The sequence below is a fragment of the Solihabitans fulvus genome (assembly GCF_008386585.1).
GTDB lineage: Bacteria > Actinomycetota > Actinomycetes > Mycobacteriales > Pseudonocardiaceae > Solihabitans > Solihabitans fulvus.
The window spans coordinates 1-56684 of the sequence record NZ_VUOB01000073.1; the positions used below are offsets into that span (position 1 = coordinate 1).

Here is a 56684-nt window from a genome sequence, read left to right on the forward strand (position 1 = left end):
CCCGGAGGGCCGGTGTCACCCTGCCTGAGCAGGTACTTTCAGTTCTCAAGGAGCAGACTCACTCTGCTGCGTGGCGTCTCGCTGGCAACACGCCATCGTCGTGGTTGGGAACGTCGCGGCGTGTCGGGTGACGCTAGGGGTTCCGAAGCAGCCCCTACACCAATCGGGTGAGGGTGACGGCTTCGGGCACCTTGGCGTGGTCGACGACGACTTCGTAGTCGGTGAAGCTGCGCGGTGGCCGCTGCTCGTCTCGCGGCGTGATGGTCACCAGCCGCAACAGCGCATCCGCCGGGGCGGCGCCGAAGGCATTGGGGTGGGTAAACACGAACAGGCCCTGGGTGGCCATGTCGGCACGCGCGGCGGAGCTGGTGTGGTCCCACATCATGATCAGCGTGTCGTAGAGCAGACGCAGGTCGTCGCTGCTGACCCCGGTCTTCTCTCCGCGCGATGCCGAGTAGTGCAGGCGGACCGCGTACAGGCCATAGGGGATGGTCCACTTGTTGCCGATCTCGCCGTGGCGGGCCTCGGTCTGCCGTGCCTTGGCCACCCGGGTGATCGTGTGCTGTTCAGGCGTGATCGGAGAGATGCTGCGGGCGAAGCCGACCTGCAGCGGTCCGCGCGTCTTCCCCAGCGACGGGGTGTTACCGGTGCCCAGAACGCCACCGAACATTCTGAGGTCGAAGTACCGGTTGTGCAGCCACGCCAAGGCGGTCTCGGCATCGCCGGCGGGCAACACTTTCCGGGCGCCTTTGCGGGACTTGGACTTGGCAGCAGCGGTGTCGGAGTCCTCGGCGTCCTCGGCCGTTTCCAGATCGAACCCGTTGGCGGTGTAGGACTCCTCCAGCCTGGGGTTGAGGGATTCGCCGGCCTCGATGAAGATCCGGTAGCGGCTCAGGTCCAGGCCCGCGGCCTGGGCGGCCAGGGCGATGGTGTCGCGGATCTTGCGTTTGACGGACCCGTCGGTGGCCAGTCCCTGGTTGGTCTCCAGGTCCTGGCGAGGTTGGTTGTCCGCGTCGGGGTCGCCGTTGGGGTTGCCGTCGGTGATGTCGAACAACAGCAGCATGTCGTGGCGGAGCGCGGGATCGGTGTGCACGGGCTGGGTCACTGCGGGTCCTCGCTGGTGTCGGCGGCCTTGGCCTGCTTGCGGGCCTTGATGGACTGGCGGATGTGCTCTTCCTGGTGGCCGATGCCGGTCACCAGCAACAAGTGGTCGGTGTGGCTCAACGGCCCCGCGAAGGGGACGTCGGTGAGCCGGGTGAGCAGCGCGGTGAGGTCGGCGTGCAGCGCGGTGGCCGCGGCCGGTTTGAACCGCGCCAGCTTGGGCAGCCACGCGGTACGGGCCATGGTGACGCCCTGGGCCAACGCGGCGTCAGGGCGGGTGCGGGCGCCGGACATCGCGCGGGCGAGATAGGTGCGGTTGACCTTGTAGTCGCTGGCCTGCGCCTGGATGTTGCCCAGCAGGGCCAGGATGCGGCCGGCGACGTAGGCGGCGGGTTGGTCGGGAGAGTCCACGGACGGCACAGGCCGGTCCTTTCGATGGTGATGCAGCGCCAAGGCGATCAGCGCGAGGCGGGGGCCGTCGATCGCATGGTCGCGGTGGATGCGGACCAACAGGTTGCTGATGACCTTGTGTGGGATGGGGCGGCCGGTCAGCGCCGAGCGCAGCAGCGCCTCGCGCAGGTCCGCCAGCCGGTTGTCGGCCTTGACGCCAAGGGGGACGTAGGCGGCGCCGGTCCAGCGGCCGCAGGCCAGCGCCAGCAGCCACACCGGATAGGCCCTGCCCGCAGCGGTGCCGGCGGCCTGGGTGGCGATCCAGGTCCGCACGTGGGTCACCAACTGCGCCACCGACAGGTCCAGCCAGTCCCGCAGGACCAGCCTGGACACGTTGCCCGACAGGGTCGCGGTGGTGAACCGGGCGGTGTCGATCGCCCGGCCGCGTGGCTTTCCGTCCCACAGGCTGTCCAGGATCTCCCGCACCGCGGCGGCGGGGTGCGAACCGGTGTAGTTGACCACCTTCATGCACGCCTCGGCGTCGGGATGAGGGGTGCTGGTCCACCATGCGGTCACCGACCGGCCGGGGGCCGACAGGGTGTGGTCGGGGTCGGACAGGATCGTGGTGGCGCCGGTGACCATCGCGTCGGCGCAGTCAAAGCAGATCGGGGCGTGGACCAAGCCGGTGCTGGCGTCGTATCCGGCGGCGGGGTCGTTGACGCTGGTGATCGCGACGTTCTGCGTGGCGCCGGGCACCAGTCGGGCGGGAATCTTGCCCGGGATGGTGTTGGTGACTGGCTTGTCGGCCCGGCAGATCAGGCAGAGTCCGGTGTGGACAGTGTCAGGAGAGGCGGACTTACCTTTGCGGCGGACGATCTCCTGTGTCCAGAATGAGGCGGCGGTCGGAGACTGGTGGGCGAACTGGGCATGCTCGCCGTCGACGTAGATGACCATGTAGTGGCTGCCCGACCCACCGTCCGGGCGGGCCAGGCGCGCGGGACCTCCCTCGCGGAAGAACGCGGCGAGCGCGTGCGGCACCGGGTCCACCACCGGGTCGGTGGTCTGGGCCCACCGTTGGGTCAACGCGACGAACGCCTCGTGCCGCACCGCAGTCTTCGCGTCCGGCACCGGCGCCCCGGTGTTGGGTGCCAGGCGCGGCCAGCCCAGGACGTACTCGGCGGTGTCCGCGCCCAGGCCGGCCGCCACTCCGCTGGTCCGGCCGGGATCGGGAATCGAGTGCGGCACTCCCTCGACAACCGTCTTACCCGCCTTGCCCGCGCGGGCCGTGCCGACCGAGATCAGGTGCGCCGTCCCGTCAGGGCTGAGGTGGAGTTGCCACAGGACGGTGCGGTCCGCATGGTGCGCCGGCCCACCGTCGGAGGCTTCGAGGCGGCCTTGCTCGGCCAGGTGGTGCAGCAGCATCAGCCCGCCGCCTCCAACCCCGACCCCGCCGAACTCGACAGGGTTATCGGATCCCTGGGAACCTGAAGGACTCCCTTGCGCAGTTCGGCGTGGAACCAGTTCCACCGGGTGACGGTGCCGTCGGTCGCGTAGACCGCCGAGTGCGGCATGAGGCCCATGTTCAGGTCGATCGGTTCGGCGGGCTGGTCGGCGACCGGGCCGAAGTCGGCGACGAACTCCCGGATCCCCAGGTAGGGCTGGGAGAAGCACGCGCCGCGGCGGACGCGGCGATGGAACTGGTCCAGGTATGCGGCGATGCTCTTGGTGGCCTTGGGTCCCAGTTCGATGAACGCGTGGACGCGGTAGGCGACATCGCGCAGGCACAGCGACATTCGTTGCGCGCGCGCCCGCCCGGCGGCGGTGTCCACGGTCCTCCCGGTCAGTGCCGAGGCCAGGCTGGGCACGACGGTGGTCTCGTTGCGGCGCACCGACCAACGGGCGATCGGACGCAACACCTCGATCGTGTCGATCCGGTAGATCACCCCGGGATGCCAGTAGATCGCTTCCAGCGCGCCGACGGCGGCGGTTGGCGTGGGGCACGGGTAACTCACGCGTTCTCCCTTTTGTTCGGGGCGGGTGAACAGCGCGGCGTCTCCCCAGAGTTGGACCGCGACACCGGGACGACGCGGGTGTGCGGATCGCAGTGAGTCAGTCACGGCGAGTGAGAGTCGCGTACTCGCCTCGCGCTGTCAACTCCGGTTAAGAGCCTCATGCTCAGAACGCACAGTGCGTTGACCTACCAGCCACACGTGGGCTGTAGGCTCCGGAAAACGGACATCGACCGCGCGGTCAGTGCGGCCGGTGCGGATCGCAACTGAGCTTGAGGGCTTCACATCCTGCCTGTGCCGGATGACGACGGCCGTGGCGCTCGCCCCAGTTCACAGGGAAAGCACCACGGCCGTCACCGTAGCCACCACCACCGACAAACTCCGGTCGCCGCAGGCTGTCCGCTCTACAGGGCGCACATGCGCGTCTGTCTGGGCGGCATCGCGCGCCGGATGCGTTGTCCGTGGATCTTCTTGCTCCGCACGATGTCGACGATCGGCTGGAGGGCTTGTTCGGCGTCCGTGTCTGCACGACACGTGAACAGGTCGACGTGGGCGAGGTGGTGTTCGGGCCAGGTGGAGACAATGAGATGAGACTCGGCGAGCACCAGCACGCAGGTGATGCCGTGGGGTTGGAACAGCACAGGCAGTTCACCCAGGATCGTGGCCCCCAGCTTCGCCACGGCGGCGCGCATGGCGTTGAGCAGGTCACCGGGTTCAGGGTTGGGCGCGGCGCAGTCGAGGAGATCGTAGGCGGCGCAGATCATGCCGTCGCTCCGGCGCGGGTCGCGGCCAGCGGGGCGGCTTGGACCGGGATCGCGGCGGTAGGTAGCAGCCTGGCGAGGTAGTCGACCGTGTAGGAGCGATGCAGGCGGCGCGGCTCCCGTGCCCACAGCTGAGCCTCGCTCCAGATCGCGTCGAGGGCGTCCTCGCCGTGACGGTCGAGTAGGAGATCGAGGTTGAGGAACGCCTCGGGTAGGTCGGTGTAGTTCTTGCCGTAGCGAACGTAGAGAGTCTTCGACAGCTTGCCGGCGGACCGATCAAGGATCATCGGAGTGAAAACGCTGACGGGCCACTCGGCGACGGGGACGCCGAGGGCAGCGAGGGCGGGCGCGAGAACGTGAGCGCGCCAAGCGCCGCCCCAGTCGGCTCCGTCGACGGAAACCGAACACGCGTCGTGCAAGTCGCGCTCGGCGGCGAGAAGGTAGCCCTTCTGGATGGAACGGACTGGCGTGTTGGCGTCATACCAGCCGCTGGCGCCGGTGATGTCGATGCTTTCGCGGTAGTGGCGGTGTTCTGGACAGCGGGAGTCCAGGTGCACGACGCCGTCGCCAGCAGTGATTCGGAGGTTCGCAGCCGACTTCTCCATGAGGCGGCACTGCGGGCAGCGGGGTCGGATCCGCACGATCCCATCGGTAGGGGCGACGATCGGCGCGAACTCCTGGAGGCGGGAGGCGATGGCGTGCAAGCATTCCCGCACGGGCCGCAGGCCCTGATACACCGAGTAGGGACGAAATTCGTACCGCACACCGCTCTTGGTCGACGCCCAGGCAAGCAACCGCTGGAACCCGGACACACGTAGGACGGGATCGAGGTGGCCGGAGTCGATGAGGTCGCCGACGGTCCGGGTGTAGACCGCCCCCTCGATCTCGATGTGCTCGGCCGGCGCGTTATCCAGTGCGTCGAAGATGACCGTGGCCGGCAGGTCGAGCGCATCGCGGACGTGTGCGGTGAACGCGAAAACGGTGAGGACCGTGACGACGGTGCCGATGTGCGGGGTGCCGTTGAGCTGGGCAGCGGTGGTGACCCGCAGGCGCTGCGCGCCGCGCGCGGCGGCGCGCACGAGGTCGACGTTGGTGTTGGTGAGGTGAGCGATGCCGACCGGAGCGAAGACCAGTTCGGTTGCCGCGGTTGAGGCCCCGGGCGGTCGAGTTGGGATGTTCATGGGTGACGCTTCCTTCCCAGGTAAGTCCAGACGGCCGGAAACTCCGGGTCCGCGCTCGGAATGCGGCGCAGGAGCAGGAGACTGATGCCGGCGTTGGCGGCGGCCTGCCAGTAGAGCGGTTCGGTGAGCTCGACCCGTTCGGCGAGATCCCGGGCGACCCAGTTCGCGCCGGCGGCCCAGCCGTCGGACGCGAGGAGTTGGTGGACGGCGGCGAAGCAGTCGAGGAAGTGTTGTTCACTGCTGCATAGCCCGAGCAGGCCGAACTGCGTGACCAGCTCGACTTTCGTCGCTGCGAGGATCGAGTCGCCCAAAGGGGCGCCGGTGAGGCAATCCGCCACGACAGTGGCCTTCAAGGACCGGCACCGGTTGACGAAGGCGTCCGGTTCGGTGCGGCCGCACAGGGTGAGGGCCGTGCGGTGGATGCCGCGAGGACGTTCCACAGCAGCGAACTCGCGCAGGATCGCCAACCGCTGCGAATCGGCGTCGACGGCGACCAGGCGCTCGGCGCGCAGGGCGATGGCCCACAGCAGAGATTCCGAGCCGCAGCCGAGGTCAGCCCAGCGGTGGATCGGCGGGACCTGCACGAGGGCGGCCAGGATGTCCTCGGTGCCCAGGCCGAAGCGAAACTGCTCGGCGTAGTAGCGCTCCCAGTACTCCTGTGGTGCCGCAACGGTTCGCGCGCCAGTCATGACCGTGCGCTTCTGGCGGCGGTGGCTAGGATCTCCGACAGTCCACCGTGGCCGGGCAGGAATCGGACGTGGTCGAAGCCGGACTCGGTCAACGCATCGGTGAGCTCTGCGGCCGAGAACATCTTGAGGTGGACGGCGGTGGTGTGCAGGCTGGCACCGCGGTGGTCGACATAGTCGAATTCGATGCGCAGTCGGTTGGGGGCTTCGCGGCGTTGGCAGCGGCGTCGCAGGACCGAGCCGGCGGCCTCGGCGGGGTCGAGGTAGCGGTCGGCGAACCACACGTCGTGCGGGCGCGCGGCGTCGTAGAAGCCGCTGGCGTCGGGTTCGGCGCCGGAATGGGAGCACAGCACCTGGGCGAGAAGGTCGGCTCCGTGCCGGAGTGCAGCATGGATGCCCGCCAGGAGGTCGGCAAGCGTGTTCTGGCAGGCGAGTTGGTTGAGCGCAGCGTTCGGAATGACCACGAGGTCGACCGCCGGCAGGGCATCGAGTTCTTGAACGAGTGCGACGCGAGCGTGGGTGCGTTCGGCGGGCAGCCCCGCCGTGGTGGCGTGCTCGACAGCGGCGGACAGCATCGCCGCGTTGCCGTCGACGAGCGTGACCTTGACGTTCGCGTCGACGTACCCGTCGAGGAAGTGTCCGGCAGCACAGGGCAACTCAGCTACGTGCCGGGCACGACCGAGTAGTCCGCGCAGCAACCGCGGCTTGGCGACAGCCGCCGCTTCGGCGCGCGCGAACGGCACACGGTCCAAGTAGCCAGCGACAACGTGGGCCGGCGACCCGGCAGTCATGCCGACGCTCCGAGTTCGTAGAAGGCGGCGTGCTGTCGGCAGACGAGGTGCACCAACTCGCCGGCGTGGGCGATGCACGCCGAGGCGATCGCCAGGTCCTCGGTGCCATGGAGGACGTGCTGGGCCAGCCGCAGGAGGTAGGGCGCCGCGGCGGCGGTGTAGGCGGAGCTGGCCGTGCGGGGCACAAGGGCGGGCAGCGTGTCGACCTTGACATGCAGCACGCCGCCCACCACGTGCGGCGGGGCGCCTGGCGACTGGGTGGGGCCGGCGGTGGGCAGGTAGCCGGGGCCGTAGCCACAGGTGGCGTCCACGATCACGGCGCCGGGCTTCATCGTGGCCAGGTCGGCTTCGGTGATCATGGGTGGAGTGTCGAAAGTGGAGATCAGGATGGCGCCGATGACCAGGTCAGCCTCGGTGAGTAGCCGAGCCAGCGTCGAGGGAGTGTTGACGACGACCTGAACACCATGTGGGGTTCGGCTGCGATAGGACGCGGCGGCGGGCTCGGTTCGGGCCAGGACGGTCACCGACGCACCGAGGGCGGCTGCGGTGTCGGCGGCGGCCGAGCCGACGTTGCCGCATCCGATGACCACCACTTCGGCGGGCTCGGCACTAGTAACCGCACCAAGCAGCACACCTCGGCCGGCCGGAAGTTGCAGAGCTTGCACACCGAGGTGAACGGCCTGCACGCCGGCGATCTGGCTGCCGGCCACCGCGAGCGGGAACTGACCGTCCTCGGTGAGGAACTCGTAGCTGTAGACGGTGGCCCGGCTCACGGTGAGCGCGGCAAGCATGCCGGGGTCACCCTCGGCATGAAACAGGCCGCCGATCGACTGGTCCGGGCTGAGTCGACCCATGTCTTCGGGGTCGGTGCACTTGTAGCGCAGCACCAGCGGCGCTGACCACACCTCCTCTGCCGAAGCGAACTGCACGCCCTCGGCCGCCAGCAGCTCGTCGGGGCAGCCGATGCCGAGGGCCAGGCCGGGTTCGGCCAGCACGGTGAACCCGGCCTCGTTCAGCAGCCGCACGACGGTCGGTGTCAGGAGGGTGCGGCGGTCGCCGGGAGTGGATTCGCGGGGGAAACCGATCACCGAATGGCTTGTCGTTGTGCACACGCCCGCCTCCTCGTGACTCGGTTGCTGTTGGTGCGACCAGCGTCACTCGGTGTGCACGAACGGGCCAGGTCACGGGGTGTGCATTGGGTTGTTCACCACCTGTGGAGCCGCTGGTCACCTGCGATGACAAACCACCAGCCCGCACCGTGTTGCCTGAGGTCGAACTCGGCCGGAGGCCATTCACTCGCTACAGTGGGTCATCGTGTCGGTCTTCTCCGCCAGCGGTTCGCGCCGAGGCCAGACGCGATCGTGGAGACGAACGCACGAGGGAGTTCACTAGTGCAGGACGGCCTTTTCGATGACGTGGAGCTCGTGCCTCCGTCGGAGCCGGTGCTGATGTCGCTCAACCCGGAGTACTACGAGTTGATGTGGCAGGGGCTCAAGAGCCACGAGTTCCGCCGCCGCTACCTCACCGGCCGCGCCAGCACCTGGTACGTCTACCTCACTGCCCCCGTCTCGCGGCTCGCCGCTGTGATCGACCTGGACACGGCCATCGTGGACACCCCTGAACGTGTCGCCGAGATCGCCGAACGGGTCCGCGTGGGCAACGGCGCGTCGGTGCACGAGTACCTGAAGGACCTTGAGCACGGGTTCGCGCTGCCGATCCGCCGCGTGCGGGAGTACCGGGGATTCAGCGCGGCGGAGTTGACGACGATGCTCGGCTCGTTCCATCCGCCTCAGGGCTACACCCTGGTCGCCAAGCATCCGAGCTGGGTCGCGGTGTGCGACAAGCTCGCCTCGGGTGAGGTCATCAGGGGGATGACGGTGGACCACTCGGCGACAGTCCGGTAGGCAGTTGGCACGCGGAGGGGCGATGGCGCGAGCAGGCAGGAACATCGACAGCCCTGCGGTCACCCCGTTGCGCCACGCGCGTTCGGCCATCCCAGCCACGCTCGAACAGGTCTGCGCCGACCTCGACAAACACACTCCCGAGGGTTCTTCCGGGGTCACCCCGAGCATGCTGTCGGGCTGGGAACGGGGAAGGCACACCACCAGCGTGAAGTACCGCGCCCTGCTCTCGGACTACTACGGCCAACCGCCGGAGACGCTGTTCGCCCACCAGGACGCGAGGCTCTCCGCCGCCGAAGAAGTCCCGCAACTTCTGGTCGGGCACCAGGATCTCCGTGCCGCGATGGTCGATGTGGTCGAGCGCGCCGAGCGCTACCTCGCCATCGCTGGTTCGCGATCGCGCGATGTGGTCTACCTCCACGCCATCGAGACCGCGCTGGCCGTGCGGCCGGAGCTCGTGCACTACCGGGTGCTGTTCGGCCCGCCCCGCCACACCGACCTCACCCAACACCTCCTGCGGCTGCTGGAGCTGCGCGACCCACACGACCGCAGCTTCGGGCTCAAGACGTTGCACGTGGGCGTCATCGCCGACGAGCTGGACATCCCGGAGCGGTTCTTCTGCGCGTCCGAGCACTCCGCAGTCGTGCCCATCCCGAGCCTCACCTCGGTCGACGCGTTCGACTCCGGGATCCTGCTCGGCGCCGGGGCCGCGGAGCGGCTGATCGACCACGCCCGCCAGTGCTACGCCGCCGCACGGCGCGTCGAGACACCCGCCGCCGTGCGGACGTTGCCGATGCCGCGCACTCCACACGTCAACCCCGGTCAAGGAGGGCAGGTGTGACCATGAGTTCCTGCCGCTGGCACGACGGTGCCGACCATGCTCACATCCTTGCCGCCGCCAAAGAGGATCACGACTCCGTCCTCGACCTGACCCGCGCGCTGATCCGCATCCCCAGCCGCGGCGGCATCGACCCCTACGACCCGATCATCACCCTGCTGTCGACCTGGATGAGCGAGCACGACCTACCCGTCAACGTGGTGCACGACGCCACCGGCGCGGCGGTCGGTCTGACCAGCGAGGTCAGTGGCGCGGTCCCTGGCCCGCTGTGGGTGCTGGACGCCTGCTTGGACTCCGCGCCCTTCGGCGACGAGAACGCCTGGACCCACTCCCCCACCTCCGGCATCACCGACAGCGGCTGGATGTGGGGGCGCGGCAGCTCCGACTCCAAGGTCGCCGTCGCGATCTTCTGCCACCTGGCGGTCAGGTTGGCCGCAGCCACCGAACACCTGCACGGGACACTGGTGCTGCTGTTCGACCTCGACGAGCACACCGGCGGGTTCGGCGGCGCGAGGCAGTACTTCGAAGGCCCCGACGCGCCGCCGGAAGTGGCCGGGGTGATGATCGGCTATCCCGGCATGGACAAGCTCGTCGTCGGCGGGCGCGGCGTCTACCGGGTCGGGCTCCACGTCCACGGCACGTCCTCGCACTCCGGTGGCAGCACGGCAACCCCCAACGCCATCGAGAAAGCCTCGCACCTGGTTCGCGAACTTGCCGCTGTGAAGCTTCCTGACGGGGCCAGGGCGGATTTCCCCTTGCAGGGCAAGGTAACCGTCACGGCCATGCGGGGCGGCGAAGGCTATTCGGTGACCCCCGACCTGTGCACGATCAATGTCGACGTCCGGACCACGCCTGTCTTCGACGACGTCGCGGCCGCGAGCCTGCTGGAACGCGTGGTCGCCGAGGTGGACCAGGCGTGGCCGGGTACGCAGCCGACGCTGATCGAGGTCACGACGCGGTGGCCGGCGTTCGCCCTGCCAGCCGACTCTCCCCTGCGATCCACTCTGATCGAGGCCGCCCGCGCGTTCGGCGTCGACGTCCAGCCCAAGATCGCGGGACCATCCAACATCGGCAACTACCTTGCCGGACTCGGCATCCCCGCGACCGCCGGCTTCGGCGTCGCCTACACCGGGCTGCACGCGACCGACGAGCGCTTCCGCACTGACACCGTCCCCACGGTCCAGGCCATCTACCACGCCGCGCTGGTGAGGTTGCTCGGTCCGCAGTAAGGGCCCCAAAAGAGTGGTGGCGCCGGCAACACAGCCGTTCCGCGGCGATACGTTGCACTTCCTGGATAAAGTGCGCTCCCTGCCAAGGGGAGCCGCATCATGGAAAATTCGGATTCGTCGGCGAACGCCCGATCCGCAACTCATCGCGCACGGGTTTCGGTCGAGGTCAACGTCAGGCCGTGGACTCTGCCCATCGACGCAATCGTGTTGTCGGTCGGCGGAGCGTTGGGAAACCTGGGGCTAGTCGTCAGGGAGCAGTTCCCCCAAGCGCAGTGGCAATCTGTGCAGCTCGCTAGCATCACCCCGGACCGCCCCGGCACGCTTTTGCTACGTGCGCGCGAGGTTCCGGGGAGCGGGCCCTGGCTTGCGGTCCTCACCTCGCCGCAGGACGACGACGGGGTCCGCTCAACATTCGATACGATCGTGCTAGCCACGACAAACGCCCTCCGAGTGGCGGCCGAGGCTGGTGCCTCCGCCGTTGGAATCCCCATACTGGGCACGGGCGCTTTGGGACTCTCGATGAGTAGAGTCGCCGCTGTCGCGGTGCCGGCCGCGATCGAGGCAGCCGACGGATTGCCACTGCGGCACTTGGCGTTCCTGACCACGAACAAGCCCGACGCGGAGACTGTGACAGCCGCGCTCGAAGGCAGGCTGCCTCTGTCAGACAATCAGGAACCCGGTGACGGGAACACCCGTCCATTCGACCTCGCCGGCGGTGTGTCCGGCGACTGGGTGGACCCGAACTCCGGTATTCCGCTCGACAAGGACAACCTTGGCGTCGCACCTTATGTGTCCATGCTCGCTACGGTGATCGCCGACCGGAAGACGCCGACTCCCCTGTCCGTGGGGATCTTCGGGGAGTGGGGATCCGGCAAGAGCTACTTCATGGGGCTGCTACGCCACCAAGTGGCTGAGTTGACCGCGTCCAGCAATCTAGGCTACTGCGCCAACGTCGCCCAGATTGGTTTCAACGCCTGGCACTACTCGGACGCGAACCTGTGGGCGAGCCTTGGCGATGAGATCTTCCGACAGCTCGCCGGCCCCGAACCGAACTCGGAGGACCGTCGGCGAGAGTTGCGCGTCAAGCTGACCGAGCGACTGGACCAACGCGCCGAACTTGAGGCCGCCACACACCAGGCACGCACGACCGCCGCAGAACTACAGGCAAAGGTGGATGCTGCCGTCGCAGCTAGAGAAGCCCGCACGGGCGACCTGATCACGGCGCTACGCAAGTCGCCGGAGGTGCGCCGACAGCTGAACTCACTGTGGCGCAGCCTAGGTGTCCACGACCAGGCCGAACAGGCAAAGCTCCTGGCAGCGCAGCTGCACGGCACACTGACCGATGTCGCCGCCCTGCGCCGAGCCCCAATGGACCGGGCAGGCAGGCTGACCCTCGAATTCGCAGGATTCGCGCTGGTCGCGGGCGTGGTCCTGGCTGCGTTCGCCCCCGCGTTCCGAAGTTGGCTTGCCGGCGTTACCGGCGCGTTGACCGTGGTGTTCGGGGTTGGCACCTTTGTGATGGCGCGTGCTCAATCCGGCCTTCGCGCGCTGCGGTCGCTTGGCGAGGACCTGCGCTCCGGCACAGATCGCGCTTCCCGGGACCGATCACTGTCGGACGCGTCCGTGCCGCTCGAAGCGCTCCGACAGGCCGAGGCCGACCAACGCGTGGCCGAGGCACAGCTGAGCAAGGTCGTGTCACACGTTGGCGAACTGGGGCGACAGCTCGCCGAATTGGCTCCCGGCCGGCGGCTCTACCGTTTCCTGGCAGACCGCGCCGCCGGCGACTCCTATGCACGCAACCTCGGTCTGATCTCCATGATTCGCAAGGACTTCGAGCAGCTGATCGCGCTGTTGGCGGATCAGCAGAAGGGCGCCGACGACGGTACCGCCCACGGACCGATCGACCGGATCGTGCTCTACATCGACGATCTGGACAGGTGCGAACCCGAACAGGTCGTCGAGGTGCTGCAAGCGGTGCACCTGCTGCTGGCGCTTGAGCTGTTCGTGGTCGTCATCGGCGTGGATCCTCGATGGTTGCTGCGGTCACTGTGCAGCCACTACGAGGACATCATCAACGAAGACCCGATCGTCGGTCGCTGGCACGTGACGCCGGCCGACTACCTTGAGAAGATCATCAATATTCCCATGGTGTTGCCTGGCATGCCGCAGGGCAGCCTGCGGCGACTGCTGCGGTCGATCGTCGACGGCGACGGAACCACGTCGCATGACATACCCATCCCCGATCGGCTCACCCCAGAGGCTTCCTCTCCGGGAGGCCACGTCGATCCTGGGATCTCCGTCGAGGCGGGTTCCGAGGTCGAGGCACAACTGCGGCGCACAATGTCCAGCACGCCACCACAGCCACTGACGGAACCGGAGCTGGCGTTACTGTCGGCACTGGACGTGCTCATCGACACGCCACGAGAGGCCAAGCGGCTGTTCAACCTCTATAGGATGCTGCGCGCCACACGGGACCTGTCCGAGGCGTCCCAGTTCCTGGGCAACGGCGACCAGCCCGGCGAGTACGAGGCGGTGGTCGTGCTACTCGGCCTTCTCACCGCCCACGCCAGCCTGCTGGAGCAGGTGCTGTACACCCGCCCCGATCCGGCTCACAACATCGCGGGTGGTCTCATGCGCCGACCGTCAAACACCCCGTGGACCCAGTTCGTCGACGACACCGAACCCCGCGACGGGGTCAACCGCGTGGTTGGCGTGGTATCTGAGCAGTTCACGCGGGACTGGTCCCGGCTGCACGACGGTCTGGCATATGGGTTGACGGGTGTGACGCTGGCCGACCTGTCAGTGTTCCAGCGCTGGGTACCGAGGATTCGCCGCTTCTCGTATGCCCTCGTCTCGAAGGATGAACCCGGCGAGCGACGAAGCGAAGATCTCGGCATTGCGGACAAGCCGGGACCGCGCTACTGAGGTTGCTCGACTCGAAGTTGGTCGGCGATATGGCGCGGCCCCAGGCATCCGAGTCATGCCTGGGGCCGCGCAACAGTTGTCAGGCCCTGTCGAACTTGCCGGCCTTCGCGGCGTTGAGGAACGAGGCCCACACAGCCGGCTCGGCGGCGAGGACGCCGCCGTTGACGCCGACCTTGCTGTCGTGCACAGCGTGTCCGGCCTCGGTCGGCAGCACCGCGACCATCACGCAGTTGCCGCCGCCACTGCCGTCGTTGCTGCGGATGGACTTCCTCCATCGCAGCTCAGGGGAACCGAGGCCCCTGTTGTTGCTGGTCACCATGTATCACCTGTTCGATGTGTCGGACGTCCCGTTCAGGGCGCGAAGTCGTCCGCCGCACCGAGGATCAGCGCCTTCGAGGCTCGGGCGTCCAGCGCAGCGATCTGTTTGCGTCCCCACGCCACCCTATAAGCCTTCGTGGCGTTGAACGTGTCTCGGTAGAACGCCTCGTCGGCGCCAGCGATCTCGACCTGATCGCGAGTGGGCTCGTTGTTGAAGCGGAGCACGTAGAAGGCCGTGCCCATCGCCGGATAGCTGCCTGGGTTCATCGGCTGCACCTGGATCGTGACGTTCTCCTGGTCGCAGGCGGCTGCCAGCGCAAGCAGTTGCTCGTGCATCGTGTCCCGCCCGCCGACGACCACCCGAAGAGCCAGTTCGTGCACGATGCAGTGGATCACCGCTCCCGACTCACGCACGGCCTCCTGCCTTCGCTGACGAACGGCGCACAGCTCGTCGATCCGCGCCTCGGACAGGACATCGCCGTTGCCGAGCCACAACTCCCTCATGTAGCCGGCAGTCTGGAAGTACAACGGGATCAGGTCGATCGTCACCACCATGATCTCGCTGGCGCTCGGCTCCCACTCCAGGAACGCGCGCGTTTTCGCGGGCACGAAGTTGGGAAAGTCGCCGCGTTTGACGCTGGCCCTGGTCTGCTTGGCCAGATCCAACAGCTCGTCCAACGCGCCATCGGGGATCTTGTACGCCGTGGCCAGGATGCGGATCTCGGCTTGCTTGAAGGTCTGCTGCTGGCCGTTCTCCTTGCGGGTCAGCGTCGAGCCGTCGACCTCGATGAGCCGAGCCGCCTCGTCTCGACTCAGTCCGGCTTCCTTGCGGTAGCTACGGAGCGCTCGACCGAGCTGCATCCGCTGGACGATCGCGCTGTTGTCTGGACTGTCGTCGCGACGAGCCACCTGTCCACTCCTTCATGGTGCGCCAGCATCCGTCAGGTTCATTCTGCACGTGCAACAGCGTGTGATCGCACCTGACCTGCGAATCATCCATCCGGGTGCACGTGATTTTTGCACGTGCATGCTCTACTTGTTGGCAGCCGCACGTGGGCCGCGCCGATCAGGATCAAGATGATCCCGCATCCCCTCACAGCCCGCGCACCGGCTCCACGACGTCCGGATCGAGCCGCGAGAGCAGGGGATGGACATGGGTGCCGAGATCGTGAGCAGTTGGGTGATCGCCACAGGCAACGGCCATGGCGACCCGCTCCATGTCGCCGTCGGCGTCACCGACGGCGCACAGGTAACCGTCAGCGTCGTACGCCCCGAGGGCGAAATCGCACCGTTCGGCATGGCCGACTTGCGTTGCGACGAGGTGCCGGTGATGTCGGTCAAGGCCGCCGAGCAGCTGGCGCACGCCCTGCGTGCCGCGATCTCCGTCGCCAGGGGTGCGGCGAGAAGCATGACCGTCCTCGCCTACCCCCTCGGCGCACCGAACGTCGCGGCACGGGAGGTGGCGAGGTCATGATCAACGACCGAGCCACGTGGAGGATCGCCTGCCGCGACGTGTTCGGTCGCGAGCAGACGCTGCTGATCAAGTTCGTCGGCGAGCGCCGGATCGTGGTCGCCACTCCGCCCGGCGAGGCCGCCTACCTCGACGCACCCGCACTGCACGCCCTGCGCGAAGTCCTGTCCTCGCCGTGGCTGACCGGGCAGGTGACGTCGTGACGATCACGATGGGCGCCCCGGTGACGGTCTGGCTGCTCGTGGGCATCGTCTCGCTCAGCGGTCTGGCGTGCGGGATCGGGCTCTACCTGACCTGCCGCCTGGTGTTCGCCCAGCTGCGTACCGAGGTCCAGACGCTGGCCGCGCACCTCCTGCTGTCACTGGCAGGCAGCGCTCCAACGTCGGCGCGCCGCCTGCTTCCCGCAGCTGATGAACCCGATGAGCCGCCGCCCGCGCCTGCGTTTCCCCCGACCGGGCGCGGTCGGCACGCGGAGGGCCCGTCGTTGGGCGAGCACGCCCCCGACAACCTCGCCGACGGCGGACCCTCCGCATCCAACATCCCGGCCGTCCGACCTGGACCGGCGCATCGACTGCCGGGCTCGGCTGCCGCGGCCGGCACCGTCGTGGTGGGCGCCCCGGTGGTGTGCGGCGCGAACCTGCGCGGTGCGCGGTGACCCGCCCGTACCGGTATGTGCCGGTCGACGGCCTGCGCCACGCGGTCGAGCGGTCGGTCGAGCCGGAATCCGTGTGCGAGGCGTTGTGCGGCCACGAGATCGCGCGGGTGCCGACGCACTGGTCCGCGACGCAGGGCTGCTGGGCGACGTGCTGGCGCTGCGAGGCGATGTGGCGCGAGCACGAGGGCATCCCACCCAACACCCACGTGCCGCAGGCGGCCCTGGCCGCCCAGGCGCGTCTGCTCGCCACGACGCCCCTGTTGCTCGTACTCGGCCGCCTCGCCTTGGCGACCACTCTTGGCCACGGCCACGCCCGTCACCGCCACGCGCCGCACCCTTACACCGTCCTGCTCGCGCTCCGACGTGTTCTCGGCAGCTTCTGCCCAGCCACGCCAGCCGAGGGCAGCCCACGCCCCCAAAACCGGGCCACTCGCACCGGTCGCCGGGAGGCACCCCGTGCATGAGGACGACTGGCAGCTGCTCACCAAGGCGAAAAGACTCATGGATCTGGCCACCGAGCTGTCGCCGCAGGCCGATCTCGACGTGAGGCAGAGCTTGGCCGCCATGCTCAAGGAGCTGCTGGGTGAGACCGGTACCGCCGATCCCGCCGTGTTCCGCACCTGCGCGGAGGCACTGCGGGACCTGGCGTCCCGGATGGACCTGCGCGCGCAGGCTCTGGACTACATCGACGGGTCGATCGTGGAACGCCCGGCACTGCCCGCGTTCGAGGGTGGGCGGGAGTGAGCGCGCGTGTACCGGACGATGCCTGGCGTGTTCGCTCCGCCGTTGCGGCACATCGTGGTGAATTACCTCGCCGCGTGCCCGGCTGAGTGGATCCTCAACCCCCATCACCACGCCCTGTGTAAGAAGCCCTGCCTGGCCTTCCCAACGACGATGGGCGCGTGGCGATGGTGGCCAATCTGCGAGGACTGCCAACAAGAACTCGGCGTCGCCCTGCCCGCTGGCCGCCATCACCTCCACGGAGGCGGTGCCGGGTTCATCGCCAGCTAGGCGGTCTCGTTACTACCGATCAACCATGAGGAGAACCGCCATGGCCGACGAACTTCCCTTTATCGCCAAGGGAAAGGTGCTCGACGAGGCGCAACGGCAGCATCTCACGACCTTGTTGATCGCCGCCTGGGACAACGGCATGAGTACCGCCGAGATGGCCAGGAGGACCAACCGCAGCCATCAGCACATCTGCCACATGCTCACCGAGGCGGGAGTGAACCTACGGCGCCCGGCGCAGGCGGATGACTCTGCGAGGAACGGGAATCCGCTCCCGGTGGTTCCGCCGGGTCGACGTCTGGGTGGCCGTGAACGGGACGCGTTCATCGACGCCATTGCAGTGCGCTACATCCTGGGCGCGACCGTCAAGCGCATAGCCGACGAGACACACGTGCCCTACGACAGCGTGAAGAACCTACTCAAAGAAGGTGACGTGCCCATGAGGCCGGCCGGCACCGCTCCCGTTCCGCTTGACGACGCAGCGTTGGCCCGATGGTTCCTGCGCCGTGTCAAGATTCGACTGCTGGCCGACTTCAATGCCGGCCTTCGGGCAACGGTGCTGGCGCTGACCGACGAGACCCCCTCCCGCGTCGACACCGCCAGGTGGGATGAGCTGGTCGCAGAGCTGTGGACCGCCCACATCGCACTGACCGACGCGACGCAGACCCTGTCCACGGTCGTCCGGTGCCTGCTGCACGAGCTCGCGAACCCTTCCGAGGCATCATGAACAGGGCTCATGGGCATTCGACCGACCAGGAACTGTCCGTCCTGGTGCGCGGCGGGTGCAGGAACTCCTACGAGACCCTCTATCGCCGACATGTCGAGGCCGCCCGCAGGCACGCCCGAACACTCGTGCGCAACGAGCACGACGTGGACGGTCTCGTGTCGGCGGCGTTCGCTGCTGTTCTGGAGCGGCTGCGGGCGGGCGGGGACGTCGTCCACTTCCGCGCTTACGTGCTGACAACCCTGCGACACATCGCCTATACGAATGCTGTGAGCGAGCGGCGGGTGATGGTGACCGACGACGTATCCACTCTGACTGGCTCAGATCGACTGCGTCCCCACTCCCCCGATCCTGTGCTCAGCGATTTGGAACGGCGGCTGGCGGCCAGAGCGTTCGGGAAGCTGCCGGCACGGTGGCGGATCGTGCTGTGGAAGAGAGAGGTGGAGGGTATGTCGCTGGCTGCGGCCGGGCAGTTCTTCGGACTGAGCGCCAACGGTGTCTCCGCGCTCGCGCACCGTGCCAGGGAAGGTTTGCGGCAGGCGTACCTGAATGCGCAGGTCCGCGACGGGCGGCGCGGCTTTTGCGGCGAGGTAGCGAGGTTGGCAGGAGCTTGGCTACGGGCTGCCGTCCGTGATCCTCTTGTATCCCAGCGGATTGCATCGCATCTGCTGTCGTGCGTGCAGTGCCGCATGCTCGTGGACGAGCTGGCTGACGCCAACGCGGCGCTGGTGGTCAAGCGATGAACAGGGCACGGGAGGCTGAACAGCTGTGGCTGGCCTCGCAGTTGCGGACGCTACGCATCTCAGCGCAGCTGACCAGTAAGCGGGCGGCCGAGGCTGCGGAGATGAGCCAGTCCAAGCTGTCCAAGATCGAGACCGGCCTTCATCTGCCCACAGTCGACGACGTTGAGCGGATCACCACCGCGCTGCACGCCGAACGCGCTCACGCCAGTGAATTGGCGAGCGTAGCCCGTCAGCTGCGGGACGAGGCGAACTGGACGCTGGCGATGCTCCGTCAACCGCAACGCAACACTCTCTTCGGGGTGCTGCGCCGGGAACGCGAGGCGGCCACGATCATCTCGGTCGGGATGGTCACCGTGCCGCCGCTGCTGCGCCGACCCGGCTACATCCGCGCGATCGAGCCACCAGACATCCGCGACGCCGTCGTGGCGGCGGTGGCCGGACGCCAGGCGACCCTCGCAGCCGACGGCCACGACTGCGAGTTCATCGTGACCGAAAGCGCTTTGCGGCAGACAGTGGGGTCGGCCGCGGTGATGCTCGACCAGGTCAGCCACATCGCCCGCATGGCCGTCGGCGAACGAGTTCGGATCGGGCTGCTGCCGTGGCACGTCCCACTGACCAGGCCACCGCGGCACGACTTCACGATCACCGACGCCCTGGGGTACAAAGACCTGCTCATCGGGCACGTCGCAGTGCGCGACCCCCGCAACGTCGAAGCCCACGGACAGTATGCAGAGGCGCTGCGCGCCACAGCGGTGTACGGCGACCCTTGCCGGGAACTGCTGGCGGCCATCAGTGATGATCATCGGACGCGAGCGGTCCGGGACACCGGTTCGGTGTGAATTGCGATTCGCATCACGGGAACACTCCAGCTGAGCACCCGCTTGTGTTGTGGCATCGGCAGAACACCCCGTCGCTGCGGTGCTCACCGATTGCTCGCTCATAGCCCGCACCGATCACGAGACCAGTGTTCGGCACCATGAGGAGCGTTCCGATTTGGACATGCCGAGGCCCCCTGCTGCAGTGGCGAACTCCGCTCGTGACGTCTGGGGTCAGCTCCTGTAGATCGGCAACGCCACCGTCCAGCTACCGCCATATGTGCCGCCCATACCCCGTCAGCTGCCCCCACCCGGGCCGCTGGTCGACCGGACGAGCTGCGTGAGCGGCTCACTGACTTGCATTGCTGTGAGGCCGGGATCGTGAACATGCCCGGTATCCCTAGCATCGGCAAGACCGCCGGTCACCGCATAGGGACACGAGCACACAGACCAGTTCCCCGACTGCCAGTGCTACGTGGACCTGACGAGCCGAGGCACATTCCAGGCAGCGTTGCATCCACTGCGACCGCACCGCGATACAACACCTGGCCGTCGTGTGCAGGCTGGACGTCGACGCGATGATCGAACGCCTGTGCAGCCTAAGACGCTCCACCGCAGCGCGGCTGGCCCCACCCGGAACCTCCGGTCGAGCGAGCTTCACGAGGTCTGGTTCGTCCATGAACATCACCTTGAAGGAATCGAACGCTTCCGCCTTGAAATCGGGAGACAAGAAACCGTCCGGGGGTTCGAATCTCTGCGCCTCCGCAGGCCATCGGGGGAGTGTGACCCGTCTTTCGCGGATCGGTCACACCCCCTTGGTGCAGCAAGATGGTGGCAATGGTGCTGGATCTAGCTTGTCGGCGGCAAGGCAATGTGCTCGTCGTCCTCGGCCGTCCATCGGAGCGCATCTGCCTGGTCTGACTCTGGATGCAGAGCCCATCCGGGTGGCCAAATCTGTTCTCCGGAATTTCGCTGGTGATACACATGTGCACCCGAGAGATTGATGTGAGGTCTTGACTTCTTTTGAGGTGAAGCACACTGCCCATCTTCCCCCTTGAGGACTTCAACATTAGCAATTTGATCAAAAACTACTTCACCCGAGAAACTTGCATCGAAAAACTCAGCCTCATCGCCAAATTGGGCACCCAAGAAGTAGATTCCTCGACTACTGATCTTTGATTGTGGTGTTGATGCCGCTGTTCGGAGTCTTGCCCGCCGGCTGGACAGTGTTACGCCGGAGATATGAAACTTGGAGGCTTGACGCGATCCGAACGTCTGGAACGGGAGCGACTCCGGCTGGTCGCGGCAGAGTTGTTCTCCCAGGAGATCCCCCAGGCCGAGATCGCACGGATGCTGGGCGTGTCGGCCCAAGCAGTCAACCACTGGCACCAGACATGGACCTCGGGCGGCCGGGAAGCGCTGCTGTCGACCGGCCCCTCCGGAGCCAGGTCCTATCTGGACGAGGACCAGATCACGCAGTTGCGCCGGGCGCTGGACCAAGGCCCACGCCAGCACGGATGGGACTCCGACCGGTGGACCCTGGCCAGGATCCGCCGGCTGATCATCGAACTGACCGGGGTGACCTACCGGGGCGTGGACGGCGTGTGGCGGCTGCTGCACCGCATGGGCTGGTCCTGCCAACTCCCCCAGACCCCCGCGCTGGAGCGGGACGAGGAGGCGATCACCGCATGGCGCACGCAGACCTGGCCGCAGGCAAAAGATCCGCCCGCGACACCGGGGCATGGCTGTGTTTCGAGGACGAGACCGGGGCCGCGCTGAGTTCACCGGTGCGCACCACGTGGTCCGCGGTGGGGCAGACGCCGGTCGTGCCATTGTCGGGCAGAGGCCACGACAAGATCTCGGTAGCCGGGATGTGCTGCTACCGGCCAGGCCACGTCCCGCGCCTGATCTACACCGCCAGTCGACACCACTTCAGCGCGACCGACTTTCCCGGTCTGCTCAGGACCGTCCATCGGAGACTGGCCGCGCCGATCGTGGTGATCTGGGACAACCTGCCCGGCCACATCAGCGGCAGCACCCGGGCCTTCATCCGGGACAACAAGGACTGGCTGACCGTCATCCGACTACCCGGCTACGCCCCGCACCTCAACCCGACCGAGGGTGTGTGGTGCCACCTCAAGGGCGGAGTCCTGGCCAACCTCGGCGCCCGCACCCTGACCGAACTCACCCGCGTCACCCGCCGGGGACTACGCCACATTCAACGCCACCCGCACCTGCTTACCGGATTCCTCGCCCAGACAGGGCTCACCCTCCACACCGACCCATCAACCCCATAATCAAAGATCAGTAAAGGTTACTTCCTGCATGAATAGTCGACTCTTAAATTTGGTTCGAGTAAATATTGCGCGACCAGTAAAGGTGGCCTCATTAAAGTTTGCCATATCGCTAAAAGTCGACTCGAAGAACCATGCATCCTGCTCAAAGGTCGTGTTTCGAATATGTGTTGCCCCAATGAATGTGGCATGGCGAAAATCAGCAAAGCCAACCTTGCAGTCGATGAACTCGAAGTCGATGAGTATTGCATTGCTGAGATTTATGTCAAGACTGCCCCAGTAGATTCCCAGTTTGGCTAGGGTCTTGAAGTGGCTACTGAGCACTCTTTGGGCGGTCAGTCTGACCTCCAATTCCTCCTGATGATACGCACGTTCAGGGTCTCCGCTCTCCGGTCTGACCTCTTCGTTGATGCGCTTCCCGAAGGGGATCGATGGTGAAAATGGCATTCTAAGGTAGCCACAGATTGTGCTTACGATTGTTTGTCGGTGATCTGAATTGTCGTTAGCAAGGCGTTCTAGTGAATAGAAGCCTCCTAGTCGTACTGCGGCCTTGTCTGACCCTAGCTGCTCGATGGCCTTTGTGAATAGATCCGTTATGCGACGTTCGGTGGAGTCTTTCTCTGCAATGCTAGCTAAGTACTCCTGATGCCGCTTGGTGTCGGCGGCAATTCGCGCGACTTCACGCAGTTGCAACTCTGTGGATCTTTGCTTGCGAGCAGTTAGCCATAGGGCAATCGCTCCTCCGGCTCCGGCTGCAACCGTAAGAGAGGTGCGGATGGCGTCAAGCCGATTTCTAACGTTCTCCGAATTGCTTGTGTCGTTAATTTGGGAGAGTAGGAGCCACATACAAACGCAGGTGATTGCGATGACTGTAACCGTCACGATCCCCACCCATCGCCACTTTAGTACTGGCAGTTCGGGCTTACCTTCTGCGGATTCTTCAATATCTTTGGACATGAGTAGTCATATTTCATGACTTGTATCTTTTACGCTAGATGCAGTCAGGTGAAGTAGTTCTGTACTTGCCCAACTCGTCCGATGGCCTGCCTCCGCAGGGGCCTCCCGCTTATCATCAAGGGAGACGTGCGCGTAGATCGTCATCGTCACATCTACGGCCGAATGGCCCACGATGCCCCGGGCGATGTGCAGCGGAACATCGAGCCGGAGCAGCAGCGTCACGCACGAGTGCCGGAGGTCGTGAAACCGCACCGCCGACAACCCAGGCCCACTCCCGTAGTGGGTACCAGCTCGCCGGAGGTACGTCGGGTCGATCGGACCGCCAAGGGAAGTGGCGAACACCAGCACGGAGTCCTCCCAGGCATCGGGACTGCCGTTTCTGCGGAACTCGCTGACGTAGCTCACGCCGGTCTGGTGTGTCACCTTGGAGTGAACCCCGGGCGGAGGCGAATTACCTGAGTGGATGAGGTTCTCCGGTAAGAGCGGCCAGCGCGGTGGCGACTTCCTGGACGCTGGCGCGTACGTAAGTCGCGGTGGTCCCCGCGTCGCCGCCGTGGTCGGTGTGGCCGGCGAAGGCGCGGGCGATGGCGTAGCCGAAGTTGCGCTCCACCCACGTCAGGGTGGTGTGGCGCAGCCAGTGCATGGAGATCTGCTGGGTGGCCACCCAGGGCAGGTGGTTGCCGATGCGGGTCCACAGGTGGTCGTAGCGGCGGGTGGTGATCGGCTGGCCGTTCACGTAACGGAGCAGCTGACCCTCGCGCGAGGCGTAGCGGCCCTCGGCGTGCTGTTGCAGGGCGGTCATCAGTGTTGGGGAGATCGGTTGCCAGCGCTGGGTTTCGCCTTTCTCCCGCAGGAGGATCAGGCACTGGGTGGGGTCGAGGTCGCGCGGTCGGAGGGCGAGGGCGCCGCCGCGTCGGCAGGCGGTTTCGGTGTGCAGGCGCAGCAGGAGGGTGTCCAGGGCGGGGTCGTTGCCGGTGGTGGCGGCGACGTGGTTGATCTCGGCGAGCCGGGTGTCGGCCACGGCGCGGCGGGTGGACGGTAGGCGGCGGGGTTTGGCGACCTTGGCGGCGGGGTTGTCGTCCTTGTGGATCAGGCCGTCGTCCACGGCGTGCCGATACAGGCAGCGCAGCGCGCCGATGAGGTGTTCGACGGCGCAGCGTCCGCCACGTCCGTTGCGGCGCTGGACGAGGTGGGTCTTGATGTACTCGGCCAGGTGCTTGATCTCTGACGGGGTTGGTTCGTCGATGCGGCGAGAGCCCCACTGCTCGCGGACGCGGTTCCAGTAGGAGCCGTACACCCGTCGGGTGCCCTCGGAGACAGCCTTGGAGACCACGGGGATGTACTCGTCGAAGGTCGGCACCGGTGGCCGGTCCTGCGCAGCGGCGAGGAGGTCTTCGGGTGACAGGCCCAGGCGGGCGAGCAGGAGGCGGGCTGCGTCCACGTCCGCGGACTGCGACTGCGATTGCGGCGTCATCCTCGGTCACCGTCCTGGAGGCCGGCGTGGCGGTGAGCGATCATCGCGTCCAGCTCGGCAGGCGGATGGACGACGAGTTGACAGTGGACGGGATCGGCGGCCAAGAGCACGCGATCCCCGGCCGCCAGCGCGCACCAACGGCGCACGGGCGCGGGCAGGCGAAGATGGCCTTGGCGGCTGATGCTGAACACGCCGTGCGTGTCGCTGTGGATGATCAGCAGGCCACCGGTTTCGCGGATGTTCAGCCGGGTGCCCGGCACCCAGCCCATGGCCCGGAGGGTGAGATGGTCAGCGATGCGGCCTCGACTGTCCATCACGGCGAGGCCGTAGACCGTCCTATTGGCGCGCGCCGTGGGGATGATGGGAAGCGGGAGCGTTCGACGGGCTGCCGAAGCCCCAGGGTGCGACGACGCGGCTGTTCGATCGTCGTGCGGCGGCTGCGTTGCCGGGGGTACGAGAGGCGCGATCACTGGGGTGATCATGAGAAACACCCCCAGCGCACGCAGCCCGAGAGCGTTACGCGTGCGATCTGAGGGTGTTCAAGTGCCCATGAGCACTGATACTTTTGATGTAGCAGGCATGCAACAAAATTGTGTCCGAGAGGGGACTTGAACCCCCACCCCCTTTCGGGGACTAGCACCTCAAGCTAGCGCGTCTGCCATTCCGCCACCCGGACCAGCGGCTTCCGCCGTGGTGAACACAGGTTAGCTGATCGTCCCCCGCAGGCCCAAATCGACCCCCTTGCGCCGATCGGTTCGGGCTCGGAGGCTTGTCAGGGACGCCTTGGGTCGCGCTCAGGCAGTGAAGAGGCCGATCCCCAGGGTGACCACGCCGATCGCAAGGGACAGCGCACCCAGCCACACCAGCCAGATGAGCTTGTTCGGCCTGGTGATCTCGCCTCGACCGGCCGAGGAGGCGAAGAAGCCGCCCGAGATCAGGGCCGCAGCCACCGGGGCGCCCAGGCGAGCCAGCCAGCCGGGGACACCGGTCAGGCCAGCGGCATCCGAGAGGACGAGGGTTACCAGGCTCAGGGTGACCAGTACGCCGGCATGCGCGTGGCCGGCTCTGGCGAAGGCCTTCTGGAAGTCCGTCATGGGCACGGCGCCACGCACGATGCGGGTCATGAACCAGCCGCCGAACTCGATGCCGACGATCGTCAGCAGCACCGCTCCGGCGATGTAGCGGGTCTCGGGAAGCAGGGTGAGCGTGTGCACTTGGCACTCCTTGGGCAGGACTGGCGGCAGTTGTGGAACGATGTTATATAACATGGTTATGAGTATGGTTGTCAAGAGTCCCGCGAGGTTCTGGTGAACTGGCTGGGGAAGTCGCAAGGGGCGGCGCGGGACGTTGGGCGTGCGCCAGTTCTGTGGACGTCGTGGCGGCCAGGGCCGGCATGGCGGTGGTTTTGGAGCGGGAGTCAGGGACTACGGGCAGGGCCACTCCCGGCGTCTTTGGTTGTTGCGCCGCCATTGTTGGCCGCAGATGGCGTTGGTGCGGCGTTCGCCTTGGACGCTGTCGGTGTTCGGGTCGACGGCGGTGAACCTCTTGTCCGACTGGAGGCTCTACCGGTCGTTCTTGAGGAAAGGGTTGCTGGGCAACAGAAGCGTCGGAGGTTTGGCGCGTGGCAGCTACGGGGTCGGACCGCATGGCGTTGGGTTGGGTCAGCGGGTGTTGGGTAGGAGGACGCCGCCACCGGTGGAGCCGATGTGATGTCGGCCACGGGAGGTGCTTCCGGTCGCGGAGCGGCGGGGGCGGGGGCGCACCAGGGCTGTGGGGCGAGGGCACTCAAGGGGGCGCGCTAGAACGTCGCGGATCTGGGAAACTCGACTTCCAGTGTCCGGTGGCCGGTTACGCGGCCACCGGACAACGGCGCGTCTGGAGGATCACGATGATCGTGCTGGCCCACCTGAGCGACACCCACTTCGACGGCGAGCCGCGCAGCGCCGAGCGCGCCGGCCGGGTCATGGCCTACCTCGACGCGCTGTTGACCGAGGTGGACGCCGTGTTGGTCTCCGGCGACATCGCGGACCACGGGCTGCCCGCCGAGTACGAGCAGGCGGCCAAGGTGCTCACAGCGCGCCGGCCGGTCCTCACCTGTCCCGGCAACCACGACGTGCGCTCGCCCTACCGTGAGGTGCTGCTCGGCGAGCCCGCCGGCGACGGGCCGATCAACCGGGTGCACCGGGTCGGCGACGCGGTGCTCGCGCTGTGCGACTCCAGCATCCCGGGCCGTGACGACGGCGTGCTCGACGAGGAGACCTTCGGCTGGTTGGAGTCCGTGTTGGCGGACACGGCAGACGGCACCCCGGTGCTCATCGGCTTCCACCATCCGCCGGTCGCGCTGCACAGCGCCATCGACGCGATCGGCCTCGGCGACGCACAGCGGCTGGCCGACCTCATCGCCAGGCACCCGCAGGTCGTCGCGGTGCTGTGCGGGCACGCCCACACCCCGGCGGCGACCACGTTCGCCGGTCGGCCGCTGCTGGTCGCGCCGGGTGTGGTGTCGACGCTGAAGTTGCCGTGGGAGCACGGCGAGATCCTCGACTACGAGATCCCGCCGGCCGTCGCGTTCCACATCCTCGACGACGACCTGCGGCTGACCACCCACTACCGCGTCTGCCTCTGACGGCGGTTGCTCGGTTCGAGCTGCGGCGTGGTCGACCTGAGTTACTTGGTCGGACTGAGTTACTTGGTCGGCTTGGCGAACCTGGCGCGTACCTCGGGACGGGTGACCGACCACAGCAGGGCCGCAAGCACGACGGCCTGTAGGCCCTGCTCGACGCGCATCCACACCGGGTACTGGCCCGCGATGATGAGGTAGCCGATGCCGGCGAGCCCGATGACCGAGATCAAGATCACTCTGCGGTACGCGCCGCGCTTTCCCTTGCGCAGCCGGTCGACCAGGAACACGTAGACCAGCGACACCACGACGATCGAGATGACGCGGCTCCACACGGCCTGCCGAAGAATCCCGCGCACCGTGTCCAGGTCGGCGTTCGGGGCCAGCGACATGTGCGCGAGCTGGTAGTCGATGACACTGTCCCGGAAGATGAACATCAGCACGGTCAGCACCAGGCTCAGGCCGAGGTTCACGCACAGCAGCATGACGACGCGGCGCAGGGCCGGGGTCAGCGGCTGCTTGCCGGGGTCGACGGGGAGTTCTACCGCGGGGGCTACCGGGAGCCCCTCGTAGGATTCAGGTGCCACGGTCCGGATCAAAGCACGTCGCCGTCGGCGCGGAGGGGAAACGGCGAAATCCTCAGCTCGGGCCATATCGCCGCATGCGACCTATGGTGAACGTATGACGGAACAACTGGTCACCGACCGTCTGCTGCTGCGGCCGTGGCACGTGGACGACGCCGGCGCCGCGCTGGAGGTGTACGGCGACGGCCAGGTGTCCCGGTGGTTGAGCCCCGCGATGGACCAGGTTGGCGACCTGGCCGCGATGCGGTTGCTGATCCAGCACTGGATCGCCGAGGACGCGCGGATGATCCCGCCCGCCGCGCGCTGGGCGGTGCAGCGCAAGGAGGACGGGCGACTGATCGGCGGGGCGGTCCTGTTGCCGTTGCCGCCTCGCGGCGACGATCTGGAGGTCGGCTGGCAGCTGCATCGCGAGGTGTGGGGCCACGGCTACGCGACGGAGGCCACCCAGGCGATCGCGCGGTGGGCCTTCACGCAGGAGGTCGACGAGATCTTCGCGGTGGTGCGGCCGTCGAACACCCGCGCGGCCGCGACCGTGCGGCGCACCGGCATGGAGTGGGTCGGCGAGACCGACAAGTACTACGACCTACGCCTTCAGGTCTTCCGGCTGCGGCCCGCCGATATTCTGCCGCCAAGCACATCCTGAGGGGGCATGCGGGGTGGGCGCGGCGCGGGGGGGCAGGTCGCTACGCCTTGGCCAGGAGGTCGCCGCGTTCGGTGCGCAGGTGCAGGACGACCTTGCCGTCTCGCCGCGTGGCGACGAGGTTCGCGCCGCGCAGCACGCCAAGGTGTTGGGACACCGCGCCGGCCGTGACACCTAGACGGACGGCCAGGTCCGAGGTGGTCAGCGGTTGCTCCAGGAGGCCGAGCATGGCCGCCCTGGTGCGGCCGATGAGCGTGGCGAGCGCGTCGGGCGTCGACGGCTGGGTCTGCCACAGCGCACCGAGGCCCCTCGCGGGATAGCGCAGCACGCCCGAGGTGACGGGTTCCATCTCCACAAACACCCTTGGCCAGACGAACACGCTGGGGCACAAGACAAGTCCGTGCCCACTGACGTCCACGGTGGACATGCTGTTCGGCCGCGAACGTCCGTTGACGATCAGTTCGCCTTCCGTCCAGGCGACCTCCCGGTGCAGTTCGCCGAACAGGCCGGCGACGCCCCGGTCGGCCAGCGTCGCTGCGCGCGTTGAGATGTCCGCTTCCAGGACGGTCCTGATCCTGCCCCAGTGCGGGGCGATCACCGCGTCGTGGCAGCGGCGCAGCGCGGCGGTGATCCTGGCCAGCGCGGCGGCGGGGTCGACACACAGCTCGGGGTGCTCGTCCGGCGCGAGCACGCTGTCCAGCTCGGCGCGGAACCGGTCGTGTGGCATGGCCCGCACCAGTTCCAGGTCCTCGTCCAGGGTCGGCATCCTGCCGTCGGTCACCGGGAAGAAGAACGACGGCAGCGAGCGGTGCGCGAGCAGGTCGAGCAGCAGCGGCAGGTCGGGCTCGTCGGCGAGCCTCGGCCGCGCCCAGGACACCCACGGCAGGTGCACGGCGTGCTCGCCGGGCTGGCGCAGCAGCGCGAGCGCGTGCGCGGTCTCGGCGGCCGGCGCGAGCGCGAACCGCACCCTGGCCAGCTCGGCGCCCGCCAGCGTGATCCGGACCGCCACGGCCGCCCCCTCGAATTTAGCAGTGACTAAATCCTAGCTGACGCGACACCGCGGCCACAGGATCTGCTCCGTGACCACACTGACCAACGCCGGGACGTCCGCCGGACCGAAAAGGGCAGGTCTCGGCCGTGACTGGCGCCGACTCCTCGCGGCCAACGCGACCTCCTCGCTCAGCGAGGGCGCGCTGCTGGCCGCCCTCCCCCTGCTCGCCGCCCACCTCACCCGCGACCCCCGGCTGATCTCCGGACTCGCGACCGCCGGCACGCTGCCGTGGCTGCTCTGCTCGCTGCCGATCGGCGCGCTGGTCGACCGGTTGGACCGGCGCGCGCTGATGATCGCGGCGCAGTGCGTGCGTGCCGTGCTGGCCGCCGCGATCGCCGGGCTGGCCACCGCGCACGTCGCGGCGATCTGGCCGCTGTACGTGCTGGCGTTCGGCATCGGCGTGGCCGACGTCGCGTTCTCGACCGCCAACCAGGCGATGGTGCCCAACGTGGTCGACCAGGCGGACCTGGAAACGGCGCTCGGCCGGCAGATCGCGACCGAGGGTGTGGCGCGGGAGTTCATCGGGCCGCCGCTCGGCGCGGCGCTGGTCGCGTTCGCGCTGCCGTTGCCGTTCTGGTTCAACGCGGTCGTCTTCGCCGGCGCAGTCGGGCTGCTGCTTCGGGTGCGCACCTCCGGTCTCGCCAAGCGTGCCGGTCGGCCGAAGCGGATCAGGACCGAGGTGGCGGAGGGGCTTCGTTTCCTGGTGCGGCACCGCTTGTTGCGCACGCTGGCGCTGCTGGCCGGCGTCGGAAACCTGTGCGAGTACATGGCGTTGGCGACGCTGGTGCTGTTCGCGCAGGAGGTGCTGCGCCTGTCCGACCGGGGTGTCGGCGTGCTGATGGGCTCGATGGCCGTCGGCGGCGTGCTCGGTGGCCTGCTCAGCCGCCGCCTCGCGGACCGGTTCGGGGCGCGCCGTGTCGCGATGACTGTGCAGGTCGTCATTCCCTTGTCCTGGTTGGCGATCGCGATTGTCGGCCGGGACGCCGTGACGGTCGCCGCACTGGTCGCCGTGTTCTCGCTGAGCGTGTCGCAGTGGAACGTCATCGTCGGCGCGCTGCGGCAGCGGATCGTGCCCGACGAGCTGCGCGGCAGGCTCGGCGCGGCGGGCAGGCTGATCTCGTTCGGCGCGATCCCGATCGGCTCGGTGCTGGGCGGATTCGTCTACCACTCCTTCGGCCCGATCGCGCCGTGGCTGGTCGGCGCGGCGATCCGTTCGCTGGCCTCGCTGGTGGCGCTTCCCGTGCTGCGCAGGAACCTGTAGCGCGGGGACAGTCCGGCACGACATGCTTGCACCGTGGCCGAGGCGGTTGACCAGTACTTCCTTGACGCGGTGGCGGCGCTCGACCCGGCGACGCCCCGCGGTCTCGACGAGCCCGTCGCGCCAGGCCACGAGCTGACCGGTCGGCGCTGCGTCGAGCTGTTCGACGCGCAGCTCGGCAGTCGGCACCTCGACCTCGCCGCCCGCAGGCTCGGCGAGCGGGGGCTCGGCTACTACAGCATCGGGTCGGCTGGACACGAGGGCAACGTCGCGGTGGCCGCCGCGCTGCGCCCGTCCGATCCCGCCTTGCTGCACTACCGGTCCGGGGCGTTCTACCTGGAGCGGGCCCGCCAGGTGCCGGGTCAGGAACCGTTGCGGGACGTGCTGTTCGGGGTGACCGCCGCCGCCGAGGAACAGATCTCCGGCGGGCGACACAAGGTGTTCGGCAACAAGGCGCTCGCGATCATCCCGCAGACCTCCACGATCTCCTCGCACCTGCCGAGGGCGCTCGGGCTCGCGTTCGGCATCGAGCGGGCCGGCAGGCTCGGTGTGCCGACCGAGTGGCCCGCGGACGCCGTGGTGCTGTGCAGCTTCGGCGACGCGTCGGCCAACCACTCCACCGCGGTCGGCGCGATCAACGCGGCCCTGCACTGCGCGCACCAGCGGCTGCCGGTTCCGGTGCTGTTCGTCTGCGAGGACAACGGGATCGGCATCAGCGTGCGCACCCCGGACGACTGGATCGAACGGGCCTACGGGAGTCGTCCCGGCCTGCGCTACTTCGAGGCCGACGGCGGCGATCTGCCCGCCGCCGTCCGGGTTGCCGGCGAGGCGGCCGCGTGGGTGCGGGAGCGACGCGCGCCGGCGTTCCTGCGGCTGCGCACCGTGCGGCTGATGGGGCATGCTGGCTCCGATGTGGAGTCCGCGTACCGAAGCCAGCGGGAGATCGCCGCGGACCAGGCGCGCGATCCGCTGCTGCGGACCGCGACGCTGTTGGTGCGCACCGGTTTCTGCCGGCCGGCGGAGGTGCTGGCGCGGTATGAGCGGGTGCGGGCCGAGGTCGACGCGGTCGCCGAGGACACGGCCGGGCGTCCCGGACTGACCTCCGCCGAGCAGGTCGTCGCCCCGCTGGCCCCGAGCCGTCCTGGTGCGGTGGCGGCGTTGGCGACGAGCGAGCCGGACCCGACGCCGGTCACCCTGGCCAGGGCGATCAACCAGACGCTGGCAGATCTCCTTGCGCGGCAACGGAACGTGCTGGTGTTCGGCGAGGACGTGGCGCGCAAGGGCGGCGTGTACGGGGTGACCAGGGGGCTGCTGCGCAGGTTCGGCGCCGCGCGGGTGTTCGACACCCTGCTCGACGAGCAGACCGTGCTCGGCACGGCGTTGGGCACGGCGCTGGCGGGTTTCCTGCCGATCGCGGAGATCCAGTACCTTGCCTACCTGCACAACGCGCTCGACCAGCTGCGCGGCGAGGCCAGCACGCTCCAGTTCTTCTCCGACGGGCAGTACCGCAATCCCATGGTGGTGCGCGTACCGGGATTCGCCTACCAACGGGGTTTCGGCGGCCACTTCCACAACGACAACTCCGTTGCCGCGCTGCGGGACATCCCTGGGCTGGTGATCGCGGCGCCGGCCAGGGCCGACGACGCCGCCGCGCTGCTGCGCACCTGCGCGGCCGCCGCGCGCGCGGACGGACGGGTCTGCGTGTTCCTGGAACCCATCGCGCTCTACCACGCCGCCGACCTGCACGAGCCTGGCGACCAGGGCTGGCTGGCCGCGCCGACGGGTGAACACGTGCCGATCGGGCGGGCCCGGCGGCACGGCGACGGCACGGACCTCACCATCGTCAGCTTCGCCAACGGGGTGCCGACGAGCCTGCGGGTGGCGCGGCGGCTCGCCGCGCGCGGCCTCCGCTGCCGGGTGCTGGACCTGCGGTGGTTGGCCCCGCTGCCCGTGGTGGACCTGCTGCGCGAGGCCGACGCGACCGGGCGGGTGCTGGTGGCCGACGAGACGCGGCGGTCGGGCGGTGTGTCCGAGGCGGTGCTGACCGCGCTGCACGATGCGGGATTCGGCGGACGGATGACGCGAGTGACGAGCGAGGACAGCTTCGTGCCGCTCGGGCCGGCCGCGCGGCACGTGCTGCTGTCCGAGCGGGACATCGAGGCCGCGGCCCTGCGGCTGCTCGGCCTGAAGTGATCGGACCGGCAGGTCGCTGCCGCGGTTGCGACTGGCTGGCTGACCTGACCGTCAGTCGGTCGGCCGTAGGCCAGCCTCCTGCGCGAGGATCGCGGCCTGGACCCGGGACCGGAGGTCCAGCTTCATCAGCACCCTGGACACGTGCGTCTTCACGGTGGTCTCGCCGATCCGCAGCCGGCTCGCGATCTGCTGGTTGGACAGGCCCTCGCCAAGGCACACCAACACCTCGCCCTCGCGCTCGGTGAGCTGGTCCAGGCCGGCCGGACGGCTGGGCGGGGCCGAAAGGGCCGGCGCGGCCTCGGCGAAGGCGGTCAGCAGCCTGCGGGTCACGCTCGGCTCCAGCACGCCGTCGCCCGCCGCCACCAGGCGGACCGCCTCGACCAGCCGCGCCGCCGAGACCGACTTGAGCAGGAATCCGGCCGCGCCGGCCCGCAGCGCGCCGTGCACGTAGTCGTCCAGGTCGAACGTGGTCAGCACCAGGACCTCGCACACCCCGGCACCAACCAGCTCGCGGGTGGCCGCGATTCCGTCCATGCCGGGCATCCGCACGTCCATCAGGACCACGTCCACCTCGAGCGCGCGAGCGAGCCGGACCGCCTCGGCCCCGTCGGCCGCCTCGCCGACCACCTCGACACCGTCGGCGCCGCCCAGGATCAGCACGACGCCCGCGCGGATCGCCGCGTGGTCGTCGGCCACCAGGACCCTGATGCTCACAGCTCGGCTCCCCTCGTCGGCAGTTCCGCGCGGACCGTCCAGCCGACGTCGTCCGGACCGGCCGCCACCGTGCCGCCGACCAGTTCGGCGCGTTCCCGCATGCTCCACAGGCCGGTGCCAAGGCCGTCGGCCGCGATGGTCTCGGTGCGCTCGTTGGTGACGGTGACGACGATCCGGCCGGCAACCTCGCGCACGTCCACCGAGGCGCACGCCCCCGGTGCGTACTTCACCGCGTTGGTCAGCGCCTCCTGCACGATCCGGTAGGCGGCCAGGTCGACGGCCGCCGGCAGGTCCAGCTCGCCGAAGTCGTTGCGCGCCACCACGGTCAGCCCGCCGGCGCGCGCCGACTCGACCAGCGCGTCGAGGTCTCGCAGTCGTGGCGGGGCCGTGTGCGGGTCGGCCGGGTCGGTGTCGGCGCGCAGCAGGCCGATCATCGCGCGCATCTCCGCGAGGGACCGGACGCTGTTGTCCCGCACGGACTGGAGCACGGTCCGCACCGTGGCCGGGTCGCCGTCCGCCAACGACAGCACCGCCTCCGACTGGATGGCGATGGCCGAGAGGTTGCCGGCGATCGCGTCGTGCAGGTCCCGCGCCATCCTGGCGCGCTCGCCGACGACTGCCGCACGGCGGTCCAGCTCGGCGATCCTGGCCAGTTGGGCGCTGCGGGCCCGTTCCGCCTCGGCCGCCTCCCGCTGCTGCCGCACGGTCATCGCCCACCACACCGGCACGAGCATGAACAGGGCGATCTGGGTGCTGTAGACCAGCGCCACCCGCCAGTCGCGGACCACCACGGCGACGATCCCCATGGTGATCAGGGCGGTCGCGGCGACGAGCCCGACCAGGATCCGGTTGATTCTGCGCGAGGTGTACAGCGTGGCGCAGTAGAGCAGGTCGCCCGCGACCAACAGCACCGGGATGCTGCCGCCCAGGCGCGCGTCGACGGCCGTGACGGCCAGGCCGACGCCGAGCGCGAGCAGCGGCCGCGAGCTGCGCCACAGCAGCGTCACGCAGCCGAGCCCGAGCACGGCCACCCGCCAACCGAGCGGGACGGCGCGATCGGTGCTGATCAGCGCGTATACCCCGGTGGAGTAGAACAGGCAGCCGCAGGCGAAGTAGGCCAGCGCGGTGCGCACGTCGTTGACCGAGGGCCGGAGCCGACGGCCTGCGGGGGTCGCGGCTGGCACCAGGACATTTCAACACAGATCGCCCGGTGGCACGTCCTACGAAGTGATGACTCGGCGCCGGTACGGTCGGCCGACGACAGCGCGGCGCCGGTCACCGAGGGTGGGCGGGTGCTGACCTTCGTCTCGGACAATCCCATGGCCGCGCTGATCGCGGGCTGCGAGATCGGTTTCTGGCTGATCCTCGCGGCCGGCCTGACCGCGCGGTACGTGTTGCGGCTGCGCACCGTCGGCGCTGTCCTGTTGCTCTGCGCGCCGGTCGTCGACCTGGTACTGCTGGTCGCGACCGTCGTCGACCTGCGGCGGGGCACGGCGGCCAACGTGACGCACGGCCTCGCCGCCGCCTACCTCGGCTTCAGCGTGGCGTTCGGGCACAGCCTGGTCCGCTGGGCCGACCAACGGTTCGCGCACCGGTTCGCCAACGGGCCCGCGCCGGTCCGGCCGCCGAAGTACGGCGCGGCCAAGGTGCGCCACGAGTGGCGCGAGTGGGGCAAGGCGGTGCTGGCGTGGGCGATCTCCTGCGGACTGATCCTCGGGATGATCGCCATGGTCGACGCGCCGGAACGCACCCACGAACTGTGGCCCTGGATCATCCGGCTGTCCACGGTCGTCGGCGTCTGGTTCGTCGGGTGGCCGCTGTGGACGACGATCTCCCCGCCGCGCGAGCCTGCCAATCGACGCTGAGCCGACCAGCGACGCCGAGCCAACCAGCCTCACTGTCGCCCGCTCGATACAGTGGGTGGTTCCTGGCGGAAACGGCGGCCACAAGGCTGGGGCACAGTGGAGTTTCGGATCTTGGGTCCGGTGCAGGCGTGGGGAACGTGCGGGCAGGCTCGCCTCGCGGGGCCGAAACAGCTCGCGCTGTTGTCCGCGTTGTTGTTGCAGGCCAACCGGGTGGTGCCGGTCGAGCAGCTGTTCGAGGCCGTGTGGGGGGACAACCCGCCGGGCACGGCGTCCGGTGCCCTGCACACCTATGTCTTCCGGCTGCGCCAGGCGCTGACCGCGGTCGAGCCCTCGGCCGGCGACCGGCTGACCTACGTCTCGGGCTATCGGCTGCGGGTCGAGCCGCACGAGCTCGACCTCATGGAATTCCGCGACCGCGCCGAACGCGGCAGGCTGGCCGCCGCCGAGGGAAAGCTGTACGACGCCGCCGAGGAGCTGACCGCCGGGTTGGCGCTGTGGCGCGGCACCGCTCTCACGGGCGTGTCCGGCCAGTACTTCCAGGCCCACACCGCCCGCCTCGCCGAGGAGCGCCTCGCCGCGCTCGAGGAACGCGTCGGCGTCGACCTGGCCGTCGGCCGGCACGCCGAGCTGATCCCCGAGCTGCGGGATCTCGTTGCCACGCACCGGCTTCGGGAGGCGCTGCACGGCCATCTGATGCTGGCGCTGTACCGGGCAGGCCGCCCCGCCGAGGCGTTGCAGGCCTTCGAGGACATCAGGCAAGCGCTGGTCGACGAGCTCGGCATCGATCCAGGCCCGGCGCTGACGCTGCTGCGCCAACGGATTGTGCGGGGCGACCCCGAGCTGTCCGACCCGCACGCCGGTGAGCGTCCCGTGCCGCGCACCGACCTGCCTGGCGACATCGCGGACTTCACCGGCCGCGAGGCCGAGCTGCGGCGGCTGCTCGGGGCGCTGCCCGCCGGGCAGGAGGGCGGCGCGGTCGTCATCGAGGCGATCGACGGGATGGCAGGCGTCGGCAAGACCACCCTCGCCGTGCACGCCGCCCACCAGCTCGCCGACCGCTACCCCGACGCCCAGCTGTTCATCGACCTGCACGGCCACACCACCGAACACGAGGCCACCGACCCCGCCGCCGCGCTGGACAGCCTGCTGCGCACGCTCGGCGTGCCCGGCGACCAGATCCCGCAGGAACTCGACGCGCGGGCGGCGCTGTGGCGGGCCGAACTCGCGGAGCGGGACGCCGTGATCGTGCTGGACAACGCGGCCGACTCGGCGCAGGTCCGCCCGCTGCTGCCGGGCACGGCCCGCTGCCTCGCGCTGGTCACCAGCCGGCGCAGGCTCGGCGACCTGGACACCGCGCGCACATTGTCGCTGGACGTGCTGCCGACCGCCGACGCCGTGGACCTGTTCACCCGCGTGGTCGGCGCCGACCGGACCTCCCGGCACGAGGGGCAGCGGGAGCAGGTGCGTGCAGTCGTCGAGCTGTGCGGTCACCTGCCGCTGGCCATCCGCATCGCCGCGGCGCGGCTGCGCACCCGACCGGCCTGGACCGTGGCACACCTGGCCGACCGCCTCGCCCAGGGACATCGGGGCCTCGACGAGCTGTCCACCGGCGACCGCAGCGTCGCGGCCGCGTTCGGGCTGTCCTATCGACACCTGCCCGACCGGCACCGGCGGATGTTCCGGCTGCTCGGTCTGGTGCCGGGCAACGACGTCGACACCCACGCGGCCGCCGCGCTCTGCGGCCTCGGGGCGGCGGAGGCCGCAGAGCTGTTGGAGGACCTGGTCGACGTCCACCTGCTGCAACAGCCTGCGCCGGGCCGCTACCGCTTCCACGACCTGATTCGCCGGCACGCCATGGACACCGCGCGCGACACGGAGAGCGAGGCGGCCAGGCGGGAGGCGGTCACCCGGCTGCTCGACTACTACCTGCACACCGCCTCGCTCGCGGCGGCGCACATCTTCCCCGGCACGCTGCGGGCCGGGCTCGACGTGACGCACGTGCCGGCGAGCACGCCGTCGCTGACGAACCAGACCGAGGCGGTGGCGTGGTGCGAGGCCGAGCACGCCAACCTCAACACGGCCATCGGCCACGCCGCCGAGTCCGGCCGGCACACGCACGCGTGGCAGATCCCCTACGTGCTCTGGTACTTCTACTTCATTCGCGGCCACACCCGCGACTGGATCGCCACCCATCAGCTCGCGCTGGCTGCGGCGCAGCACCTGGCGGACGACCGCGCGCGGGCCGACCTGCTCAAGCAGCTCGGCTCGGCGTACTGGCAGCTCGGGCGGTACGACCGCGCGCTCGACCACTACCGCGAGGCGCTGGCCCTGTACCGCAGCAACGACGACGTGTGGGGCGAGAGCGCCATCCTCGGCAACCTCGGCATCGTCTACGGGCGGCTCGGCCGGTACCCCGAGTCGCTGGACAACTACCAGCAGGCCCTCGCGCTCAGTCGCCGGTCCGGCGACCGGTGGCTGGAGAGCAACGCGCTCAACCACATCGGCAACACCTACGACCAGGTCGGGCGGTTCGCCGACGCGCTCGACCACTACCGGCAGGCCCTGTCGCTCAAGCGGGAGATCGACGACCGGCGTGGCGAGGCGAACGTGTTGACGTGCATGGGCATCGCGGAGGAACGCCTCGGCGGGCTCGCGTCGGCGTTCGAGCACCACGAGCAGTCCCTGGCGCTGATGCGGGAGGTCGGCGACCGGCGGGGCGAGGGGTACGCGCTGTCGAACCTCGGCAACGTGCACCGCAGGCTCGGCAGGCTCGACGAGGCGCTCGGCCTGCACGACCAGGGGCTCGCGATCATGCGGGACATCGGCGACCGGGGCTATGAGAGCGCGGTGCTCACCGATCTCGGGCACACCCTGCGCGCGGCCGGCCAGGTCGACCGGGCGCTCGCCTGCCACCGCCAGGCGCTGGCGCTGACCCTCGACATCGGCGACCGGTTCCAGGAGGCGCGCGCGCACGACGGCATCGCGCTCGCGCTGCGCGCCGCCGACCCGGAGGATGCCCGCCTGCACTGGCGGCAGGCTCTCGCGATCTACACGGAACTCGGCGTCCCCGAGGCGGACGCGGTGGCCGAACACCTGGCGGATCCACCCGACTGAGCGGCCGGGGAACACTCTCCAGAAGGTGCTTCACACACTAAGTGCGTCACGCAATGATTGCGCCACGCACCATCTTTGGCTATGTTTACGGCACAGGCAAAGGAGCGGACGGATGGGTCGTACGACGCGCAGGGCGGCCGAGGAGCGCGTGCTGGCCGCCCTGCCGAGTTGGGTCAACGCCATCGCGCAGCTCAACCGGCTGATCGCCGAGCGGATGGGGGTCACCGCCAGCGACCTGGACTGCCTGCACGTGCTGAACCAGCAGGGGCCCGCCACTGCGGCCGAGCTGGCCCGCCACGTCGGCCTGACACCGGGGTCGGTGTCGCGGATGATCGACCGGCTTGACGCCGCCGGCTGCGTCAAGCGGACCAACGATCCGCAGGACCGACGCCGCGTGCTGATCGAACCGACCGGCGACGGTCTGGCCCGCATCGCGGCCTACTACGAGGGACTCACCTCTCGCGCCCACGACGACCTGTCCGTCTTCCGCATGGACGAACTGACTGCGCTGCTGCGATTCATCGAGCGTTCCCAGCGCAGTGCCACCGACGAACTCGCCCGGCTGCGTCAGGACGACGACCCTGACTGACCGCCGGCAAGGAGCGAAACCCATGACAGCGCACAGCGCACCACCGAAGAACCGGCGGGCCGGGCAGGCGGGTCTCGCCTGGCACGCACCGAACCTGGCCGGCGTGGAGACGCTCACACTGAGCAGCCCGGACTTCGAGCACGAAGGCACGATCCCGACCGTGCACGCCTCGACGCGAGCCGGCGGCGAGGACCTGTCACCGGCCCTGACGTGGTCCCCGGCGCCGGCGGGCACGGCGCAGCTGCTGCTGGTCGTCGAGGATCCCGACGCCCCGACACCAATGCCGTTCGTGCACTGCGTGGCCCTGCTCGACGCCTCGGTGACCGGCCTCGCGCACGGGGCGCTCGACGCCGAGAACCCCACAGGGGGCGTGCGCATCCTGCGTTCGGGCCTTGGCCGCGGCTACTTCGGGCCGGCGCCGCCGAAGAGCCACGGCCCACATCGGTACGTGTTCCAGCTCTTCGCTCTGGCCACACAAGTCACCGTCGGGCGCAGCGACGACGCCCTGGACTCCGCGAAGCCCCGCGAGGTGCTCGCCGCCGCCGACGACGTCCTCGCCCGCGGCCGTTTCGACGGCCTCTACGCAAGGGAACAATGAACAGCGCCAAGGAAGCACCGCACGTGCGTGGATTCACCGGCCACGATGGCGCGGAACTGACCTACCGCGAGATTGGCGACGGCCGCCCGCTGGTGTTGCTGCACGGTTTCATCGCCACGGCACGGCAATGGATCGACCACGGTCCCGCCGCCGCCCTCGCCGCGCGTGGCTTTCGCGTCATCCTTCCGGATCTCCGCGGCCACGGCGACAGCACCCGACCCCACGATCCGGCGTCCTACCCGCCCGATGTCCTGGTCGACGACGGACTCGCGCTGATCGACCAGCTCGGGCTCGACGACTACGACCTCGGCGGCTACTCGCTCGGCGGGCGGATCGTGCTGCGAATGCTGGTTCGCGGCGCCCGGCCGGCTCGCGCGGTCGTGGCCGGCCAGGGACTCGCCGCGCTGGGCGCCGCGGCGAGCGGCGGCACGCTCGGCCGCGTGCTGACCGCCCTCGCCAACGGGGACAGCATCGAACCCGGTTCGCGGGATGCGGAGGCCGCGCACTGGATCACCCAGCTCGGCGGCGACCCGGTGGCGCTCCTTCGGGTTCTGGACTCGCTCGTCGCGACACCCGAGGGGGCGTTGGGTCTGGTCGACACCCCCACGCTCGTGGTGGTCGGCGACGAGGATCACGACCACGCCTCCGCCGACGAGCTCGCCGCGGCGCTGCCCCTGGCGCGATTCACGCGAGTGCCGGGCGACCACTGGACCGCGCTCACCGGGCCGGAGTTCTCGACCGCGCTCGTGGCATTTCTCGGCCGGTAGTCACGGGAACACCAGCGCGGCGGCCCCGCGTCACCGAGCCACGTGCGCGACCGGATCCTGGGCCTGGAGGTACGCCAGGGCGGCGAGCCACTTCGGGTTGTCGAGCCTGCGGACGAACTCCTCCTGGGACACGTCCTCGACGCGGGTGTGAATCCACCACAGGTTGCCGAACGGGTCGAGCACCCGCGCCACGCGCTCGCCGAACGGCGCCGTCGTCGGCTCGGTGTGCGAGGTGCCGCCCGCCGCGAGGGCCTTCTGGTAGGTCGCGTCGCAGTCCGCTACGTACAGCCGGAGGAAGGCCGGGGTGGGCGCCGAGCCGGGCGGCACGTCGAACGCCATCACGATGGCGTCGTCGATGCGGAACTCGGCGTGCCCGATCGCGCCGTCCGGGTTGTGCACCCGCGCGATCTCCACCGCATCGAACGCGGCGACGACGTAGTCGAGCAGCTTGGCGGTGTCCCGCCCGATGATCCACGGGGTGACGGCCGTGTACCCCTTGGGTGCGGTGCTGGCGGCCTGGTCGCTCATGACGTCTCCTCCGGTGTTCTCCGCTGCCTGACAAGATCGACATTACAAATCATTGCGGTCAATTTCGGTCCGCGTTGCCGAGCGCGTTCACTGGAACACGATGGCGGCGGCCATCGCGACGATCGCGACGCTGGAGGCGAGCGCGGCAAGCAGACTGCCCCTGCGGCCCGTGAGCACGCGACCGAGGAGGGAGCCGCCGCTGGCCAGCAGCAGTTGCCAGCTCGTGGACGCAGCGAACGCGGCCAGCACGAACGCGGCGAGCTCCGGCGGGGTGAACGCGCCGGTCGCCTGGCGGCCGAGCACGAGTGCGGCGAAGTAGAGGATCGTCGCCGGGTTGAGCAGCGTGACGCCGAGCAGGCCGGCAAAGGCGCGGGCCGGGGTCACCGGACGGAACTCGGCGGCCTCCGGGGCGCGGTGACGGCGCAGCGCGGTCGCGGCGGTCCGGACGGCCAGCGCGGTCAGCACGAGCGCCGCGACCAGCCGCATGTATCCGGCATAGGGCGCGATCGCCTGCCCCGCAGCGGATCCGCCGAGCGCAGCGGCCACGGCGTACAGGCCGTCGGCGGTCGCCACGCCGAGCGCCGCGGCGGCGCCGACCCGCAGCGACGTCCGTGCGCTCAGTCCGACCAGCAACACCCCGACACCGCCGACGGGAATGGCCACGCCGTAGCCGGCCACCAGCCCGGCGAGCAGCGCGGCCGTCACGGCAGCTGCGGGGTCGCCTCCGACCGGGTGCCGGACTGCTGTCGCCGCGCGCCGTCCGCCGTCGGGACAGGTCGGGCGCGGAACGAGGCAGTGGTGGTCACGACGCAGATGGTGCCGCCAGAACCCGCGCGCCACCAACGGGTTTTCCCGCGGAACGGTTTTACAGCCGAACGGAGACCTCAGGCCGCGATCGGGTTCTGCGCGGGGACCTTCGCTGCGCTCGCCGCGCGGGTGTCCGAGAGGTTCAGCGCCAGCCAGGCGCCCCAGCCGAGCACGACGACGCCGGCGAAGCTCAGCAGCCGGTACAGCACGACGGCCGCCAGCGCGGGCTGCGCTGGCACCCCGCCGGCCACCAGCGCGGTGGTCAACGCCGCTTCCACGACCCCAAGGCCGCCGGGCACCAGGCCGAGCCCGGACACGAACATGCCGGCCGCGTAGGTCACCAGCAGCAGGCCGGGGCTCAGGCCGTGCACGCCGACCGCGAGGCAGCACGCGGCGAGGCAGGCGAGGTCGAACACCCAGTTCAACATGGAGAACATCGACGTGGCGGTCCAGTCCCGCGCGGTGCCCCGGACCGAGCGGAGCTGGTCGAGCACCCCGCGCAGCGCGTCCAGCTCCAGGCTCAGCGGACGCCGCCACACCCGGTTCACCCAGCCGAGCACCCGGTTCACGCCGGCGACGATGTGCTCGGGCCGATGCCAGGCCAGCCGGAGCCCGACCACCAGGGCGACCGCGCCGATCCCCTCGACCAGCAGGTTCACCGCGGTCTCGCTGAAGGTGCCGTCGACGGCCGCGCCGAGCAGCCCAACCACGGCCAGCGTGCCGGTGGACACCACTCCCCCGGCGAGCATCGTCCACGCGGCGACCGGCGTGCTCGCGCCCCAGGCGCGCATCCGCCGGTACATGTAGGTGGTGGAGAACGCCGACCCGGCCGGCAGCGTCAGGTGCAGGGCGTTGGCCGCGTAGACGACGGTGAGCGCGCTGCGCACCGTCACGTGCACCCCGCCGGCGCGCAGCAGCCTGCGGCGCATGCGGGCGAACGCCGCCATCGAGCCCCACTCGGCCGCGACGGCGAGCGCGAGCCAGCCGAGGTTGGGCTGCGCGAGGGCCTGCACGGCCTCCGCGAGCGTCGGGCCGGCCAGCACGGCCTCCACGACCAGGACGGTGCCGAGGGCGACCCAGACGACCCACTTGAGCCGAGCCAGCCGCCCGCTCGGGGAGCCCACGGTGTTCGCCGACGGCGTCACCATCGGCGATGCGGGTCCGCGAGGGCCATCCTGGAGGAGTGCCATGCGGACAACGATGAACGACTTTGCTGTGGACCACCTGTGGTTGACGGCGGTTCCACCCAATTTCGGGTGATTCACAGGTGGCGCACAGGAACCGCACAGGCTCCCCGGAGGCGGCCAGTCCAGACTGGACACCGTGGCGAACCCGGAGCCGGCGGAACCGGACCAACAGGAGATCCGAGTGCTCGTGGTCGACGACGAGCGCTACCTCGCGGAGATGATCGCCACGGCCATGCGGTACGAGGGCTGGCGGGCGGCGACGGCCGCGACAGGTGAGGAGGCGTTGGCGCAGGTCAAGGCGTTCGCTCCTGCCGTGATCGTGCTGGACGTCATGCTGCCGGACACCGACGGCTTCGCGCTGCTGTCGCAGCTGCGCGCCGGGGGCGACGAGGTGCCGGTAATCTTCCTGACCGCGCGGGACGCCACCGAGGACCGGGTGCGCGGCCTGACGCTCGGCGGCGACGACTACGTCACCAAGCCGTTCAGCCTTGAGGAGCTGGTGGCCAGGGTGCACGGGCTGCTGCGCAGAGCCGCCATCACCCAGGCCCGCACGACCGGGCTCCAGGTGGCCGACCTGACGTTGGACGAGGACAGCAGAGAGGTGCGGCGCGGCAGCCGCCTGGTCGAGCTGACCCCGACGGAGTTCGAGCTGCTGCGCTACCTGATGCGCAACAGCCGCACGGTGCTGTCCAAGGCGCAGATCCTGGACCGGGTGTGGCAGTACGACTTCGGCGGCAACGCCAACGTCGTCGAGCTGTACATCTCCTACCTGCGCAAGAAGATCGACACGGAGGCCAGCGAGCCGCTGATCCACACCGTCCGGGGCGTCGGCTACGTGCTGCGCCCGCCGATCTCGTGAACGCGCGGCGCGGCCCGGTCGCGTTCGTCGCAAGGCAGCCCCTGCGGCGCAGGCTGTTGGGCCTGGTGCTGCTGCTGACCGTCGTGGTGGTGCTGGTCGGCGGCATGACGACCTCGCGCGCGCTGTCGATGTTCCTGCACACCAGGGTGGACCAGCAGCTGAGCCAGTTCACCAACGAGCTACAGGACGGCGTCAAGCGCGGCGACCTGCACCCGGTGCTGACCGGGCCGGGAGCGAACAGCACGGTCGGCTACCTGGTGTCGCCGGACGGCTCGACCGCGACCCTGCTCACCGGGCGCGACGCCGGCACCACGCTGGATCCCGCGCAGGCGGGCGAGGTCCTCCTGCACGTGCCCAAGGACCGCAGGCCGCAGGACGTCGACCGGCTCGGCGTGTTCGACGTGCCCTACCGCGTGCAGGCGCGGGAGGTCCCCGGCGGCGGGACCCTGGTGGTCGGCGTGCCCGTCGGCGACCTCAACCAGACGCTGAGCCGGCTGTGGGGCATCGAGTTCGCGGTCGGGCTCACGGCGGTCGTGGTGGTCGGGGTGTCCGGGTTCCTGCTGATCCGGGTGGCGCTGCGGCCGCTGGCCAAGATGACGACCACGACGAGGCGGATCGCGGCGACCGACCTGTCCGGCCCGGACTCGGCCGTCCGACTGCGCGCGCCGGAACTGCACCCGAGGACCGAGGTCGGGCAGCTCGGGGTCGGCATGAACCACATGCTCGACGCAATCGACGCCGCGTTCGCCGCGCGGCACGAGGCGGAGAACCAGCTGCGCCAGTTCGTCGCGGACGCCTCGCACGAGCTGCGCACGCCGCTGGCGACCGTGCGCGGCTACGCGGAGCTGTTCCGCCGCTCGGAGGAGGCCGGCAAGCTCGACCCTGCCGAGCTGGCGGTGGGACTGCGGCGCATCGAGGCCGAGGCGATCAGGATGGGCCTCCTCGTCGACGACCTGCTGTTGCTGGCGCGCCTCGACCAGGGCCGGCCGCTCGGCCGCGAGCCGGTGGACCTGTGCCGGCTGGCGATCGACGCGGCGAGCGACTTCCGGGTCACCGACGACCAGCGGTCGATCCGGCTGGAGGTGCCGGCCGAGCCGATCGTGGTGACCGGGGACGAGTTCCGGCTCAGGCAGGTGCTGGCGAACCTGCTGGCGAACGTGCACGCGCACACGCCGCCGGGCACCCCGGCGCAGGTCACCGTTGCGGGCGCGGACGGCCACGCGCTGGTGGAGGTCCGCGACGAGGGCCCCGGCATCCCGGCGGAGGCCGCGGACCAGGTGTTCAACCGCTTCTACCGGGCCGACCCGTCCAGGACGAGGACCAGCGGCGGCAGCGGGCTCGGCCTGGCCATCGTGCGGGCCATCGTCACGGCGCACCGGGGCCGGGTGGAGCTGGACACCGCGCCGGGCCACACCGCGGTCCGCGTGCTGCTGCCCCTGGACCCCGCCTGATCACTGGGCGCCCGCGCTGACCTGTCCCCGCCGGCCGGTCGCCCGGTCAGCCGAGCGCCCTGCGGAACCGGTCGCCGAGGTCGGCGAGGCGTTCCACCGGCTCGTTCGCGAAGACCAGCCGCAGGTAGTGCTCGCCGCTCGGGCCCCAGCCGGCCATGCCCGTCGCGGCCACCTTGGCCCGGTCGAACAGCAGCTGGGACAGCTGGGCCGGGGTGCGCCCGAGCGGCCGCGCGTCCAGCAGCAGCGACCAGCCGCCGTGCGGCCGGATGACCGGATAGTCGGCGAGCTGCCGCAGCACGGTGTCGCAGCGTCGGCGCCACTGCTCGGTCGCGTTCGCGACGTCGAGGTCCGCGTCGGGCGCGGTCAGCGCGGCGGCCACCGCCTCCTGCGCCAGCCCGACCTGGCAGACGACGTTGGTCAGCCCGACGAGGTGGATGTCGGCGAGGATCGCGGCAGGGCCGACCACCCAGCCGACGCGCCAGCCGATCAGCCGAAGCTCCTTGGACGCGGAGCCGACGGTGATGGTCCGGTCGGCGAGGCCATCGTGCGCCGCCGGATGGCTCGGCGGGCGGCCGTCGAACCGAAGCCGCTCCATCGCCGCGTCGTAGATCAGCCACGCGTCGTGGCGCGCGCACGCGTCGGCGAGCGCGGACCAGTGGTCGTCGTCGAGGACGAGGCCGGTCGGCATGGTCGGGCTCATCAGCAGGACCGCCGCGGTGTTCGGTCCGACGGCGGCGGCGAGCCGGTCGGGGTCAACGCGCCAGCCCTCGGGTGTCGGCTGCGCCGGCACGAAGCGCGGGACGCCGCCGACCAGCCGCACCCGGTTGACCAGGCCCGCGTAGACGGGGTCGCACAGCACGACCTCCTGGCCGGGCTCGACCGTGGCGAGCAGGGTGTTGAGGATGCCGTTGAGGCCGCCGGCCACGCTGACGCACTCGGTGTCCGGGTCGTAGCTCCGCCCGGCCGCCCTCCCGACGTGCGCCGCCGCGGCCGCCCGCAGGGATCGCCTGCCCTGGAACGGGAGGTAGCTGTTCGCCGAGTCGTCGGAGATCGCGGCCCCGGTCGCCGCGAGCGCCACGGCGGGCGGCCGGAGGTCGGTGTCGAGGTTCTCCAAGCGGAGGATGTCCGGGTCGGCCGCCGCGTCGGCCGCGTCGCCGACCACGTCAACGCCGATGCCTGGAATCTCGCGCAGCCGGGTCACGGTCATGGCATCCCCCAGTTCACTTTGCCGATACGTCCGTACCACTATGCTGATACGCATGGAGCTGGCGCAAGTGGTTGGCGGCACCGTGGCGCGGCTGCGCGCGGCGGCCGGGATCTCGTTGGCGGACCTGGCGGCCGCCTCGGACATCAGCAAGACCACGCTGCACGGCATCGAACAGGGCCAGGGCAACCCGACGCTGAGCACGCTGTGGGCGCTGGCCACCGCGCTGCACGTGCCGCTCGGCGAGCTGCTCGAGGCGCCGGCGACGCCGGTCGAGGTCGTGCGCGCCGACGACGACCGCCCGCGCGTCCTCGGCGACGCCGTCGGCGCCCGCCTGCTGCACCGCATCCGGGTGCGCGGCACGGTCGAGGTCTACGACGTCGAGGTCGCCGAGCGCCGGCAGGACTCGGCCGCCCACCTGGCCGGCGTCGAGGAGTGCCTCGTGCTGACCAGGGGGCGCGTCACGACGGGCCCGGTCGACGCGCCCGCCGAGCTGACCGAGGGCGACTCGATCCGCTTCGACGCCGGCCGCCCGCATCTCTACCAGGGGCACACCGGGGACAACCGGGCTGTGCTGCTCATGGTCCACCCCGAGCCGTGACGTCCCCGACGGACAGCGCGACGGCGGCAAGCGCGACGGCGGCGGTGCCCATGCGCGTGGGCACCGCCGCCGTCGAGCGGTTTTCCTCCCCCAGATCAGCACTCGCGCCTGGGAGTCAGAGCGCTCAGAGGACCGCTCGCACCGTCCAGAAGTCCGAGGAGAGCGACGCCTCAGTCAGGTAGGCATACGGCATGGTGAAGTAGCCCGCCTGCCCCCAGCCCGTACCCCACGAGTTGCGCACGGTGAACCGCTGCGTCGCGTCGTCGTACCCGACGGCGAGCACAGCGTGCCCGCCGAGCACCTGCTCGGTCTGCGCGTTCGGCATCGGCACGACGCCCGTCTTGGCCACCTCGGCGCTCTCGAAACTGGAGTAGACGGTGAACCCGAAGACGAACGGGTACCCGGCCGCGAGGCAGCCCCGGCACTCGTCGAGGGTCTGCGCCACCCGCTGGTAGGAGGTGACCTTGGCCTTGAGCGCGTCGGCGTAGCACTGCTGCGTCGGCTTGTCCTTGGCCTTCGAGCTGGGCGGGAAGGTGCCGTCGGGCTGCGCGGGCGTGGCGTCGTAGGGCCACTCGGTCTCCGGGCAGACACCGAGCTGGGCGACGCTCTTGACGCCGTCGCGGATCTGGGCACCGGAGTCGGAGGCGATGTTGCCCTCCATCGCGCGCTCGTTGTAGTAGATGAACAGCCGTGACGGCATGAAGTCCTGCGACTGCTTCATCAGGTCGTACTCCACCGCCGCGCCGATCGCGTTCGCGGTGCAGCTGCCGATCTGCCCCTGGTCGTAGACGGCCGCCTGGCCGCTGCGCAGGTCGACGCTCGGCGGCAGGCTCACCAGTGCGATGCGCGGCGCCGAATAGAGGTGGTCGCGGGCGTCCGGCAGGTCACGAACCCAGCCGTAGCGGGCGATGCTCCGAGGTGTACTTGCCACGTGATGCTCCTTCCCGGACCTACGACGTCGGCGAGGACGGCCATCCCCGTTCCGCCCGGCCGACGCGTGGGATCCGGTGAGTTCATGCCGTCCTTCTCTCGCTGGGACGATGCGCGACGCATGGTGCCGATGCAGGGTGAATCGCGATCTTCTCTGCCGTGGCGGCGTGATCGTTTTTGTCTTGGTCGTGCGCAGTGCCTGTTGTTCACACGGGCCCAGGGATGACGTGGACCTATGCCACTAAGAGACACGGCCGTTGGGGCTGATACATGGATCCCCCGGACGTGTGAACGTGAGCTGTCAAGGACCCGCCGTGCACCGCTCGGCACGGACCGGCGACGGTGCGAAAATCTCCGGTTTCGGCGACGACGACCGATTTACCGATCGATGGCGAGACCCGATCTGCATGAAGGGGCTCCCGATGCTGCCCTCGCCGACGATATGGTGCCGTCCGCCTCGGCTCAGTGCCCCACGGGTCGAGGCGTCCCGCATGCCTGCATACGGCGGGACCCTGCCGCGATGGGGAGTCAACGGAGGTCCGGATGGCGATCGAGTCACGCCCTGGCTTACCAGGCACCGCAACCATGAAACACAGCGTAATCGGAAATGTGATTCGCGGATCCGTAGGTAACCTTATCGAGTGGTATGACTGGTACGCATACACCGCGTTCAGTATCTATTTCGCCAGCACGTTCTTCCCCTCTGGCGACCAGACGGCCCAGCTGATGAACACTGCGGCCGTCTTCGGGGTCGGCTTCGTGATGAGACCCATCGGCGGCTGGCTGTTCGGCCGCTACGCCGACCGGTTCGGCCGCCGCGCCGCGCTGACCGTCTCGGTCACGCTGATGGCCCTCGGCTCGCTGGTAATCGCGTTCGCGCCGGGCTACGACTCCGTCGGCGCGCTCGCCCCCGCGCTGCTCGTCGGGGCCCGGCTGTTGCAGGGCCTCTCGGTCGGCGGCGAGTACTCCACCTCGGCGACCTACCTGTCCGAGGTCGCCGCCGCCCGGCGGCGCGGCTTCTACTCCAGCTTCCAGTACGTCACGCTGACCTCGGGACAGGTGCTCGCCCTGCTCCTCCAGATCGTGCTCCAGGGCCAGCTGACCACCGCGCAGATGCAGGACTGGGGCTGGCGCATCCCGTTCGTCATCGGCGCGCTGTTCGCGGTGATCGTGATGTACCTGCGCAGCACCATGGACGAGTCCGAAGTCTTCCAGCTCGCCGAGGACGGCAGCTCCGGCGACCACGGCACGCTGCGGGTGTTGTTGCGCTACCCCAGGGAATGCCTGCTGGTGGCCGGCCTGACGCTGGGCGGCACGGTGGCGTTCTACACCTACACCACCTACATGCAGAAGTTCATGATCGGCACCAGCCACATCAACAAGAGCACGGTCACCTGGATCAACTTCTTCGCGCTGCTGGTGTTCGTGGTCATCCAGCCGCTGGCCGGCGCGCTGTCCGACCGGGTCGGCCGGCGCCCCATGCTGCTCGGCTTCGGCATCCTGGGCACGCTGGTCACCGTGCCGCTGCTGACCGTGTTGTCGCACACGAAGGACCCGCTGATCGCGTTCGCCCTGATGCTGGGCGCGCTGGTGATCGTGACCGGCTACACCTCGATCAACGCGGTCGTGAAGGCCGAGCTGTTCCCCACCAAGATCCGCGCCCTCGGCGTCGGGCTGCCCTACGCGGTCACCGTCGCCTTCGGCGGCACCGCCGAGTACGTGGCGCTGTGGCTCAAGGAGTCCGGCCACGAAGCGGTCTTCTACTGGTACGTCTCCGGCTGCATCCTGGTGTCGCTGGTGGTCTACGTGCTGATGCGGGAGACCTCGCAGGACTCGCCGCTCGAGCGCGAGGCCGCCCTCGTCGGCGCCGGGCCGACGGACCGCTGACCCGATCGCCCCGGGGCCGTCGCGGATCGGCGGCCCCGGGTGCCGGATCAGAGGAGGCCCGGTCGAGGTCGGCTCGGAATCGGCTCAGGGGGTCGACTCAGGTCGCGTCGGGGTCGAACGGCGGGCGCTGGCCCGGCTGCAACGGCTGCTGCGGCTGGCGGGGCGGCTCGACCTGGTGGCCGTTGCTGCCGAGCTGGTCGGCCGTGCTCACGCCTGCCGCAGTGGTGCCGGACATGTTCAGCGAGTTGCCAAGGCCGGACAGCGCCGAGTTGTCGTCGAGCAGGTACCTGGTGACGGCGGCCTTCGGGTTGAGGTTACGCAGCGCGTTGAGGTCCTCGAGCGGCTTGCGCAGCTCGTCGAACTCCGGGCCGAGCTCCGAGCGCATCTGCTCCTTGGCGCCGCTGGCGTAGTCGCGCACCTGCTTGACCGCGCGCGCCAGCCAGGCCGCGGCCTGCGGCAGCTTGTCGGGGCCGAGGATGAACAGCGCCGCCACGAGCAGGATCAGCAGGTGCTCGAAGCTGAGACCGAACACGTCAATGCCTCCCCGTCGCGGGTGTTGCCCCACCCATACTGCTCCAGCAATCCTATTGCACGGTCCCCCGGAAGGTTTCCGACAGTCGACGACCTCGCCAAATCCACGGTCGGCCGACGCTGCCGGGCCCCGCAGCGGCTATCCTGACGGCATGGGTGGACTGAGTCCCGTGCACTGGCTGATCGTCCTCGTGGTCGTCCTGATCCTCTTCGGAGCGAAGCGACTGCCTGACGCGGCCCGCGGTGTTGGCCGTTCGCTGCGCATCTTCAAGTCGGAGATGGGCGCGGACCAGGCCGAGAACAAGGATGCCCAGGCTCCCGCGCCCCGGCCGGCCGAGCCGCCGGCCGTCGAGGCCCCGAGGCCCGTTCAGGCCGCACCGCTCGTGCAGGACCAGGTCCCGCAGCACAAGCCAGACGGCACCGCGTAGTCAGTTCCCTTCGACCTTTGCCACAACGGCCTGACCCGCGATCCGCCGGGTCAGGCCGTTGTGGCAATTCCGCGCCGCCGGGCGACCGCCCTGCCGGCCGCGACCAGCGCGACGCACAGCGTGGCGACGTGCAGCACCAACGCCACCGTCCCCGGCCGGACCTCGAACAGCTCCGGCACGCAGGCCAGCGCCGTGACCAGCCACGGGTGCACCCGGTTCGCGGCCGGCGTCCTGGCCACCCGCAGCAGGTAGACGCCGAGCATCAGGTGGATCAGGTTCTGTAGGCCGTCGACCCGCAGCACCAGCAGCGTCGCGTCGGTGCGCCACGAGCCGAGGCCGGTCACCACGAACCCGAAGACGCCCAGCGCGCCGAACACGACGCCCAGCCCCGCGGCGACCCTGCCCCGGTTGGTCTCGATCCGGTGCGCGGCCAGGTGCGCGCGGCGCTCGGTCGCCGCGACCAGCCGCGCGACGGCCTCCCCCGCCGCGGCGAACGGGTGGCCGCCCCGCCTGGCCACCCACTTCGCGAACGGCCGGTGCAGCAGCACCGCCAGCGCCAGCTGCGCGCACGCCACCGCGAGCACCAGCGTGGCCGGGGGCACTGTGGACGGGTACTGGCGCGCGGCGACGGTGAGGTGCGCCGCCAGCAGCGTCGCCGCGCCGACCCCGGCCAGCACGACCACCCGCGCCGAGAGCCTGCCGCCCCGGTAGGCGATGCCGATCTGGTGCACCGCGAGGCCGACCCCGAGCAGGTTCGCGTAGCCCAGCGTCACCGAGGCTCGGTCGAGCTGGGTGAGATCGACCGCGAGCGTCCCGGCGACCAGCACCGCGACCACCGAAGGACCGAACCTCGCGTGCAGCAGCTCCATCGCCGGGGTCAGGGCCGTGACCAGCAGATACGCCCCAATCAGCCAGAACGGGTGGGCGAGCAGCTGGCTCAGGCCGCCGAACCGGTAGCCCGACAGCGCGTCCAGCGGCAGCGGCGCGACGAGCCAGACTAGGACGACGGCGAGCACCGGGCGCAGCAGGCGGCTCATCCGCGCGGACAGGTACTCGGCGTAGCCGCCCCCGCCGGTCCGGACCGCCAGCCACGCGTCGAGGTTGGCGCGGCCGCCGAGGAAGAACAGCGTCGGCAGCGCCAGCAGCGCCTTGGCCAGCAGCCAGGTGGACGCCGAGGCCAGCGGGCCGAACCAGCCCCGACTGCCGGCGAGGGCGACCAGCCCGGCGCTGACCAACAGCACCAGCAGGCTCGCCGTCCGCAGCCCGGACAGCTCGCCCCTCCTGGCCGGCGGGTGGCCGGACCTGCCGCGCGGTTTGCGGACCATGAGCAGCAGGAAGATCGCCACGAGCCCGGTCGACCAGGCCCCGGCCGGCTCCCAGTGCGGGGTGCCGAAGCGCTGCCGCCACGAGTTGGCCCACACCGCGAAGGCGTACATCGAGGCGGTGCCGTGGCACACCGACCTGGACACGCCCTGGTAGGCCGAGTCGCAGCGGGCGTCCATCAGCCCGCTCCAGGTGTCGTCGACGAGCCTGCGGGCGTCCGGGCCGAGCGGCTGACCCCGGTACTCGGCGTAGCGCAGCATGTCGTAGCCGATGTCGTGCACCTTGCAGGCCAGGTCGAAGTCGTAGGGGCCGGCGCCGAGCAGCGGCGCCGAGCAGTGCGAGTTCGGCTTGTACGCCCGGACGGTGCCGTCGCTCATGGTGGCCGTCATCGGCAGGTAGCCGATCAGCGACGGGAAGTCCGCCGGCATCGCGGCCAGCGGGTCCCGGCCCGCCACCGGGTGGGCCAGGTCGTCGAGGAACCGCGCGATCTGGGTGTGCTCGGCGCCCGGCGCGGCCTGCGGCGCCTCGGCGGGCCGCGAGGCGATGACCCCGGCGACGAACACGGCGACCATGACGGCGGCCGTCCGGAGCACGAGCAGCAGGCGCGCCACGCGACCGCGTCCCGACCAGCCGGTGGCCGCGTTGACATCGAGCATTGGGGGAGATTCCTCGTGGTTAGTCGTCGTACGGGTCGTCGGCCGCCGAGCCGAGGTCCCAGTCGTCGGCCAGGGCCGGGTCGATGATCGCGAACCTGGTGCCGACCGGGTCGGACAGCACCGCAACGCGGCCGAGCGAGGAAGTGTAGGGCTTGAACCGTAGCCGCGCGCCCAGCCGGCGCGCCCGGTTCAGCGTCTCGTCGAACCCGAGGTCGGGGTCGACGGCGAAATGCGCGATCCAACGCGGCGGCACGTCGACGGGTGTGCCCTCGGCCATCCGGACCCGGCCGACCACCGAGTCGCCGCCGACCGACCACACCACGTAGTCGACCGTCCTGCCGTCGCCGTACTGCTGCTGCTCGAACTCGAACAGCCTGCCGAAGAACCGGTCGGCCAGCGTCGCCTTGCGGGTCACGAACTCGACCCAGACCAACGCGCCGGGCACCCCTGCCGTGAAACCCCAGTCCGCGGCGGGCTGGCACAGGCCGACCGTCGCCCCGCTCGGGTCGTCGATCAGCACCTTCGCGCCGACCCCCGGCACCTGGTGCGGGCGCGGCTCGATCACGTGGCCGCCGAACCGCCGGACCGTGCGGATGCTCGTGTCCAGGTCCTCGACGGCCAGGTAGAGCGTCCAGTCCAGGATCTCGCCCGGGTAGTGCCGCAGGCCGGCGACCGGCTCGCCGAACAGGGTGGCCACGGTGTACTCGACACCCTCGGCGTCGCGGCGCGGCTCGTACTCCCAGCCGAACACCGACTCGTAGAACCGGGTGGACGCCGACAGGTCCGAGGTGGCGAGCTCGACCCAGCAGGGGCTGCCGGGCAGTGCGGTGGTCACGGTGTCTCCCAGGGCGGTGTCGGTGCTGCCATGAAGGGTTCCTTCCTGACACTAGGTGTCCTGAAGGGACCCTTCATGACATCAGGGCAGCCGTTGCGAGATCAACAGGGCGGACCCGGCGGCGACCAGGCACAGCAGCGCGCCGATCGCGAAGAACGGCTTGCTCACCTCGCGGTGCACGGTCTCGTAGCCGATCTGCTGGCCCAGCCGGTCGTAGATCTGTTGCAGCTTCTGGTCGGTGTCGGCCTTGAAGAACTGACCGTTGGTGATGTCGGCGAGCTGGTGCAGCGCGTCGTCGTCGACCGGCACCGGGATCCGCTGGCCCTCCAGGTCGATGACGCCGCCCGCGGTGCCGAAGGAGATGGCGTAGATCGGGATCTTCTGCTTGGCCGCCTCGGCGGCCACGTCGAACTCGTTGCGGCCGACGGTCTGCTTGCCGTCGCTCATCAGCACGATCGCGGCTGGCGGCGGGCCGCCCGGGATGATCCGGCCGAACTGGTCGACGGCCTGGAGCGCGGCGGCGATGGCGTCCCCGGTCGCCGTGCCCGGCAGCAACTTGATCGCGTCAATGCTGTCCAGCACGGGCTTGCGGTCGGTGATCGGCGACACGTTCACGGTTGCCGAGCCGCCGAAGGTGAGCAGCCCCAGGTTCACGCCCGGCGTCATGTTCTGCACGAACGACTTGGCGGACGCCTGCGCCGACTTGATCCGGCTCGGCTGGATGTCGGTGGCGATCATGGAGTTCGAGATGTCGACGGTCAGCATCACGGTGGCCCGGTTGCGCGGGACCTTCGTTTCCGCGGTCGGCCCGGCCAGCCCGACGACCAGCAGGATGAACGCGACCGCGAACAGCGCCACCGGCACGTGCCTGGGCCAGCGCTGCCGCTTCGGCGCAACCCGCTCGAGCAGGTCCAGGTTGGCGAAGCGCAGCACGTGCCGCTTGCGACGGCGCTGGGCCAACACGTAACCCACCACGATCGCGGCCACCACGGCGAGCAGCGCGAACCACGCGGGGGTCAGGAAACCATCGATCGGCACCCGCACAGTTAACCCGCCCCGGCATTCACCCTCGGTGAAGTGGTCCTGTGTCGCTCCCTTCTGGACGGCGGACCCTGCTGGACTGCGGCCCCTTCTTGACGGCGGACGCGCCGACGGGTGGGACCGACGAGCTTCGGCCCCACCCGTTCGACGGGCCCCGCTACAGGCGGTCGAGGTCGACGGCCTTGGCCATCGCCAGGTAGCCGGCGGCGTTGGGGTGCAGGTGGTCACCGAAGTCGTCGTCCGCGCGCAGCCTGCCGGGGTCGGCAGGGTCGGCCAGCGCGCGGTCGAAGTCCGCGACGGCGTCGTACTCGCCGCTGGTGCGGATCCACTGGTTGACGGCCTGGCGCACACGGTCGCCCTGGTCGGTGTAGGACTGGTTTCCCTGGTAGGGCGGGATGGTTCCGCCGACGATCCGCACGCCGCGGGCGTGCGCGGCGCAGATCAGCGCGCGGTGCCCGGCGATCAGGTCCGCCGCCGTCACGGCCGGCGTCGGCGGCTCGCACGTCGTGGCGCCGGGCTGGGAGCCGAGGATGTCGTTGACGCCCTCCAGCACGATCACCGTGCCGACCCTCGGTTGGTCGAGCACGTCGCGCCGGAACCGGGCCGTGCCCCGCTCCCCCATGCAGGGCGAGTCGCTGAGCAGCCGGTTGCCGCCGAGCCCCGCGTTGAGCACCGGCCGCGTGTTGCCCCGCGCCGCCAGCCGCCCGGCCAGCTCGTCCGGGTAGCGGTCGTCGGCGCCCCACGTCGCGCCGTAGCCGTCGGTGAGCGAGTCGCCGAAGGTGACGACCGAGGGGTCTCGGCCGGTCACGTCGACGCCCTCCAGGTAGTACCAGGAGAGGCTCTGGTCGGCGAACGCCTGCGCGCCCTGGTCGCGGAGGCGGTCGCCGGCCGCCCGGTAGGACGTGGCGAGGGCGAGGTTGTGATAGGTGGCCGGCCCGGTGGCACCCTGGAAGTACAGCGTGACCGTGAGCTGTTCCGCCGCCGTGACCGGCAACTGGACCGCGTCGCTGGCGGCGCGCGCCCCGGCCGGGATCGTGACGGCGGCCGAGCCGTGGAAGGTTAGCTCGCGGACCGTGCCCGGCTTGACGGCCGCGCCCCCGGCGGACTCGCCGACGGTGCCGCCGGTCAGCCGGAGCGGGGATGTGCCGAAGGCGTTGGACAGCCGGACGCGCAGCTGCGAGCCGGCGGCGCCGACCCGGATCACCTGGCGGACGGACTGGTCGGCGAAGCCGGTCTCGGCCCAGGTCGGGTACCAGATGGGCGCGGTGGGCCGCTGCGCGGACGCCACCCACGCGCCGACCCAGCCGCCCGCGTTCGGTGCCGCGTCAGCGTTCGCCGCCAACGGGACGAGCAGCGCCGCCGCCAACGCGGCGATCGCCGAAGTTCTTGCGGCCAAAGACATGGGGCATCGCTTCTTTCTTCTGGTGGACGGGATGCCGCCATGACGCGTCGGAGGGGACGGGTGTGACCGGTCGACGGGCTAGTTGTGGCCGAGGCCACGACAGCCGTGGGGTCGGTCAGGAAGCCGCCTCGGCGTCCACCAGGGCCGCCGCCGGGTCGGCGGTGATCTCCCCCGTGCTGGCGTCGAAGTCGTACAGCTCGCCGTAGCGACCCCAGTCGATCGCGGTGTCCAGCTGCTGGCGGGCGTCCTCCGTCGAGAAGCCCCGCCGCAGCAGGTCGAGGAAGAACGCCTCGCGCAGCGAGCCGTCCGCGCTGGTGGCGAGCGCGCGGCAGACGGTCCGCACCAGGGGCGCGCGGCTGCGGGCCTGGCCGGCGAAGATCTTCTTGCTGTCCTGGATGTTCGCGGTCGTCCAGGCGCGGCCGGTGTCGGTCAGCACGAGGTCGGCGCCGAGCACGGACAGCAGGTCGAGCATGGTCGCGCCGTCCACCAGCGGCAGCAGGTCGTCGATCTCGAAGCTCAGCTCGGCGGCGATCTCGGGCAGGTCGACCCGGCCGCCCCTGGCGTAGACGATCTCCACGAGGCCCGCCATGCCGCCGACCGACGCCTGCGGCAGCGGGCGCGCGGTCGGCGTCGCGTCGGCGGGCGCAGCCTCGTACACGTCGGGCTCGCGGCCGGTGAGCAGGTCGTAGAGCTGGTCGACGAGGGCGACGAACGCCGGGGCCCTGCGGTCGCGCGGCCTGGTGAACGGCA

58 protein-coding genes and 1 tRNA gene (1 of these 59 running past the window's edge) are annotated in these 56684 nt (G+C 69.7%); 28 read left to right on the top strand and 31 right to left on the bottom strand.

Going from position 1 to position 56684, the window contains the following annotated elements; genetic code table 11:
- Window positions 1–154: 154 nt before the first annotated feature.
- The 8 genes from cas7c to F0L68_RS34620 form a co-directional block, all read right to left on the bottom strand.
- Window positions 155–1105 (bottom strand): type I-C CRISPR-associated protein Cas7/Csd2, encoded by a 951-nt coding sequence (gene cas7c, locus F0L68_RS34585; protein WP_223199392.1) that lies wholly within the window; start codon window positions 1103–1105, stop codon window positions 155–157.
- Complete coding sequence (locus F0L68_RS34590; protein WP_149854108.1) at window positions 1102–2913, bottom strand: type I-C CRISPR-associated protein Cas8c/Csd1; 1812 nt, start codon at window positions 2911–2913, stop codon at window positions 1102–1104. Before F0L68_RS34590 ends, cas7c begins: the two co-directional genes overlap by 4 nt.
- On the bottom strand, window positions 2913–3608 hold the full coding sequence (gene cas5c / locus F0L68_RS34595) for a type I-C CRISPR-associated protein Cas5c (RefSeq protein ID WP_149854109.1): 696 nt from the start codon (window positions 3606–3608) through the stop codon (window positions 2913–2915). Before cas5c ends, F0L68_RS34590 begins: the two co-directional genes overlap by 1 nt.
- 296 nt (window positions 3609–3904) lie before the next feature.
- Window positions 3905–4264: an S-adenosylmethionine decarboxylase family protein gene (locus F0L68_RS34600; protein ID WP_149854110.1), complete on the bottom strand. Its 360-nt coding sequence runs from the start codon at window positions 4262–4264 to the stop codon at window positions 3905–3907.
- Window positions 4261–5340, bottom strand: coding sequence for a hypothetical protein (locus tag F0L68_RS34605; RefSeq protein ID WP_223199393.1), 1080 nt, complete (start codon window positions 5338–5340; stop codon window positions 4261–4263). Before F0L68_RS34605 ends, F0L68_RS34600 begins: the two co-directional genes overlap by 4 nt.
- A 98-nt stretch (window positions 5341–5438) precedes the next feature.
- Window positions 5439–6131: a class I SAM-dependent methyltransferase gene (locus F0L68_RS34610; RefSeq protein WP_149854112.1), complete on the bottom strand. Its 693-nt coding sequence runs from the start codon at window positions 6129–6131 to the stop codon at window positions 5439–5441.
- A complete protein-coding gene (locus tag F0L68_RS34615; RefSeq protein ID WP_149854113.1) occupies window positions 6128–6919 on the bottom strand; it encodes a class I SAM-dependent methyltransferase in 792 nt (263 codons plus the stop codon). Before F0L68_RS34615 ends, F0L68_RS34610 begins: the two co-directional genes overlap by 4 nt.
- On the bottom strand, window positions 6916–8031 hold the full coding sequence (locus F0L68_RS34620; protein ID WP_223199394.1) for an NAD(P)-dependent oxidoreductase: 1116 nt from the start codon (window positions 8029–8031) through the stop codon (window positions 6916–6918). The genes F0L68_RS34615 and F0L68_RS34620 overlap by 4 nt, the downstream gene beginning before the upstream one ends.
- 312 nt (window positions 8032–8343) lie before the next feature.
- Here F0L68_RS34620 and F0L68_RS34625 point away from each other — a divergent pair, with 312 nt between their 5' ends.
- The 4 genes from F0L68_RS34625 to F0L68_RS34640 all read left to right on the top strand — a co-directional run bounded on the left by F0L68_RS34625 (window position 8344) and on the right by F0L68_RS34640 (window position 13812).
- On the top strand, window positions 8344–8823 hold the full coding sequence (locus tag F0L68_RS34625) for a hypothetical protein (RefSeq protein WP_223199395.1): 480 nt from the start codon (window positions 8344–8346) through the stop codon (window positions 8821–8823).
- A gap of 22 nt (window positions 8824–8845) precedes the next feature.
- Window positions 8846–9661 (top strand): helix-turn-helix domain-containing protein, encoded by an 816-nt coding sequence (locus tag F0L68_RS43890; protein ID WP_223199396.1) that lies wholly within the window; start codon window positions 8846–8848, stop codon window positions 9659–9661.
- A gap of 2 nt (window positions 9662–9663) precedes the next feature.
- Window positions 9664–10887, top strand: coding sequence for a M20 family metallopeptidase (locus tag F0L68_RS34635; protein WP_149854179.1), 1224 nt, complete (start codon window positions 9664–9666; stop codon window positions 10885–10887).
- 99 nt (window positions 10888–10986) lie between these two features.
- On the top strand, window positions 10987–13812 hold the full coding sequence (locus tag F0L68_RS34640) for a P-loop NTPase fold protein (RefSeq protein WP_149854115.1): 2826 nt from the start codon (window positions 10987–10989) through the stop codon (window positions 13810–13812).
- Window positions 13813–13891: 79 nt separating this feature from the next.
- Here the strand turns inward: F0L68_RS34640 and F0L68_RS34645 are convergent, their stop codons facing one another.
- Together F0L68_RS34645 and F0L68_RS34650 are read right to left on the bottom strand one after the other, a co-directional pair.
- On the bottom strand, window positions 13892–14128 hold the full coding sequence (locus F0L68_RS34645) for a DUF397 domain-containing protein (RefSeq protein WP_223199397.1): 237 nt from the start codon (window positions 14126–14128) through the stop codon (window positions 13892–13894).
- A gap of 35 nt (window positions 14129–14163) precedes the next feature.
- Window positions 14164–15039 (bottom strand): helix-turn-helix domain-containing protein, encoded by an 876-nt coding sequence (locus F0L68_RS34650; RefSeq protein ID WP_149854117.1) that lies wholly within the window; start codon window positions 15037–15039, stop codon window positions 14164–14166.
- 244 nt (window positions 15040–15283) lie between these two features.
- On the opposite strand from F0L68_RS34650, the gene F0L68_RS34655 reads away from it, so the two are divergent.
- From F0L68_RS34655 to F0L68_RS34700, 10 genes are all read left to right on the top strand, one after another.
- Entirely contained in the window at window positions 15284–15604 is a 321-nt protein-coding gene (locus F0L68_RS34655; RefSeq protein WP_149854118.1) for a hypothetical protein, read from the top strand.
- Window positions 15601–15804: a hypothetical protein gene (locus tag F0L68_RS34660; RefSeq protein WP_149854119.1), complete on the top strand. Its 204-nt coding sequence runs from the start codon at window positions 15601–15603 to the stop codon at window positions 15802–15804. Before F0L68_RS34655 ends, F0L68_RS34660 begins: the two co-directional genes overlap by 4 nt.
- Window positions 15801–16256, top strand: a complete 456-nt coding sequence (locus tag F0L68_RS34665) for a hypothetical protein (protein WP_149854120.1) — start codon at window positions 15801–15803, stop codon at window positions 16254–16256. The genes F0L68_RS34660 and F0L68_RS34665 overlap by 4 nt, the downstream gene beginning before the upstream one ends.
- Window positions 16253–16720, top strand: a complete 468-nt coding sequence (locus F0L68_RS34670; RefSeq protein WP_149854121.1) for an HC3 family zinc finger protein — start codon at window positions 16253–16255, stop codon at window positions 16718–16720. Before F0L68_RS34665 ends, F0L68_RS34670 begins: the two co-directional genes overlap by 4 nt.
- Window positions 16713–17000, top strand: a complete 288-nt coding sequence (locus F0L68_RS34675; RefSeq protein WP_149854122.1) for a hypothetical protein — start codon at window positions 16713–16715, stop codon at window positions 16998–17000. The genes F0L68_RS34670 and F0L68_RS34675 overlap by 8 nt, the downstream gene beginning before the upstream one ends.
- Window positions 17001–17307: 307 nt before the next feature.
- Window positions 17308–17991 carry a helix-turn-helix domain-containing protein gene (locus F0L68_RS34680; protein WP_149854123.1) on the top strand — a complete coding sequence of 228 codons (684 nt, stop codon included), beginning with the start codon at window positions 17308–17310 and terminating at the stop codon, window positions 17989–17991.
- On the top strand, window positions 17988–18731 hold the full coding sequence (locus tag F0L68_RS34685) for an RNA polymerase sigma factor (protein WP_149854124.1): 744 nt from the start codon (window positions 17988–17990) through the stop codon (window positions 18729–18731). The genes F0L68_RS34680 and F0L68_RS34685 overlap by 4 nt, the downstream gene beginning before the upstream one ends.
- A complete protein-coding gene (locus F0L68_RS34690; RefSeq protein WP_149854125.1) occupies window positions 18728–19570 on the top strand; it encodes a helix-turn-helix domain-containing protein in 843 nt (280 codons plus the stop codon). The genes F0L68_RS34685 and F0L68_RS34690 overlap by 4 nt, the downstream gene beginning before the upstream one ends.
- Before the next feature lie 1233 nt (window positions 19571–20803).
- Window positions 20804–21325, top strand: a complete 522-nt coding sequence (locus tag F0L68_RS34695) for a winged helix-turn-helix domain-containing protein (RefSeq protein WP_223199398.1) — start codon at window positions 20804–20806, stop codon at window positions 21323–21325.
- The gene (locus tag F0L68_RS34700; protein WP_149854127.1) at window positions 21235–21843 is read left to right on the top strand and encodes a transposase; all 609 of its coding nucleotides are present in this window, start codon (window positions 21235–21237) and stop codon (window positions 21841–21843) included. Before F0L68_RS34695 ends, F0L68_RS34700 begins: the two co-directional genes overlap by 91 nt.
- Here F0L68_RS34700 and F0L68_RS34705 read toward each other — a convergent pair whose 3' ends face one another.
- The 6 genes from F0L68_RS34705 to F0L68_RS34730 form a co-directional block, all read right to left on the bottom strand.
- Window positions 21844–22731: a pentapeptide repeat-containing protein gene (locus F0L68_RS34705; protein ID WP_149854128.1), complete on the bottom strand. Its 888-nt coding sequence runs from the start codon at window positions 22729–22731 to the stop codon at window positions 21844–21846.
- Between the two features lie 72 nt (window positions 22732–22803).
- Window positions 22804–23220 carry a tyrosine-type recombinase/integrase gene (locus F0L68_RS44950; RefSeq protein ID WP_368732284.1) on the bottom strand — a complete coding sequence of 139 codons (417 nt, stop codon included), beginning with the start codon at window positions 23218–23220 and terminating at the stop codon, window positions 22804–22806.
- A 28-nt stretch (window positions 23221–23248) separates the two neighbouring features.
- Window positions 23249–24271: a tyrosine-type recombinase/integrase gene (locus F0L68_RS34715; RefSeq protein ID WP_149854129.1), complete on the bottom strand. Its 1023-nt coding sequence runs from the start codon at window positions 24269–24271 to the stop codon at window positions 23249–23251.
- Window positions 24268–24753, bottom strand: coding sequence for an AbrB/MazE/SpoVT family DNA-binding domain-containing protein (locus F0L68_RS34720; protein ID WP_223199399.1), 486 nt, complete (start codon window positions 24751–24753; stop codon window positions 24268–24270). The genes F0L68_RS34715 and F0L68_RS34720 overlap by 4 nt, the downstream gene beginning before the upstream one ends.
- 111 nt (window positions 24754–24864) lie before the next feature.
- Window positions 24865–24947, bottom strand: a tRNA-Leu gene (locus F0L68_RS34725).
- A gap of 118 nt (window positions 24948–25065) precedes the next feature.
- Complete coding sequence (locus tag F0L68_RS34730; RefSeq protein ID WP_149854130.1) at window positions 25066–25485, bottom strand: hypothetical protein; 420 nt, start codon at window positions 25483–25485, stop codon at window positions 25066–25068.
- Between the two features lie 674 nt (window positions 25486–26159).
- Here F0L68_RS34730 and F0L68_RS34735 point away from each other — a divergent pair.
- Window positions 26160–26897, top strand: coding sequence for a metallophosphoesterase (locus tag F0L68_RS34735; RefSeq protein ID WP_149854131.1), 738 nt, complete (start codon window positions 26160–26162; stop codon window positions 26895–26897).
- 59 nt (window positions 26898–26956) lie between these two features.
- On the opposite strand, the gene F0L68_RS34740 is transcribed toward F0L68_RS34735, so the two are convergent.
- A complete protein-coding gene (locus tag F0L68_RS34740; RefSeq protein WP_149854132.1) occupies window positions 26957–27478 on the bottom strand; it encodes a hypothetical protein in 522 nt (173 codons plus the stop codon).
- A gap of 94 nt (window positions 27479–27572) precedes the next feature.
- Between F0L68_RS34740 and F0L68_RS34745 the strand changes: the two genes are divergently transcribed.
- Window positions 27573–28118 carry a GNAT family N-acetyltransferase gene (locus F0L68_RS34745; RefSeq protein WP_149854133.1) on the top strand — a complete coding sequence of 182 codons (546 nt, stop codon included), beginning with the start codon at window positions 27573–27575 and terminating at the stop codon, window positions 28116–28118.
- Window positions 28119–28158: 40 nt separating this feature from the next.
- Here the strand turns inward: F0L68_RS34745 and F0L68_RS34750 are convergent, their stop codons facing one another.
- Entirely contained in the window at window positions 28159–29124 is a 966-nt protein-coding gene (locus F0L68_RS34750; protein ID WP_149854134.1) for an ArsR/SmtB family transcription factor, read from the bottom strand.
- Window positions 29125–29194: 70 nt separating this feature from the next.
- On the opposite strand from F0L68_RS34750, the gene F0L68_RS34755 reads away from it, so the two are divergent.
- Both F0L68_RS34755 and F0L68_RS34760 read left to right on the top strand, forming a co-directional pair.
- Window positions 29195–30427, top strand: a complete 1233-nt coding sequence (locus F0L68_RS34755; protein ID WP_188316992.1) for an MFS transporter — start codon at window positions 29195–29197, stop codon at window positions 30425–30427.
- Window positions 30428–30460: 33 nt separating this feature from the next.
- Window positions 30461–32617, top strand: coding sequence for a thiamine pyrophosphate-dependent enzyme (locus F0L68_RS34760; protein ID WP_149854136.1), 2157 nt, complete (start codon window positions 30461–30463; stop codon window positions 32615–32617).
- Between the two features lie 51 nt (window positions 32618–32668).
- On the opposite strand, the gene F0L68_RS34765 is transcribed toward F0L68_RS34760, so the two are convergent.
- Both F0L68_RS34765 and F0L68_RS34770 read right to left on the bottom strand, forming a co-directional pair.
- Window positions 32669–33331, bottom strand: coding sequence for a response regulator (locus tag F0L68_RS34765; RefSeq protein ID WP_149854137.1), 663 nt, complete (start codon window positions 33329–33331; stop codon window positions 32669–32671).
- On the bottom strand, window positions 33328–34515 hold the full coding sequence (locus tag F0L68_RS34770) for a sensor histidine kinase (RefSeq protein WP_223199400.1): 1188 nt from the start codon (window positions 34513–34515) through the stop codon (window positions 33328–33330). Before F0L68_RS34770 ends, F0L68_RS34765 begins: the two co-directional genes overlap by 4 nt.
- A 108-nt stretch (window positions 34516–34623) precedes the next feature.
- Here F0L68_RS34770 and F0L68_RS34775 point away from each other — a divergent pair, with 108 nt between their 5' ends.
- The 5 genes from F0L68_RS34775 to F0L68_RS34795 all read left to right on the top strand — a co-directional run bounded on the left by F0L68_RS34775 (window position 34624) and on the right by F0L68_RS34795 (window position 40264).
- Complete coding sequence (locus F0L68_RS34775) at window positions 34624–35196, top strand: hypothetical protein (protein ID WP_306463209.1); 573 nt, start codon at window positions 34624–34626, stop codon at window positions 35194–35196.
- Window positions 35197–35292: 96 nt separating this feature from the next.
- Window positions 35293–38310 carry an AfsR/SARP family transcriptional regulator gene (locus tag F0L68_RS34780; protein ID WP_188316993.1) on the top strand — a complete coding sequence of 1006 codons (3018 nt, stop codon included), beginning with the start codon at window positions 35293–35295 and terminating at the stop codon, window positions 38308–38310.
- 112 nt (window positions 38311–38422) lie between these two features.
- Entirely contained in the window at window positions 38423–38899 is a 477-nt protein-coding gene (locus tag F0L68_RS34785; protein ID WP_149854139.1) for a MarR family winged helix-turn-helix transcriptional regulator, read from the top strand.
- 22 nt (window positions 38900–38921) lie between these two features.
- Window positions 38922–39497, top strand: a complete 576-nt coding sequence (locus F0L68_RS34790; RefSeq protein ID WP_149854140.1) for a YbhB/YbcL family Raf kinase inhibitor-like protein — start codon at window positions 38922–38924, stop codon at window positions 39495–39497.
- A 23-nt stretch (window positions 39498–39520) separates the two neighbouring features.
- Window positions 39521–40264, top strand: a complete 744-nt coding sequence (locus F0L68_RS34795; protein WP_223199401.1) for an alpha/beta fold hydrolase — start codon at window positions 39521–39523, stop codon at window positions 40262–40264.
- 30 nt (window positions 40265–40294) lie between these two features.
- Here F0L68_RS34795 and F0L68_RS34800 read toward each other — a convergent pair whose 3' ends face one another.
- The 3 genes from F0L68_RS34800 to F0L68_RS34810 form a co-directional block, all read right to left on the bottom strand.
- Window positions 40295–40792: a VOC family protein gene (locus tag F0L68_RS34800; RefSeq protein WP_149854142.1), complete on the bottom strand. Its 498-nt coding sequence runs from the start codon at window positions 40790–40792 to the stop codon at window positions 40295–40297.
- An 87-nt stretch (window positions 40793–40879) separates the two neighbouring features.
- Window positions 40880–41497: a LysE family transporter gene (locus F0L68_RS34805; RefSeq protein WP_149854143.1), complete on the bottom strand. Its 618-nt coding sequence runs from the start codon at window positions 41495–41497 to the stop codon at window positions 40880–40882.
- Window positions 41498–41676: 179 nt separating this feature from the next.
- Complete coding sequence (locus F0L68_RS34810; RefSeq protein WP_149854144.1) at window positions 41677–42789, bottom strand: lysylphosphatidylglycerol synthase transmembrane domain-containing protein; 1113 nt, start codon at window positions 42787–42789, stop codon at window positions 41677–41679.
- A 133-nt stretch (window positions 42790–42922) separates the two neighbouring features.
- On the opposite strand from F0L68_RS34810, the gene F0L68_RS34815 reads away from it, so the two are divergent.
- Together F0L68_RS34815 and F0L68_RS34820 are read left to right on the top strand one after the other, a co-directional pair.
- Entirely contained in the window at window positions 42923–43645 is a 723-nt protein-coding gene (locus F0L68_RS34815; protein WP_223199402.1) for a response regulator transcription factor, read from the top strand.
- The gene (locus F0L68_RS34820; protein ID WP_149854145.1) at window positions 43642–45096 is read left to right on the top strand and encodes a sensor histidine kinase; all 1455 of its coding nucleotides are present in this window, start codon (window positions 43642–43644) and stop codon (window positions 45094–45096) included. Before F0L68_RS34815 ends, F0L68_RS34820 begins: the two co-directional genes overlap by 4 nt.
- 46 nt (window positions 45097–45142) lie before the next feature.
- Here F0L68_RS34820 and F0L68_RS34825 read toward each other — a convergent pair whose 3' ends face one another.
- Window positions 45143–46303 (bottom strand): pyridoxal phosphate-dependent aminotransferase, encoded by a 1161-nt coding sequence (locus tag F0L68_RS34825; protein ID WP_149854146.1) that lies wholly within the window; start codon window positions 46301–46303, stop codon window positions 45143–45145.
- 52 nt (window positions 46304–46355) lie between these two features.
- Here F0L68_RS34825 and F0L68_RS34830 point away from each other — a divergent pair, with 52 nt between their 5' ends.
- Complete coding sequence (locus F0L68_RS34830; protein WP_149854147.1) at window positions 46356–46901, top strand: helix-turn-helix domain-containing protein; 546 nt, start codon at window positions 46356–46358, stop codon at window positions 46899–46901.
- A gap of 124 nt (window positions 46902–47025) precedes the next feature.
- Here F0L68_RS34830 and F0L68_RS34835 read toward each other — a convergent pair whose 3' ends face one another.
- A complete protein-coding gene (locus tag F0L68_RS34835; protein ID WP_149854148.1) occupies window positions 47026–47832 on the bottom strand; it encodes a C1 family peptidase in 807 nt (268 codons plus the stop codon).
- A 584-nt stretch (window positions 47833–48416) separates the two neighbouring features.
- On the opposite strand from F0L68_RS34835, the gene F0L68_RS34840 reads away from it, so the two are divergent.
- Entirely contained in the window at window positions 48417–49718 is a 1302-nt protein-coding gene (locus tag F0L68_RS34840) for an MFS transporter (RefSeq protein WP_223199403.1), read from the top strand.
- 97 nt (window positions 49719–49815) lie between these two features.
- Here F0L68_RS34840 and tatB read toward each other — a convergent pair whose 3' ends face one another.
- Window positions 49816–50250, bottom strand: coding sequence for a Sec-independent protein translocase protein TatB (gene tatB / locus F0L68_RS34845; RefSeq protein WP_149854150.1), 435 nt, complete (start codon window positions 50248–50250; stop codon window positions 49816–49818).
- Window positions 50251–50401: 151 nt separating this feature from the next.
- On the opposite strand from tatB, the gene tatA reads away from it, so the two are divergent.
- On the top strand, window positions 50402–50677 hold the full coding sequence (gene tatA / locus F0L68_RS34850; RefSeq protein ID WP_149854151.1) for a Sec-independent protein translocase subunit TatA: 276 nt from the start codon (window positions 50402–50404) through the stop codon (window positions 50675–50677).
- Between the two features lie 50 nt (window positions 50678–50727).
- On the opposite strand, the gene F0L68_RS34855 is transcribed toward tatA, so the two are convergent.
- The 5 genes from F0L68_RS34855 to F0L68_RS34875 form a co-directional block, all read right to left on the bottom strand.
- Window positions 50728–52656: a hypothetical protein gene (locus tag F0L68_RS34855; RefSeq protein ID WP_149854152.1), complete on the bottom strand. Its 1929-nt coding sequence runs from the start codon at window positions 52654–52656 to the stop codon at window positions 50728–50730.
- A gap of 19 nt (window positions 52657–52675) precedes the next feature.
- A complete protein-coding gene (locus F0L68_RS34860) occupies window positions 52676–53491 on the bottom strand; it encodes a VOC family protein (protein ID WP_149854153.1) in 816 nt (271 codons plus the stop codon).
- An 81-nt stretch (window positions 53492–53572) separates the two neighbouring features.
- Window positions 53573–54529, bottom strand: coding sequence for a VWA domain-containing protein (locus tag F0L68_RS34865; RefSeq protein WP_149854154.1), 957 nt, complete (start codon window positions 54527–54529; stop codon window positions 53573–53575).
- A 160-nt stretch (window positions 54530–54689) separates the two neighbouring features.
- Window positions 54690–55934 (bottom strand): SGNH/GDSL hydrolase family protein, encoded by a 1245-nt coding sequence (locus F0L68_RS34870; RefSeq protein ID WP_149854155.1) that lies wholly within the window; start codon window positions 55932–55934, stop codon window positions 54690–54692.
- 115 nt (window positions 55935–56049) lie between these two features.
- Window positions 56050–56684, bottom strand: partial view of an ABC transporter ATP-binding protein gene (locus F0L68_RS34875; protein ID WP_149854156.1) — the 3' portion only. Its footprint extends 700 nt past the window's final position; 635 of the gene's 1335 nt are visible here — the last part of the coding sequence; the start codon falls outside the window, past its right edge; the stop codon is at window positions 56050–56052.

Excerpts from the sequence above, each read along its gene's own strand:
- F0L68_RS34590 (WP_149854108.1), bottom strand. The coding sequence starts at position 2,913 with ATGCTGCTGCACCACCTGGCCGAGCAAGGCCGCCTCGAAGCCTCCGAC.
- F0L68_RS34600 (WP_149854110.1), bottom strand. The coding sequence starts at position 4,264 with ATGATCTGCGCCGCCTACGATCTCCTCGACTGCGCCGCGCCCAACCCT.
- F0L68_RS34610 (WP_149854112.1), bottom strand. The coding sequence starts at position 6,131 with ATGACTGGCGCGCGAACCGTTGCGGCACCACAGGAGTACTGGGAGCGC.
- F0L68_RS34615 (WP_149854113.1), bottom strand. The coding sequence starts at position 6,919 with ATGACTGCCGGGTCGCCGGCCCACGTTGTCGCTGGCTACTTGGACCGT.
- F0L68_RS43890 (WP_223199396.1), top strand. The coding sequence starts at position 8,846 with ATGGCGCGAGCAGGCAGGAACATCGACAGCCCTGCGGTCACCCCGTTG.
- F0L68_RS34635 (WP_149854179.1), top strand. The coding sequence starts at position 9,664 with ATGAGTTCCTGCCGCTGGCACGACGGTGCCGACCATGCTCACATCCTT.
- F0L68_RS34640 (WP_149854115.1), top strand. The coding sequence starts at position 10,987 with ATGGAAAATTCGGATTCGTCGGCGAACGCCCGATCCGCAACTCATCGC.
- F0L68_RS34655 (WP_149854118.1), top strand. The coding sequence starts at position 15,284 with ATGGGTGCCGAGATCGTGAGCAGTTGGGTGATCGCCACAGGCAACGGC.
- F0L68_RS34660 (WP_149854119.1), top strand. The coding sequence starts at position 15,601 with ATGATCAACGACCGAGCCACGTGGAGGATCGCCTGCCGCGACGTGTTC.
- F0L68_RS34680 (WP_149854123.1), top strand. The coding sequence starts at position 17,308 with ATGGCCGACGAACTTCCCTTTATCGCCAAGGGAAAGGTGCTCGACGAG.
- F0L68_RS34685 (WP_149854124.1), top strand. The coding sequence starts at position 17,988 with ATGAACAGGGCTCATGGGCATTCGACCGACCAGGAACTGTCCGTCCTG.
- F0L68_RS34690 (WP_149854125.1), top strand. The coding sequence starts at position 18,728 with ATGAACAGGGCACGGGAGGCTGAACAGCTGTGGCTGGCCTCGCAGTTG.
- F0L68_RS34700 (WP_149854127.1), top strand. The coding sequence starts at position 21,235 with ATGGCGCACGCAGACCTGGCCGCAGGCAAAAGATCCGCCCGCGACACC.
- F0L68_RS34715 (WP_149854129.1), bottom strand. The coding sequence starts at position 24,271 with ATGACGCCGCAATCGCAGTCGCAGTCCGCGGACGTGGACGCAGCCCGC.
- F0L68_RS34720 (WP_223199399.1), bottom strand. The coding sequence starts at position 24,753 with ATGATCACCCCAGTGATCGCGCCTCTCGTACCCCCGGCAACGCAGCCG.
- F0L68_RS34735 (WP_149854131.1), top strand. The coding sequence starts at position 26,160 with ATGATCGTGCTGGCCCACCTGAGCGACACCCACTTCGACGGCGAGCCG.
- F0L68_RS34745 (WP_149854133.1), top strand. The coding sequence starts at position 27,573 with ATGACGGAACAACTGGTCACCGACCGTCTGCTGCTGCGGCCGTGGCAC.
- F0L68_RS34785 (WP_149854139.1), top strand. The coding sequence starts at position 38,423 with ATGGGTCGTACGACGCGCAGGGCGGCCGAGGAGCGCGTGCTGGCCGCC.
- F0L68_RS34790 (WP_149854140.1), top strand. The coding sequence starts at position 38,922 with ATGACAGCGCACAGCGCACCACCGAAGAACCGGCGGGCCGGGCAGGCG.
- F0L68_RS34800 (WP_149854142.1), bottom strand. The coding sequence starts at position 40,792 with ATGAGCGACCAGGCCGCCAGCACCGCACCCAAGGGGTACACGGCCGTC.
- F0L68_RS34810 (WP_149854144.1), bottom strand. The coding sequence starts at position 42,789 with ATGGCACTCCTCCAGGATGGCCCTCGCGGACCCGCATCGCCGATGGTG.
- F0L68_RS34825 (WP_149854146.1), bottom strand. The coding sequence starts at position 46,303 with ATGACCGTGACCCGGCTGCGCGAGATTCCAGGCATCGGCGTTGACGTG.
- F0L68_RS34830 (WP_149854147.1), top strand. The coding sequence starts at position 46,356 with ATGGAGCTGGCGCAAGTGGTTGGCGGCACCGTGGCGCGGCTGCGCGCG.
- F0L68_RS34840 (WP_223199403.1), top strand. The coding sequence starts at position 48,417 with ATGAAACACAGCGTAATCGGAAATGTGATTCGCGGATCCGTAGGTAAC.
- tatA (WP_149854151.1), top strand. The coding sequence starts at position 50,402 with ATGGGTGGACTGAGTCCCGTGCACTGGCTGATCGTCCTCGTGGTCGTC.
- F0L68_RS34855 (WP_149854152.1), bottom strand. The coding sequence starts at position 52,656 with ATGCTCGATGTCAACGCGGCCACCGGCTGGTCGGGACGCGGTCGCGTG.
- F0L68_RS34870 (WP_149854155.1), bottom strand. The coding sequence starts at position 55,934 with ATGTCTTTGGCCGCAAGAACTTCGGCGATCGCCGCGTTGGCGGCGGCG.